Raw genomic sequence first — 55442 nt, forward strand, 5'->3', positions numbered from 1 at the left:
CCCCCGCCGCGCACCGCGCGGCGGGGGGAGCAACGGGGCGGGCCGCTTGATCTGGGGTGCTGGCCCGCCGGATCCGACAACCGTTCTTTCCGGTGAAGCTCGTGCTGCCCGGACGCGCCGGTTACCCGATCTGGGGTGGGAACTTCGACGGGGCGCGCGACGAGTTCCTTGCCGACGACGGGCTGGTGCTGCTCTACCCCGACCGGAAGACCATGTGCCGGCAGCTGGACATCGAACGGCCCGACGTCAGCGCCCACCATCCTCGAGTGTCGGCCGGAACCGCTCCGCAGCGCCAAAGCGCACGTCGCCCTCGGAGAGAACCGCAACGCACTCCCGGATGGCCCTCGCCGAACCCGATGTTCCCTTGATCAACGGGCGGCGCGGACGACCCGCAAGAATTTGGGGCATCTAGCCCCCGGCTGGATTGACCTTCCGCCCCGAACCGGCCCACCGCGACCGCCGGCCTCAATCGCCGACGTGGAGGCGGCGCCGACCTCGAGCAGCGCGGCGCAGAGGCGGACCGGGTCAGATGAGGGTGGCGGGCTGGCAGAGGGGTTCGCCGCTCTCCCGGTCGCGGCAGAGGTATTCGCCGTTGCGGTGCACCCAGCCCCACAGGTCGTCGAGGATCAGCTCCGCCGAGCAATGCAGGCAGCACGGTTTCGCCTGTTTACCAGTACTCGCCACGTCCACCAGTTCCTGCACTTGAGCGCCTCTCCTGAGCCGAAACGAGAAGCCCACCCGAGCTTCTCACGCAACGCCGGCCGCATAGAGATACCGGGCCGGGGAAGCGGTCACCAACCCCCGAAAGGTCGAACTCTTCAGTCGTACGTGGACTGCCGGTCGGCGCGCGGAAATGTGAGGTTCCTGTTTGATTCTTGTGCGGCCGCAACTTTCCGGTCCGCCTGAGCCGTCTGTGTCAGCAAGATCAGTCGACGGCGAGGACGTACGCGGATGAGGGCAGCATCGGTCATGGCCGCGGTGTGCACAGTTCTGGCAGTGGTCACCGGTTGCGGCAGCCGGCCCACCAGCGATGTCGGCCACTGGCAGGCCGGTCCGCAGAAGCTCGCCGGACCCGCGGAGGCGACGCCGGACCCGTTGAACGAACTGCCCGCGTCCTTGCGGCCCAGGATTCCGCGGTTTCCGCCGCCGCCGGCCGCACCGACCCCGGTGACCCTGCCGACGGACGGGACGGCCGGCTGGTTCAGCCGCATCCCGACCACCCAGAAGATCGCCTTCATCACGATCGACGACGGCTGGGAGAAGAACCCGCTCGCGCTGAAGCTCTTCCAGGCGGCACGGGTGCCGATCACCCTGTTTCTGGAGATCAACGCGATCAAGGCGGACCCGGGCTTCTTCACGCCGCTGCAGAGCGCCGGCGCCGTGATCGAGAACCACACGATCAGCCACCCCAACCTCAAAGGACGGCCGTACGCCTTCCAGAAGCAGGAGATCTGTGGCGGCGCCGACCAACTCGCGCAGTACTACGGCCGCCGCCCGGTGCTGTTCCGTCCGCCCGGCGGCACGCACGACGCCAACACGCTGAAGGCGGTGCACGACTGCGGCATGAAAGCGGCGTTCTTCTGGACCGAGACGACGGACCACGGCAAGGTCTTCTTCCAGCAGGGCAACACGGTCCAGCCGGGGGACATCATCCTGATGCACTTCCGCCCCCGCTTCGTGGACGACTTCCTCGCCGTACTCAAAGCAATTCATGACGCCGGCCTGACACCCGCCCGCCTGGCGGACTACATCCCCTGAGCGCGGCAGAATGACGACCGTGGATGACTTCGTGCGGCAGTTCGTCGACTACTGCCAATATCAGGTGCGCTCGGCGCCCTACTGGCGCACCGGCATGCCGATCTACCTGGTCGGCGATGAGCTGCTGCACGTCAGCAGCCCCACCGAGTGCACCGGGTTCGCCGCCACCCACACCGGCTGGATCGAGATGCGCGTCGTGGTTCGGGACGCCCCGCCGGCGGAGGGCGACCCGGTCGGCGATGCCGACGACTGGGACGCCATCAGCGAAACCACGCTCTGGAGCCCGCAAGGCGTACTCTCCGTGCACAGCATGATGGGCAGCACGGCCGAGGAATTCGCCGGCCTGAGCGTGCCGCCCGGCCTCATCCGACTTCGTGCCCACGCCCGCAACCTCATCCACGAGAGCGTGCGCACCGATGACGACCCGCCGGAGCAGCACCAACTTCTGGTGTGGCCGGTCACCGAGGACGTCGGCCCGCGCACCCGGCGCGCCGCCGGCACCCGCCGCGAGTGGGAGCAGAAACGCGCGAAGGCCGCCGAGTACGCGATGCTCGACGTGATCCGGCCCTACGACACTCACGAGGAACGCGATCCCGACGACCTGCCCCGCGTCGCCGTCGTCCGCCGCCGACCCGCCGAGGCCGTGCCGGTTCTCCCCGACCGGCTGCCGGTCGGCGACCTCGAGGTCCACCTGACCCCGACCGCCGAGGGCACCCTGAGCTGGCGATGGGCGTCGACCACCGAAGAGCTTCCGGACCAGGAGGCGAGCACCGTGCGGCTGGCGGTCGTGGACGGCGAGCTCACGCTCCGCCACGAGGGCGTGACCGGCCGGCACGCCATCTTGCTCGGCCTCGTCTGGGACCACCTGCTCGACGACCCGGCCGGCCGGCCGGCCTGGGAGCCCGTGCTGCGGGCGCAGGCGGCGGAGAAAGCCGAACGGGCCGAGCGGAACCGCCGGCTGCGCGCCGAGCACGAGGCGAACTCGTGGGGTGGCACCCCGCCCACCGACCGCCTGCGCGCGCTGACCGGGCAGGCGCTGTCGTTCGCCCGGCTCGACCGGCCCCTGCTGGACCGGCTGGCCGAGCTGCCGGCCGACCGGCAACGGCAGATCGCCGTGTGGGCGGCCCGCCGGGCGATGCGGGTGGCCGGAATGGAGCAGATCGGGTGGATCGCCGAGGCCCTCGCGGCGGTCGAGGCCGGTGAACGGCTCCCGGCCGCGTTCACCGACGACCACGGCCAGGCGGTTTCCCGCCGCCTGTACGCCGACCCCGCCATCCCGCACACCGTGATCAAATTCCCGGGTGGCCCGTCGAACTTCCGGCAGCAGTCGGTCGCCTTCCCCGCCCTGCTGGCCCTTGCCGACGACGACCCGCTGGCCGCCGTCATCGACGCCGTCTACACCGCCGCCACCGCCCACGGCGAGCCCGCCCACCTGGCCTTCCTCGCCGAAGTGCCCCGGGACTGACAGCGCCGCGCGCGTTTGCTCGTGGCTTCAGTTGGGTGTGCCACCCTTCCCGGTGTATCGATGAGTTTCCTCCGAAGCGGAGCGGCCGGGCCGATGGGACGCTGACGGCAGCCGAGCTCGGCTGACTGCCATGCGCACCCGCGCCTTCTACCGGCTGGTGTGGTTCGACGATCGGGCTGCGGACAACGGCCTCACCCCTGAACCAGTGACCTCGTCCGGGTCAAGGGAGCATCTGGAACTCGGTGGCGGGCGCGGCGTACATCCGGACCCAGTCGATGTCCTGGCGGGCCGGGCGCATCAGCACGCCGGTTGCCGGGAACATGTCCATCTGCGCGCCGCCGTTGGACCGGCTGAAGGAATCGATCGAGGCGGAAACCGTGCATTCGCGTACGCCGTCGACGAACCAGGAGATCGAGCCCGGCTGCCAGTCGACGGCATAGTTGTGGAACTCGGTCGAGTCGATGACGACCGTGCACTGGGTCTGGGTGTCGTCGTGGTGCACGTACAGGCTGACCGACGGGGCCGCGACACTGCGCTCGGCGAAGTCGATCTCGGCGTTCGCCCACGCCTCCTCCTGCAGCGGCCACAGCAGGGGTACGGCGTTGTAGGGCCGTCCACCGTTGTCGCTCAACGGGACCGCTCGTTCGCGTACTTCCACCCGCCCGTACCGGAAAGCGGCCATCCGCCCCCACAGGCCGCCGGTCTTCCCGTCGGCCGTGCCGGTCACGCTGAGATAGCCGCCGCCCGCGGTGGTCTGCGAGGCGCACCGCTCGCCGTGCCCGTGAAAGCCGGGCGAGCAGCCGGTCGCTTCGCCGGGCCCGACGCCGAAAAGGCCCCATTTGTTGAGGTCGACCGACGTGCCGTTGAATTCGTCCGACTGACCGGCAACCGGAACTCCCCAGCCGAACCGGACAGCCGCCTCATCGCCGCTCCCGCCCCGCCGCGGGTCAGCCGACCCGTCCGGGCTCGCCAAACTTAGCGGATTTGTCGGACTTGTCGTGACGATCGGGCTGGGCAGACCTTCGGACCTGATCGCATGTCCACCCGTCGGGCCGGCCGGAACCGCGCCGCCGGCCGTCACGACGAGCGCGATGCCGGCCGCGACGGCGAGCAGCCGACCGCGCCGCCCCGCCGGCTTGGATCTCACGCCGGGAGCCTACCCGGCCGGGCCGGGACATGATCATGATGCCGGCAACCGATATCGTCGGGCCATGTCTGGTCCCGGGGACGTGCCGCCGGAAATTCTCGACCGGCTGCGGCCGATCTGCCGGCGACTGCCGGAGGCGTACGAGGAGCCGGCCTGGATCGGCGTCCGGTGGCGCATCCGTGCGCGCACCGTCGCCCATGTCTACACCCCCGACTTGGCACGTAATCCGTTCTACGCCGAGCATGCGATCGACGGTGCGGCACCGACCGTGATGACGTTCCGCGTCCCGGTCGACGACCTGTTCGGCCTGACCGCCGACTTCCCGTTCTTCCGCGCCCCCTGGGGCACCGACGTCGCCGCCGTCATCCTCGGGGACCACACCGACTGGACCGAGATCGCCGAGCTGATCACCGACAGCTACTGCCGGATGGCCCCGAAGTCGCTCGCCGCCCGGGTCGCCGCTCCCCCGCCGCCCTCCTGACCGGCTGCCTTACTGACCGGCGGCCCGACGGCCCGACGGCCCGACGGCCCGACGGCCCGGCCGCGGAGGGCGACCGGGCCGTTCAGAGCGCGACTCAGCCGTCGAGGTCCTCCCCACCGGTCTCCGCGTACGCGATCAGGTCGCTCCACCAGACAGTCTGCTCGGCGGCGTCCGAGGCCTCCGAGGTCCACTGGGTGCGGACGGGCGAACCCTTCGTCGTCGCGGCGGTCAGCAGCGGGGTCCCGGCCGAGCCGGCCAGCTGCAGGGCCCGGGTCCAGGCGTCGACCCGGTCCAGCGCGAAACGCTGCCGCTCGGCCCACAGAGTCGGCTGCCGGGCGAGCCGGGAGAGCAGAACGGTCCAGGCGCCCGCGGCGGTCATCTGCCGGGCATCGTGCCACCGCTGCCACTCGTCGTCGACGTAGCCGCCGCGGAAACTGTCGAGGTCGATGCCGGCCGCGCTGAACCAGCCGTAGCGCAGGAACTCCGCCACCTCGGCGTCGGTCTCCACGCGGAGGGCACGCGAGGTGACCGCGGGGATCTGGCCGGAGACCGCCAGGCGCACCACGAAGCTACGGTCGGCCTCGGTCACCAGGGCCGCCCCGTCGTCGTACGGCGTCTTGGCCTTGTCCTTGGCCAATGCCGCCGCATAGCCGGTGCTGGAGAACTCGGCCAGTTCCGCGTCGGTGCCGTTCACCGCCCGCACGGCGGACGCGTTCACCCAGGGGTAGAACTGCACCGCGTGGGTGTCCGCCATCCGATTCGCATAGTCGAGCTGACGGGCCCGGGTCTGCGCCGCCCGATCGGCCGCGGACTTGTACCCCGCGGTGAGGAACGCGGTGCTCGCCGCCGCGCCGCCGCTGCTGATCAGGGCCGAGCGCGCCGCCGAGCGCACGGCCGCCCGCGGGTCGTGCACCGACAGCCAGCGAACGAACTCCCGGTCCGCCAACTCCGGATCCGCCACGATGGTCGGCACGGCCTGAGCCGCCAAGCCCTGAGCCGCCAAGCCCTGAGCCGCCAGGGCCCGGGACGGCGCGAGCAGAGCGCCCACCGTGACAGCGGCCGCAGCCGCCAGAACTTCCCTACGTATCACAACTGTCTCCCCGTGATGCTGGTGCCGCTCACCGAGGTCGGCGCGGCAGTCCGACATTGAACCACACGAATGCGATCGATTCCGCCCTCGACGCCGTCGGCCCGGAGCCGCCCCGCCGGTGGGCCACTACTCCGGGAGACCCGGTGATCAATGGCCCCGGACGTGAGTCGCAGTCGGTACTCGGATCGCCGCGGCCACCGGCGGCCCGGGAAGGATGAGGTGGTCCCGGTGATCCGCACGGAAGGAAGTACGACGATGAGCGCACGACCGAACATCGTTCTCGTCCACGGCGCGTGGGCCGACGGTCACCGGGTCACCGCACCGCAGTTCGGGCTCACCTCGTTCGCCGACGACACGGCCCGGCTGCGGCACGTGCTCGAGCGGCAGGACGGGCCCTGCATGCCGTCCCGCACCTGACCGAGACCGCCCAGTTGATCAGGGCCGCCGCGGAAGCGGGCTAGGCTGGAGATCATGACTTCGAGGCCGGTCCGAATCGGTGTGCAGATCCAGCCGCAGCACGCCGACTACAAAGCCATCCGCCGCGCCGCCGCCGAGGCGGAGGACATCGGTGCGGACATCCTGTTCAACTGGGACCACTTCTACCCGCTCTACGGCGAGCCCGAGGGCCTGCACTTCGAGTGCTGGACCATGCTCGCCGCCTGGGCCGAGCAGACCTCGCGCGTCGAGATCGGCGCCCTGGTGAGCTGCAACAGCTACCGCAACCCGGAACTGCTCGCCGACATGGCGCGCACCGTCGACCACATCGGCGACGGGCGGCTCATCCTGGGCATCGGCTCCGGCTGGTTCGAGAAGGACTACCAGGAGTACGGGTACGAGTTCGGCACCGCCGGCGGGCGTCTCGACGACCTCGCCGAGGCCCTGCCGCGTATCGAGTCCCGGCTGGCCAAGCTCAACCCGCCGCCGACCCGCAAGATCCCGGTGCTGATCGGCGGCGGTGGCGAGAAGAAGACGCTGCGCCTGGTCGCCAAGCACGCCGACATCTGGCACAGCTTCGGCGACGCCGAGACGGTCGAGCGCAAGACCGGCATCCTGCGCGAGCACTGTGCCGCCGTGGGCCGGGACGCCTCGGAGATCGAGATCTCGGCGGGCGTGGGCGGCAAGCCGGCCGAGAAGGGACAGGCCCTGCTCGATCTGGGCGTCACCCTGTTCACCGTCGGCACCGGCGGCCCCGACTACGACTTCAGCGAGCTCCGTGACTGGGTCGCGTGGCGTGACCAGGTGAACGGCTAGTCGTTCCGGTCCCTCCGGCCGCGGCCGGAGGGACCGGCGTTTCGCCCACTATGATCGCGGCGTGGACGAACTCGACACCACCGTCGCGCACCCGGCCCGCCGCTACAACTACTGGCTCGGCGGCAAGGACAACTTCGCCGCCGACCGCGAGTCCGGCGACCAGCTCCAGGCACTCTTCCCCAAGGTCCGGCTCGGCGCTCTCGCCAACCGGGCGTTGTTGCAGCGGGCGACCCGTTTCCTGGCCGCCGAGGCGGGCATCCGCCAGTTCCTCGACATCGGCACCGGCCTGCCCACCGCCGACAACACGCACGAGGTCGCCCAGTCGGTGGCACCCGAGAGCCGGATCGTCTATGTCGACAATGACCCGATGGTGCTGGTGCACGCGCGGGCCCTGCTCACCAGCAGCCCGCAGGGTCGCACCGCGTACATCGAGGCCGACCTGACCGAGCCCGGCCGGATCCTGGCCGACCCGGTCGTGCGGGAGACCATCGACTTCGACGAGCCGGTCGCGCTGATGCTGATCGCCGTGCTCCACTTCGTGCACGGTCACGGCGCCGCCAAGGCGATCGTGCGCGAGTTGGTCGACGCGCTGCCCGCCGGCAGTTACCTGTGCGCCACGCACGCCACCAGCGACTTCGGCACGCCCGAGCAGCAGAGGCTCTATCAGCAGCTGATCGACGAGGGGAAGTCCGACGTGTGGACCCGCCCCAAGGAGGAGTTCGCCGAGCTCTTCGAGGGCCTCGAGATCGTCGAACCGGGCATCGTCCCGCCCAGCGAGTGGCGGCCGGAGCCGGGCGCGGAGATCCCGGCCCGGTCCGACATCAACGTGTGGACGGCCACGGCCCGCAAGCCGTAGCCGAACCACCGGTAGGGGCCGTCAGGACGAGAACGACCAGAGCTGGCAGGTGTTGTTCAGCCACATCCACAGCTGGGCCTTGGTGCCGTTGGCGGTGCCGCAGTTCTGGTTGTCCAGCACCATGCCGCTGTTCTCGACGACCAGTTCGTAGCGGCCGTTGCCGGCCGGGATGACCGCCCACTGCTGGCACAGGTTGCCGAGCGACTGCCACAGGTTGACGGCGGTGCCGAGGGCGAGGCCGCAGTTGACCGCGTCGAGCGTCTTGTTGGCGTTCACGTTCGTGATCGTCCATTTGTTGGCGCCGACGCTGTTGAACCGCCACTGCTGGCAGGAGTTGCCCAGGTTGTTCCACTGCTGGATGGCGGTGCCGTTGGCGGTGCCGCAGTTGACCGCGTCGAGGACCTTGCCGCTGGCCAGGTTGGTCAGCCGGTAGGTGCCGCCGTTCGCCGGGAAGGTCACGTTCTTGGCGTAGCCGACCGACACGATGTTGGACTGCACCGAGTTCTCGGTGGCGTCGCTCGGGTAACCGGTGGTCATCACGCCCTCGAAGAACGAGCCGACCGAGCCGTTGCTGTTGTCGCCGCCGATGCCGAGGATGATCGCGCCCTGCTTGGTCATCGGCTTGTAGCCCGACTGGGTGGGCAGACCCCCGTCGTAGCGGGTGGCGAGACCACCCGACTGGGCGTTGCCATCCTTGATCGCGTACGTCGAGGTGCCGTTGTTCTTGGTCATGGCCGTCACGAACGCGCTGTTGCGGCCGGTGTTCGCGGTGTTCGAGCCGTTGCCACCGGCGAACAGGCCGTTCTCCAGGTCGGCCATCACCTTCGGGTTCGAACCGCTGCACGGCGAGAACCAGCACAGGGTGCCGAAGTAGATCGCGTCCATGTCGCCGTTGCCGGTGTCCAGGTTGTTGGTCTCGGCGTTGCCGTAGTCGAAACAGCACCGGTCGTTGTAATGGGTGCCTTCGGTGACCATGTACATGCTCTCGGGGGCGCTGCCGGTGGCGATGCCGTTGGTCGCGTTGTTCCGGTAGCCGTTACCGGCCGAGATGTACACGCCGTACACCTTGTGCCCGCCCGCCGTGATCGGCAGAGCCGCGGCGTTCGCGCCCTGGTCGGCGGTGGGGTTGGCGCCGCCGCCGGGAGCGATCGTCAGGTCGTTGTGCCGCGACGTCTGGTCGTAGATCCGCACGATCGTGCAGTACGTGCCGGCGCAGAACGAGTCCTGCGCGGCCGCGTTGGCGTAACCGCCCGCGGCGAGCAGGCCGATGTTGCTGGTGGCCCCGTCCGACCAGCGGCGCACCTGGTAGAGCGAGCCGTTGTAGGTGCCGAACAGGGCGCGGGTGGTGCTGTGCGCGGCGACGCAGGGGGTGCCACCGCTCGAGTAGATGTCGCAGGGACCGGTGGTGGCGGCGCTCGCCGGGACGGTGACGGCGAAGAACGTCGCCGCCGCGACCAGGACGGTGGCGCCGACGGCGAGTGCCGCGCGCCAGGGGGATCGCAGACGCATGGGGTGCCTTTCGCATGACACGGCGAAACAGCGCCAGATCGGCTGGACACTGCTGGGGAGTCACCCTGATGTGAACGTTAACAGGACTTTGCCCGCGAGTTTCAAGCTTGTCAATAGGTTGCGGGCCGACCATGGCCGGGCTGGACACCTCGATGATCAGCCAGCCGATCGAGGTGCCGGCGGGCCGGGAGATGCTGCGGCGCGCGCTCGGCCGCGGCGGTTATCCGCAGATCGTGCTCCGGTTCGGCCACGGCACCCCCGGGCACCCCACCGGACGGCGTACCGTCGACCAAGTGCTGAGCTGACGGGTCGAGCTTTTCACCCCATAGAGAAAGGGCCCGGCCGGAGCCTCGCTCCGACCGGGCCTTTGGTGTCTCAGCGGCCGGCGGCGACCGGCTCCGGGGCGACCGGCCAGCCCGCCGGCACCAGCAGCGCCGGGCAGGTCGCGGAGCGCGGCCCGACCGGCGCCGGGCCGACCGAACCGTAGAGCAGTTCGGCGAACCGGCCGCTCCGACCGATCCCGGCGACGAGCAGGCGGCTGCGCAGGGAGGCGCGTTCGATGGTGTACGGGAGATCCAGATCCGAGACCACCAGCCGTTCCACCGCCACCTCCGGGAACTGGCCGGACCAGCTCCGCAACGCCTCCGTCAGGCGTTCGCCGGCTGCTGCGCGCTCGGTCGCGTAACCACCCGCCCGCACCACCGGGACCGCGCCGTCCGACCCGCCGGGACGAGTCCACATGTGCACCGCCACCAGCCGCGCCCCCCGCAGTGCCGCCTCGGTGAACCCGAAGCCGAGCGTGGCCGAACCGGACGCGCGCGCCGACGAGGCGACCACCACCGGCCCGTCGTGCGCGGAACCGCGGTTGACCAGGAGCGGGCAGGCGCTGTGGTGGGCCAGATAGGCGGCTGTCGAACCCCAGCTCGGCCGGGTGAACGGGTGGTCGCGGTGGCCGACAACGAGCAGCTCGGCCCGCCCCGAGCACTGGGTCAGCGCGTTCGCGGCGCCGCCCTCGATCAGGTCGGTGGTGATCGTCAGCCCGGGGGCGGCGAGCTCGGCCCGCCGCGCGGTCACCTCGAGCAGGCGGCGCGCGTCGGCCGGGGCCGGCACCACGCCCCGGCCCCGGAAGGCCCCGGTGTAGCGGCCCGGCCAGACGTGGACTATCCGCAGTGGAGCCCGGTGCCGGACCGCCTCGGCGACCGCGAGGTCGACGGTCGCGGTCGTGTTCCGGGAGCCGTCGACTCCCACCACTACGGGCCTGTTCCGCGGATTCATCGTTCTGCTCCCCACGCTGGGCACGCCGGTCAGGCGTCCGCTGTCCCGTTCTCCGGTGGCACCGCCATCGGGTGCCGGTCCTCGTCGCGGGCGGCCAGACCCTCGACCGCCCGGCGGTACTGATCGGCGGTGATCTCGCCGGCGACCCGCTGCGCGACGAGCACACCCTCCAGGCTGAGCAGCGGCTTCGGCTCCGGCCGGCGGTCGCTTCGGGGCTCCCGGCCGCTGCGGGGCACGCCCAACCTCGCGGCGGCGGCCGCCTGCTCGACCTCCTGCTCGAGGCCGGGCCACGTCCACGCGGCCAGGGCCAGCACCGCGAGGACCACCACGCCGAACAGGATCAGGAAAAACATCTCATCGCCTCCCCTGCTCACTCTTCCCAGTCGGCTCGCCCCTGGGCAGGGACTTTCGTCCCGCCCGGCCGGGACTGTCCGAGTTTCACGCCGGCGATTCCCGGCACGGTCCGCGCCAGGACCAGCACGATCCCCTGCTCGGTCTCGTCGGTGAAAGCGCCGGTGACGTGCGCGATCCCGCTTTCCACGGTCGCGGTCCAGCGCCGGTGTCCGCCGTACTCGTCGAGCCGGTGCTGGATCTCGGCGGCCAGCATGTCGTCGCCGCGCACCATCGCGCGCAGGATGTCGCGGCGGCTGACGATGCCGACCACCCGGCCCCCCTGAACCACCGGCATGCTGCGCACGTCGTGCGCGAGCATGGTTTCGGCGACCTCGGCCACGTCGGCGTCCGGGCGGGTGACTATCGGGTACGGGGACATGACCTCGACGACGATCCCCGGCCGTTGCGCCGGATCGGGGTCCGGCAGCCGCCGGATGTGCGCGGTCGGATCGGCCGGCACCCGGTGCCGCAGCAGATCGCCCTCACTGACCATGCCGACCGGCTGACCGGCCGGATCGAGCACCGGAAGGGCCGTCACCGCCCGGCTGGTGAGCAGGCCGGCGGCCTCCTCGATCGAAGCCGTCTCCAGCACGGTGTGCACCGGGCTGCTCATGATGTCCCTGGCACGCATGCCCTCGTCCTCTCCGTGGCCGGCCGGGTCGTTGGGCCGGCGGGGTCAATGGGGCCGGCTCGGGTCAGTGGGCCGGATCGAGCACGTCGGAGACCGGCCGGCGGGGTGCCGAGCCGGTGAGCCGCCGGCCGTAGCCGACCCGCAACACCAGCTGGGCGTTCCGGCCGAGCACCTCGCGCACGGCCGGGACCTCCACCGGCTGACTGATCGGGGCGGTGGCGAGACCGAGCCAGGTGGCGGTCAGCAGCACCCGTTGCAGGGCCTGACCAGCGCGTACCCAATCGGCTGGGTTGTCGTCGCGGGTCGCGAGAACCAGCAGCGTCGGGTGCGGCTCGAAGCTCTCGGCCCGGCCCGCGTGCGGGAAGTCGCGCACCGGCATCGACCGGAGCGCGTCCCACGGTCCCGCCACCCGGGCCGGCACGCCGTCGTCGCGCACCACGTCACCCGTCCAGCGGGCCAGCTCCGCGCGGTAGCCCGGCCGGTCGTGCAGTCTGCGGTCGGCTTCCTGGGCCAGGCCGAGGATCGCGTCGCGCGCCACCGGGCCGGCCACCCGCAGCGCGGTGCCCTCCCGCCGGGCGGCGTCGACCAGGCGATCCAGGGCGTCCAGCGGGACCGGGCTCCGCGCGAACGGCCAGCGGTTGGTGTGCCGGTGCTCGATCGCCGCGCACAGCGCCTCGACCGCCGGGTTGGGGTCGGCCGGCTGCACGGCGGTCACCCGTGCCACCACGTCGTCCCAGGGGAACAGTACCGAGTCCGTCCGGTAGCCGGCCTGCCGGATCGCCAGCCGCAACGTGAAGATCGCGGCGCCGACACTCATCAGCTGCTCCCGGCCGAACGGGTCGATGACGTGCAGGCGGCGCCCCGGATCGGCGTACACCTCGATGGTGGGGCCGTCGATCCGGAACCGCCACGGCTGGCTGTTGTGCAGCGACGGCGCGGCGGTGGCCGCTCGCACGCAGCCGGTGAGGACTTTCCGGGCTGGCCGGACGATCGTGGTGGTCATCGCGTACTCCTCACCGGTAGCCGGGCGTACGAGGCGGCCCGGTCGCGCATCTTCGACGGGGGTGAGCCGATGCCGTACGTGCCGAAGTGCCCCGCCGGGGTGATCTCCACGACCGAGCAGTCGGCGCGCACGTCCGGCGGGCACAGCCGGACCCCACCCCGGTGCACCGGGACAGTCACCGCGACCGCGCCGCACGCCGCGATGTGCCGGGCCTTCCAGCTGTCCTTGGCGACCACCACGGACATCCGGCCGCCGGACATCCGGTGGAGGACCCCGCTCGACCTCGGCTCGCCCTCCCGGTTGACGTGGCTGAGCACCGCGAACGAGGCGTGCTCCAGCGAATGCCGGACCTCCTGGACGGTCAACTGCCGCATCACCCCGCCGGTACGGCGGTTCACCGCTCGGCCCGCCGCACGATGTAGACCGGGCAGTCCGCGTGGTGCAGCAGCTGCAGGCCGGTCGAGCCGAGCAGCGTGCCCGCGACCACCCCGTGCCCACGGCTTCCCACGACCACCAGCTGGGCCTTGGCCGACGCCGCGACCAGTACGGACGCGATGTTCTGCTCGGTCACCAGCAGCCGGACCGGCACGTCCGGGAATTTGTCGCGCCACGGCGCCAGCTGCTCCTCGAGCTCGCGGTATTCGTCGAGCTCGGCCATCGGCGGCGTGCTCAGGTCCACCGCCGCCATGCCGGCCATCCACAGCGGGAGCGGCGACGCGAACCCGCGAACCACCTCGAGCCCGCTCCCGCGCCCGGCAGCCGCCTCGAACGCCGACTCCAGCACTGTCTCGGCCACCGGCGAATCGTCCACTCCGGCCACGACCGGCCCGGCCGCGCTCTCCCCGCGCCCCCGCACCACCACCACGGAACACTTCGCGTGCGTGGCGACGCGCTGACTGACCGAGCCGAGCAGCAGACCGCCGAACCCGCCACGTCCCCGGCTGCCGAGCACCACGAGCCGGGCCGCCTCGCTGTCCGCGAGCAGCCGGGGCGCCGGGTTACCCACCACCGCGTCGCCCTCCACCTCGAGGTCGCCGGCCACGACGTGGGCCTCGTAGACGGCGTTGGCGGTGATCCCGTCCGCGATCTTCCGGGCGTTGTCGACATCGTCGTAGCCGACCCCGTCGCGGGCCTCGCGCCACTCCCAGTCGAAGGCATGCGTGACCCGCAGAGGAAGCCCCAACCGCCGAGCCTCCCGCGCCGCCCACCGAACCGCCGTCTTGCTGCAGTCGGTGCCGTCCGCACCGACGATGACCGGATTGACTCTCATGGCCCGCTCCTTTGCGCTCACCCCGAGCGTCCGCCGACCGGCCCCGAACCGGCAGAGCGTTCAGTCCCGACCGACCGGACCGGAAGTCCCTTCTGTCCCGGCACCGGGGCATCGGCGTCCGAATCGGGGGTGCGGCGCGGCCCCGACCGATGGGATGCTCCGCACACACATCACGAGACAGGGGCAGCTGAATTGGACTTCGCACAGGCGGTGGATCGGCATCTGGCCGCGGTGACCGAGCGCGACCTGGAGACCTACCTCGCATCGGTGCACGAGGACGTCACTCTGGTGATGCTCAACGGCCGCGTCGTCCGGGGCCGGCGGGAGGTGGGCGCGTTCCACGAGAACTGGTTCGTCGACCCGGACTGGAGCTGGCAGCTGAGCAAACAGCACAGCAGCGAGTCGGGGGACACGGGGATAGCGCTGTTCACCGTCGACTACCACGACGTCGACCACTCCGGAAAGCCCTATTCGATGCGCTACCTGCTGGGCCTCACGTTCGCCCGCACCGACGGCACGTGGCTGCTGTTGCACGACCAGAACACGCCGGTCTCCTGAAGCGTGGGCCGGGCGCTTGCCGCCCGGCCCACCCCGGGGCGTCAGGAGCCGAGCACGTCGACCATCCACTGAACGCCGAACTTGTCCTTCAGCTGGCCGAACGTGTCGCCCCACATCTGCTTCTCGAACGGCACATGCACCTCGCCACCGTCGGCGAGCTTTGCCCAGACCTCCTCGAGCCCCTCACCGGGATCGCCGCTGAGGCTGACCGTGACATTGTTGCCCGGGTGGAGAGTCATGCCGGGTGCCGTGTCGGAGGCCATCAGGTGATAACCCTTGGGCGACAACAGGTTGGCGTGCATCACGAGGTCGGCCACTGCCGGATCGGGGTTGCCGAGGTCGCCGAACGTGTTGACCTTCAGCTCGCCGCCGAGGACCGAATGGTAGAACTCCATGGCTTCGCGAGCGTTGCCGCCGAAGGTCAGATAGGGGTTGAGTTGAGACGCCATCGCAGGCTCCCTTGGCTGTGACTGGTCCTTGTCACGCCCGAATTTAGACCCACCCACCGACAAAAATCGGCTGTCGCGCCACCATTGCCCCGGTCGAGTGCGACCGGGGCCGGGAGGTCAGCGGTGGTCGGAACCGGTGGACTCGATGGCGGCGCGGCCGGCTTCCAGGCGGGCGACCGGGACCCGGAACGGGGAGCAGGAGACGTAGTCCAGGCCGACCTCGTGGAAGAAGTGGACGGACTCCGGGTCACCGCCGTGTTCGCCGCAGACGCCCAGTTTCAGGTCGGGGCGGGTCGCCCGGCCTTCGGCGGCGGCGATGCGGACCAGGCGGCCGACGCCTTCGCGGTCGATCGACTCGAACGGGCTGATGCCGAAGATGCCGAGTTCGAGGTAGCGCCAGAAGAACGCGCCCTCGACGTCGTCGCGGGAGAAGCCCCAGCCCATCTGGGTCAGGTCGTTGGTGCCGAAGGAGAAGAACTCGGCCGCCTCGGCGATCTGGCCCGCGGTCAGGGCTGCTCGCGGTACCTCGATCATGGTGCCGACCAGGACTTGCACGTCGGAGCCGGCGACCACCTCGGCGATGATCTTCTCGGCCTCCGCGCGTACCGTCTCGAGCTCCTGCACCGCGCCGACCAGCGGAACCATGATCTCCGGGCGGGGCCGGCCGCCCTCGGCGGCCAGCGCGACCGCCGCCTCGGCGATGGCCCGCACCTGCATCGCGAAGAGGCCGGGGATCACCAGGCCGAGACGTACACCGCGCAGGCCGAGCATCGGGTTGGACTCGTGCATGCGCCGTACCGCCGCGAGCATCCGCTCGTCCCGGTCGGCCTGTTCGCCGCGTGCCTTGGCCACCGCGACCTGCACCGCGAGGTCCTCCAGGGAGGGCAGGAACTCGTGCAGCGGCGGGTCGATGAGCCGGACCGTGACGGGCAGGCCGTTCATCTCGCGGAAGATCTCCAGGAAGTCCGCCCGTTGCAGGGGCTGCAGGGCGCCGAGCGCGTCGTCGCGCTCGGCTGCGGTGTGCGCGAGGATGAGGCGTTCGACCAGTTCGCGGCGGTCGCCGAGGAACATGTGCTCGGTACGGCACAGGCCGATGCCCTGCGCGCCGAAGCGGCGGGCGCGGGCGGCGTCGGGGCCGGTGTCGGCATTGGTGCGCACGGTCAGCGCCGCGGCGGCGTCGGCATGGGTCATGAGCTGGTGTACGGCGGCGACGAGCGGCTCGTTGGCAAGGGCCGGGTCGAGGTGACCTTCGAAGTACTGCACCACTTCGGACGGTCGCACCGGCACCTCACCCGGGTAGACGCGGCCGGTGGTGCCGTCGATCGAGATGACGTCGCCTTCGCGTACGGTCCGGCCGCCGACGGTGAACCGGTCGCGCCCGATCTCCAGCGCGTCGGCCCCGCACACGCAGGTCTTGCCCATGCCGCGAGCGACCACGGCCGCGTGCGAGGTCTTGCCGCCGCGCGAGGTGAGGATGCCCTGAGCGGCGATCATGCCGGACAGGTCGTCGGGGTTGGTCTCCCGGCGCACCAGGATCACCGATCGGCCGGTGGCGGCCGCCGCCACCGCGTCGGCCGCCGAGAAGACGACCTCGCCGACGGCGGCACCGGGCGAGGCACCGACGCCGCGGGTCAGTACGGCCGGGTCGCCGGCCAGGTCGAAGCGCGGGAACATCAGCTGGGCGAGTTGGGCGCCGGAGACCCGGGTGAGCGCTTCGTCGAGGTCGATCACGCCCTCGTCGACCAGTTGGGCGGCGATGGTGAAGGCCGCGGCGGCGGTGCGTTTGCCGACCCGGGTCTGCAGCATCCACAGCTTCCCGCGCTCGATGGTGAACTCGATGTCGCACAGGTCGTGGTAGTGGCCTTCGAGGCGGGTCATGATGTCGAGCAGTTCGGCGTACGACTTCTCGTCGAGGTCGGCGAGCTCGGCCAGCGCGAGGGTGTTGCGGATACCGGCCACGACGTCCTCGCCCTGCGCGTTCTGCAGGTAGTCACCGTAGACGCCGCGCTCGCCGGTGGCCGGGTCACGGGTGAAGGCGACGCCGGTGCCGGAGTCGGGTCCGAGGTTGCCGAAGACCATCGCGACGACGTTGACGGCCGTCCCGAGGTCGGCCGGAATGCGCTCCTGACGTCGGTAGAGGATGGCCCGATCGGCGTTCCACGACCGGAACACGGCCTCGATCGCCAGATCCAACTGCTCCCGCGGTTCCTGCGGGAAGTCGTGGCCGGTGTGCTTCAAGAAGACCTTCTTGTACGCCGTGACCAGCGCCCGCAGATCATCGGCGTCGAGCTGGACGTCGTCCTTGACACCCTTGGCCACCTTCGCATGGTGCAGTGCGTGCTCGAACTCCTCGCCGGGCACGTCGCACACGGTCTTGCCGAACATCTGGATGAGCCGGCGGTAGGAGTCCCACGCGAACCGGTCGTTGCCGCCCGCCTGGCGGGACAGGCCGTCGACGCTCTCGTCGTTGAGGCCGACGTTGAGCACCGTCTCCATCATGCCGGGCATCGAGAACTTCGCCCCGGATCGGACGGACACGAGCAGCGGGTCGGCCGGGTCGCCGAGTTTGCGGCCCATGGTGGCCTCGAGCGCTTCGAGGTGCTCGCCCAGTTCGGCCGCGAGTCCGTCGGCGTGCCGCCCGTCGGCGAGGTAGCGCTGGCACGCCTCGGTGGTGATGGTGAAGCCGCCCGGCACGGGCAGACCGAGGTTGGTCATCTCGGCGAGATTCGCGCCCTTCCCGCCGAGCAGGTCCTTCATGTCCCTGTTGCCCTCGGCGAAGTCGTACACGAGCTTAGCCATGCCAGCCACCTTCGGTTTTGATTCCGCGGTCCAACTGGTTCCCGCCCCGCGATTCGTAAGGCTAAGCAGACATTCGCCGAATAGTTAACGGTGCGTGGGGTTTTCCACAGGGCTCCGTGACCTCGTGCTCGGGAAGCGCTCTCTCCGCGCAGTTACGCGCAAACCCACCGGCGGGTAGCCTGACGGCAATGATGGGACTTCGGCGTCGCAGCGAGCATCGCCTGCGCGGCATCCGGGTTCCCATGCCCTTCGACCTCGATGCATTCTGCGGCGAGGTGGCCGCGCGACGGGGTCGTCCGCTGATCCGCCGCCCGGTCGCCGGCCTGAGCGCCGAAGCGCCCTGCGGTCTCTGGATCGCAACCGACCGGGCCGATCACGTCTTCTACGATCCGGGCACCTCACCGCTGCACGCCGAGCACATCGTCCTGCACGAGCTCGCCCACATCCTGAGCGGTCATTCCGGAGTGGACGGTTCGATCGCCCGGCTCTTCCCCGACCTCGACCCGGCCACCGTGCGCCGGATGCTGGGGCGGGCCGGCTACCCCACCGCCCAGGAGCGCGAGGCAGAGATGATGGCCTCGCTGATCCGCGGCCGTTCCACCGCACCGCGGCGGGCCACCACCACGCTCGCCCGGGTCGCCGACGCCTTCGGCTTCGTCGACCACGAGCCCACCACCACCGGTCCGGCGGCCGGCCCCGGGGCGGTCGGCGCGGACGGCTGATGGTTCTTCGGGTCGTGCTGCTCGTCCTGCTCTGGGGCGTGGTCGTGGCGCGAGTGCCGACCCTGTGGCGCGATGCGCGGCAGCGGGCGTTCTGGGCGACGGTATTCGTGCTGGCCCTGGTCAAGACGACAGTGCTGATTCCGGGGACACCGACGATCGCACCGAACCTGCTCGGCGTGCTGGCCGCGTACTTTCTCCTGCGGTTCCTGTCCCTGCTGGCCGGGCACGGCAGCAGGCGCCGGCATCTCGCCCTGACCGCCATCGTCCTCGTCGCCTTGGCGACCCTTGCCGTGGTGTCCGGGGACGTCGGGCTCGACGGCGATCTCGAACCGCTCACGATCGCCTACTGGGTGGTCCTCGAGGGCTTCCTCGGCTGGGTGCTCGGCACCACCACCGTGCTCTTCTGGTCGGTGGCCCCGCAAGCGCCCGCCGGTCTCCCCCGCCTCGGGCTGAGAGCGATCTCGGTGGGCTGCGCGATGGTCGCGCTCTACGCGGCGTTCAAGACGGCCCTGATCGTCGCCGCGCCGCGCACCGACTTCGCCGACTTCCACCGCAAGGCGGTCTATCTGCAGGCCGGCGGCACCCTCATCGCGGTGGCGGGGGCCTGTGTCCCGGCCGCCCGGCGGTCCCGGGAGATCATCCGGGCGTACTGGTCGCTGCTCGCGCTCCGGCCGCTCTGGAAGGCGATGCGGGACGCGTTCCCCGAGGTCATCCTGTTCACCCCGCGGCGGGCGGTGATCGAGCTGGCCGGCGTCGACGACGTCCACCTGCGGGTCTACCGGCGCGTGATCGAGATCCGGGACGGGATGATGGCGCTCCGCCCGTACCTGTCGGACGAATCGCCGGAGAACGCGGATCCCGCCGAAGCGGAGGCCGCCGCGATCGCCCTGGCGCTACGGCGTCACGCCGCCGGTGCGCCGAACGCGCACGGCGTCGAGTTCGCACCGGTGGGTCCGGAGATGTCCGACGAGGTGGCCTGGCTGAGCCGGGTCAGCGGGGCCTATCGAAGGCTCCGGACCGCTGCTCCGACTCCCAGACCTTCCGGATCAGCTCGTTGATGGTCTCGCGCCCGCGCGGCGAGACGTCCGCCGCCCGCAACGCGATCTCGGTGACCCCGGCGTCGCGGATGCTCTGCAGCAGCGCGAGCTGGGCGTCGACCCGGCGGGTCTGCTCGTCGTCGAGGAAATAGGCGACCGGAACACCGAAGTAGGTGGCCAGGGCGGTCAGATGGGCGACCGTGGGATTGTCACGGCGGCCGGTGCGCAGCTGCCAGATGTATGTGTGTGAGATCGGCACGCCCTGCGTCGCGCGGATCGTCTCGGAGACCGCCATGTAGCTCGGCTCCGCCTGGCCCACGGAGCGGACCCGGCGGAACAACGTGTCGAGCTTGCCGGCGATGGAGAAGGCGCCCACCACGCCTCCCTCCCCGTGTTTCGGCCACTGTGCGCCACATTCTGACGTCCATGAGCTTGGCACGCGACCCCGCGTCCATGCACATCCCCCGATGTAGGACGTCATAAACTGTGGTTGATGAGACCGAGCTGAGCCTAAGTGAAGGGTTCCCGCCGCTCAACCCCTTAACGGGTAGGGTCAGCCTCGTGGTGGACATTGTGGATGGACCCGAGGTCTCGAATCTGCTCGCCGAGTTGACCACCCTGGTCGGCCGCGACGATCCCTACCCCCGTTACCGCCGGATGCGCGAGATCTCCCCGGTGGTCCGCGCGGACGACAGCGCCCTCGTCGTGACCAGGCACGCGGACTGCGCGGCCGTGACCCGCGACGCCAAGCTGGGCCACCTGCCGGCGCACATGCTGGCGTTCATCGGCCTGCCCGACTGGGCCGACCACCCGGCTCTCTACCAGTTGTTCACCAGCCTGCTCGCGCTCAACCCGCCCGACCACACGCGCCTGCGCCGGCTCGTCAGCTCAGGTTTCACGCCCCGCCGGGTGCAGGCGCTGCGACCGGCGATCGAGCGGATGGTGCACGAGTTGCTCGACCGGGTGGACGGGCCGGCCGACTTCATCTCCGCGTTCGCCTTTCCGTTGCCGTGCAACGTGATCGGCGAACTGCTCGGCGTGCCGGAACCGGATCGTGCCCAGTTCCAGTCGCTGGTGCGGGACTGGTCGCAGGTGCTCGACGTGATCACGCCCGAGGTGATCGCCACCGCCGACCCGGCCGCGGCCAAGATGCGCTCCTATCTGTCGGATCTGGCGGCGGAGCGCCGCAAAGCTCCGCAGGACGACCTGCTCAGCGCCCTGGTCGCGGCCGAGGAGGAGGGCGACCGGCTCACCGAGGACGAGCTGCTCACCATGGCGGCGCTGCTGTTCGCGGCCGGTTTCGAGACCACCACCAACCTGCTCGGCAACGGGCTCGTGGCGCTGCTGGACAACCCCGCTGAGATCCCGGCGTTGCTCGCCGACCCGGGCCGGGCGGTCGAGGAGCTGCTGCGGTTCGACTCGCCGGTGCAACTCCTCGCCCGGGTGGCCTGGGAGCAGACGTCGATCGGCGGGGTGCCGGTCGACGCGGGCGACCGGATCGTCGCCTACCTCGGCGCCGGCAACCGCGACCCGGAACGCTTCACCGATCCGGATCGGCTCGATCTCACCCGGCCGGACAACGGACCGCTGTCGTTCGGCGGCGGAATCCATTACTGCCTCGGTGCGCCGCTGGCGCGGCTCGAGGCCCAGGTGGCTTTTCCGGCGCTGCTGTCCCGCTTTCCCGGCTTGCGCCTCGACGGCGCACCGGTGCGGCGGAACAGCCTGACCATCCGGGGCTACACGTCGCTGCCGGTGGCTTTCGAGAAGTGAGCCACCCAGGGCTCGGTCCATCAGAGCGGGGAAAATCAGCTCCGGAAAATTAGAGCGCCGCTGCGAATTCCACGGGGGAAGAACTCGCAACGGCGCACCGCGAACATTAGACGAACTGGAGGCGGCTGTCTATCCCACGCGCTGCACGACCGAGCCGACCAGTTTCTTCCAGTCGGCGTCGAACTGCGGTGCGGCGCTCGCGTCACTCAGCTGGTAGAGCGCGTACGCGTCGACGAGCACCACGTTGGCCCGCTGCACGATCGTCACGGCGGTGTCGGCCGTGCCCGGGTGTGAGGCTTCGTACTTCTTGTGCCGGATCACCACGAATCCGCTCCAGCCCTGCTCGTTGACCGTCTGCTGCTGCACCGTCTCGGTGTAGGCCGGCTCGTTGCGCTGGTCGTTGCTGACCGCCGCCACCGACTGGTTGGCCGGGCACCCGTCGGCGACCGCCTTGAGCCCGGCCAGGGCCGCGTCGGCGCCCGACTTGTCGCCGTAGACGAGGGCGATCTGCTCGAGCGTCTGCGCCCCCTTCTCCCCCTCGTCGGCCAGCGGTGCGGCGACGACACTGGCGCCCGGCGGCACGGTCGGCGGCGGGGTGGAACCGCCGCAGATGCTGACGAGCTGGTTGGGGTCGGCGCTCTCGTCGGGCGCCCGCCAGGTCGGCCCGACGTCGGTGGCCTGCAGCAGAGCACCACGCATGGTGGTCTCGGAGATCAGTGAGTCGTCGGGCTTCTCACCGTCGTCGGAGCTGCACCCGGCGGCCAACGCGAGGACGCAGGCGGCGGTGATGGCAACTCTCCCGGTCACGAACATCGGGCCATCTTTGCAGAAGATCCGTTCCCCGCCGACCAGCAGTACCCAGGGTGACCTGGTGACCGGCGGACCGTCAGCGGTTAGTTTGACGGGAGGGGTCGATCGGCGAGGAGGCCGCGGTGACCGAGATCGATGGGCTGGCCGCTCGGCTGCGGTCGGCGCTCGGGCCGGAGCTGGTGATCACCGACCGGCAGGAGCTCCGGACGTACGAGTGCGACGGTCTCGCCCACCACAAGGTGGTGCCCGCGGTCGTCGTCCTCCCGCAGAACACCGCCCAGGTCGCGGACGTCGTCCGGGCCTGCGCCGAGGCGGGTGTTCCGTTCGTCGCCCGGGGCTCCGGGACCGGGCTGTCGGGCGGGGCGCTCCCGCACGCCGACGGGGTGCTGATCGTGACCGCGCAGATGCGCGACATCCTCGAGATCTCGGCCGGCGACGAGCGGGCCGTGGTCCAGCCCGGCGTGATCAACCTGCAGCTCACCCGGGCCTCGACGCCGGCCGGCTACTACTACGCGCCCGACCCGTCCAGCCAGCAGATCTGCTCGATCGGCGGCAACGTCGCGGAGAACTCGGGCGGCGCCCATTGCCTGAAGTACGGATTCACCGTCAACCACGTGACCGGGCTGGAGGTCGTCACGCCGGACGGCGCGGTGACCCGGCTCGGCGGGCGTGCTCTCGATCCGCCCGGCTACGACCTGATCGGCGCGTTCGTCGGCTCGGAGGGGACGCTCGGGGTGGCCACCGAGGTGACGGTCAAACTGACCCGGCTGCCCGAGACGGTGCGTACCCTGCTCGCCGCCTTCCCCTCGATCGCCGAAGCCGGCGCCGCGACCAGCGCCATCATCGCGGCCGGGGTGGTGCCGGCGGCGATCGAGATGATGGACGCGCTCGCCATCGAGGCCGCCGAGGCCGCCGTCGCCTGCGGCTATCCGGCCGGCGCCGCGGCGGTGCTGATCGTCGAGCTGGACGGCCCGGGCGCCGAGGTGGCCGCGCAGTTCGACGAGGTCGTGGGCCGGTGCGAGGCGGCCGGCGCGTTCGAGATCCGGATCGCGGCCGACGACGCCGAGCGGGCGCTGTTCTGGCGGGGCCGCAAATCGGCGTTCGCCGCGGTCGGCCGGATCAGTCCCGACTACATCGTGCAGGACGGCGTGATCCCGCGAACCGCGCTGCCCGAGGTGCTGCGCCGCATCGACGAGCTGGCGGCGGCGAACGGCGTCCGCGTCGCCAACGTCTTCCACGCCGGGGACGGCAACCTGCATCCGCTCGTGCTCTTCGACGACACCAACCCGGGCGAGGCGGACCGGGCCGAGACGACCTCGGGCGCGATCATCGACCTGTGCATCGAGTACGGCGGTTCGATCACCGGCGAGCACGGGGTCGGTGCCGACAAGGCGAAATACATGCCGCGGATGTTCGGCCCCGACGACCTCGACACGATGCAACTGCTGCGCTGCGCCTTCGACCCGGCCGGCCTGGCCAACCCGGGCAAGATCTACCCGACGCCCCGGCTCTGCGGTGAGCGCCCCGGCCGGCACCGAGCCGGCGAGACCGCCGACCGGGACGGCGCGGAGGTCTTCTGATGACCGCCATCGACGAACTGACCCGGCCCGCGAACGACGACGACGCGGTGGGCGGGGTGCCGGCGCGCCTGGTCGCCACCCCGCGGAGCACCGCCGAGGCGTCGGCCCTGCTGGCCGCGACGCGAGGCCTGACCGTCGTCGTACGCGGTGCCGGCACCAAGCTCGACTGGGGTCCACCGCCGCGCACGCTCGACCTGATCATCGACACCCGCCACCTGTCCGGCATCGTCGAGCACGCCGCCGGTGACCTGATCACGATCGTCCGGGCCGGTACCCCGCTGGCCGGCATCGACCTGCCCGATCAACTGCTGGCCCTGGACGGCCCGGCCGGGGCCACCGTCGGCGGAACGGTCGCGACCGCGACCAGCGGCCCGCGGCGGCTGCACTACGGCGGGGTGCGCGACCTGCTCATCGGCATCACCGTGGTCCGGGCCGACGGCAAGATCGCGAAGGCGGGCGGCAAGGTCGTGAAGAACGTCGCGGGGTACGACCTGGGCAAGCTCTACACCGGCTCGTACGGGACGCTGGGCCTGATCACGGAGTGCGCCTTCCGCCTGCACCCGCGCCCGCGACACGCCCTGTTCGTCCGGGCCGCGTTCACCCCGGACGCACCCGCCCGGATCCGTGGCGCCGCGGTGGTGCCGGCGGCGGTCGAGATCGACTCGGCCTCCGGCGAACTGGCCGTCCTGCTCGAGGGCACTGCCGACGGCGTACACGAAAGAGCAGTCGCCTTGGAAAAGCTGCTCTCTGGCGACATTTCTGAAATGTCGCCAAGCTGGTGGGGTGTGCCGCCCTGGCCGGCCGGCGGCATCGGCGTGAAGGTCTCGGTGCCGCTCTCCGCCGTGCCGGAACTGGCCGCCGGCCCCGACCCCGTGCGCGGCTCGGCCGGAACCGGCGTGCTCTACGCCGCCGCGGCCGGCCGCACCGAGGTCGAACGCCTCCGGGCCCGCTCCGTCCGGCTCGGCGGCCACGCCGTCGTGCTGACCGCCCCGCCCGACGTACGCGACATCCTGGACATGTGGGGCCCGGTACCGGGCCTGTCGCTGATGCGGCGGGTGAAGGACCAGTTCGACCCGGACCACCGCTTCGCGCCCGGCCGTTTCGTGGGAGGCATCTGATGGTCGACGCCACGTGGGGCACCGGCGAGCCACCCCGCGACGTGCTCGGACCGGTCGCGGGCGGCGGCCCCGCCTTCGACGACGACCACCCGCCCGCGAAGGAACTGATCGCCGACTGCGTGCACTGCGGCTTCTGCCTGCCCACCTGCCCCACCTACGTGCTGTGGGGAGCCGAGGCCGACTCGCCGCGGGGCCGCATCCATCTGATGAACCAGGGCGTCAACGGCGAACCGCTGACCGACTCCATGGTGGAGCATTACGACACCTGCCTAGGCTGCATGTCCTGCGTCACCGCCTGCCCGTCGGGCGTCAAGTACGATCGGCTGATCGAGGACACCCGCGCGCAGGTCGAGCGCCGGCACCCGCGTACACCGAAGGAGAAAGCCCTCCGCGGCGCGATCTTCGCGCTCTTCCCCTACCCACGCCGCCTGCGCCTGCTGCGCGGCCCGCTCCGCGCCTACCAGGCCACCGGCCTGCAGCGACTGATCACCCGCAGCGGCCTGCTGGAACGCCTGGCCCCGACCCTGGCCACACTCGACTCGCTGGCCCCCAGGCTGCGCACCGTGCCGCGGCCGCCGCAGCGGGTGCCGGCCCGCGGCCCCCGGCGGGCGGTCGTCGGGATGCTCACCGGCTGCGTGCAGAGCGCGTTCTTCCCCGACGTGAATTCAGCAACGGTACGCGTGCTGGCCGCCGAAGGTTGCGACGTCCTCATCCCCCCGTCGCAGGGCTGTTGCGGCGCGCTGTCGGTGCACAACGGCCGCAAGGCGGAGGCGCAGCGCTTCGCCCGCAAGCTGATCGACACCTTCGAACAGACCGGCATGGACTATTTCGTGGTCAACGCCGCCGGTTGCGGTTCGTCCCTCAAGGAGTACGACACCCTGCTGGCCGACGACCCCGCGTACGCCTCCCGAGCCGCCGCCTTCACCGCGAAGGTCCGCGACCTCGCCGAACTGCTGCACACCCTGGGCCCGGTCGCCGAACGCCACCCCCTCGACCTGACCGTCGCCTACCACGACGCCTGCCACCTGGCGCACGCCCAGGGCATCCGCACCCAGCCCCGCTCCCTGCTGCGCGACATCCCCGGCCTGACCCTGCGCGAGATCGCCGACCCCGAGCTCTGCTGCGGCTCCGCCGGCATCTGGAACGTCCTCAACCCCGAACCGGCCGCCGAACTGGGCGCCCGAAAAGCCGCGAACGTCTTGTCCACCGGCGCCTCCTTACTGGTCACCGCCAACCCGGGTTGCCTCATGCAGATCGCCGCGGCCGCCCAGCGCCAGGGCGGCCGGATCGCCTTGGCCCACACCGCCCAGGTCCTGGACGCCGCCATCCGCAACCTGGGCCCCGAGGCCTTGCTCAACGCCCGCTGACGACCCCTGGCTCTCCCGACGCCTCCACACCCACCGAAGGCTGAGCCCGATCCGACACGGGGCCGATGATCAGCGCAACTCCCTTGACGGAGGCCCTGCCGGATCACGAATGCCCGACAAAAGAGACGTCACGGCGAAGGACCAACCGAACAGGGCAGGCGGACGCGGGGCCGCACCGGCTGGTGGCGACCCCGCGTTCGGGACGAACAGGGCGGAGGTCAGATCAGGCCGAGGCGCTGGACGGCTTCCTGCTCTTCGCGCAGTTCGGCGACGGAGGCGTCGATGCGGGAGCGGGAGAAGGCGTCGACGTCCAAGCCCTGGACGATCTCGTAGCGGCCGCCGCGGGCGACGACGGGGAAGGAGGAGACCAGGCCTTCGGGTACGCCGTAGGAGCCGTCCGACGCGACGGCGGCGGAGGTCCAGTCGTCGGCGGGGGTGCCGTTGACCCAGTCGTGGATGTGGTCGATGGCGGCGGACGCGGCGGAGGCGGCGGAGGACGCGCCGCGGACGTCGATGATCTCGGCGCCTCGCTTGGCCACCCGGGGGATGAACTCGTCGGCCAGCCAGCTCTGGTCGACGAGGCCGGGCACCGGGCGGCCGCCGGCCTCGGCGTGCGAGACGTCCGGGTACTGGGTGGCCGAGTGGTTGCCCCAGATGGCCAGCTTGCGCAGGTCGGCGACGGGCACGTCGAGTTTGCGGGCCAGCTGGGCCTTGGCCCGGTTGTGGTCGAGCCGGGTCATCGCGGTGAACCGTTCGGCGGGCACGTCGGGGGCGTGGCTGCGGGCGATGAGGGCGTTGGTGTTGGCGGGGTTGCCGACGACCAGCACGCGTACGTCATCGGCGGCACCGGCGTTGATGGCCGCGCCCTGCGGGGCGAAGATGCCGCCGTTGGCCTCCAGCAGGTCGCCGCGCTCCATGCCTTTGCTGCGGGGGCGGGCGCCGACGAGCAGGGCCACGTTGACGCCGTCGAACGCGTGCTTCGCGTCGTCGACCACGTCGACGCCGGTGAGCAGCGGGAACGCGGCGTCGTCGAGCTCCATCGCGGTGCCTTCGGCGGCTCGGACGGCGGCCGGGATCTCCAGCAGGCGCAGCCGCACCGGGGTGTCCGCGCCGAGCAGTTGTCCCGAGGCGATCCGGAAGAGCAGGGCGTAGCCGATCTGGCCGGCCGCGCCGGTCACGGTGACAGTGACTGGCGAGTTCGTCATCACTTCTCCAAGCTCCCGCTCCGACTCCGATGCCGAAGACGCTTTCCTGACCCTAGTCGCTGCCGGGGAGCCCGCCACGTGGACTCCCCGGCAGCCGGTCCGGAGCTACCGGATGGCGAAGGACGGGTGCGGCGGCTGGTTGTAGGCGGTGTTCTGCCAGGCGATCGCCTCGCGGTACTGGACGTCGTGCAGGAGGGTGACGATCCGGCGGTCGGTCGGCGTGGGCGTGCTGTAGATGCGCAGCGCGTTGTTCGCGGACGTCGGCCAGATCACTTCCTCGCGCCAGTCGCCGAGGATGTCGCCGGACAGCGACGGGGTGGATTTGGTGCCGTTGTTGGCGTGGACGTCGGCCGCGGTCAGCAGCCGGGTGTCGGCCGAGGTGCCGTATTTGTCGATGTGGGTGCCGTCGAGCAGTTCCCGGGTCGGGTCGCCGTCCCACCAGATCACGAAGTTGGTGGAGCCGGGCTTGCGACTGGCGACGACCGCGCCGGACGGGCTGCGCACGCCGTCGGCCGCGGACGACCAGGATTCGGCGCCGGGGCTGCCGGCCCAGATGTCGTCCGAGACACCGCGGCCGTTGTCGCCGTTGGCCGGGGTGGACCAGAGGACCTGGCCGGTGCGGGCGTCGGCGAACCAGGACGACGGCTTGCTGCCGTCCTCGTCGACCTTGAACTCTTCCAGGCCGGGACGGGCCGGGTCGAGGTCGCCGACGTGCAAGGCGTCGCCGTGACCGTTTCCGGTGTTCCACAGCCTGGCGCCGGTGTCGTCGATCGCCATCGCGCCGTAGACGATCTCGTCGCGGCCGTCCTGGTCGACGTCGGCCACGGCGAGTTGGTGATTGCCCTGGCCGGCGTAGGCGCTGTTGCCCGAGTTGTTGGAGTCGAACGTCCAGCGCCGGGTCAGTGCGCCGTTGCGGAAGTCCCAGGCGACGATCACGCTGCGGGTGTAGTAGCCGCGCGCCATGATCAGGCTGGGCCGGCTGCCGTCGAGGTAGGCCGTGCCGGCCAGGAAACGATCGACCCGGTTGCCGTACGAGTCACCCCAGCTCGACACGGTGCCGCGGGCCGGTTCGTAGTTGACGGTGGAGACGGCGGCGCCGGTCCGGCCGTCGAACATGGTCAGGTATTCGGGACCGGTGAGGATGTAACCGGCGGAGTTGCGGTAGTCGGCGCTCGCGTTGCCGATGACCCGGCCGGTGCCGTCGACGGTCGCGTCGGCCGTCTTCATGGCGACTTCCGCGTCGCCGTCACCGTCGTAGTCGTACACCTGGAATTGGGTGTAATGCGCGCCGGCCCGGATGTTGCGCCCGAGGTTGATCCGCCAGAGGCGGGTGCCGTCGAGTTTGTAGCCGTCGACGTAGACCGGGTCGGTGACGCCGCTCTGCGAGTTGTCCTTGGAGTTCGTCGGGTCCCATTTCAGGACGATGTCGAGTTTGCCGTCGCCGTCGAGGTCACCGGTGCTGGCGTCGTTGGCGACGTAGAGCGAGCTGTTCGGGTTCTGGATCGGCACGTCGAGGTAGCCGTCGGCGAAGTTGCGCGCCGGCCCGTCGGCGGCCTGTTCGGAACCGTCGAGAACCGGCTTGATCGTGTACGTCTGACCGGCCGCCGCCCCGGAGTCCAGGTAGTTCGTGGAGTTCGTGACGGGGGCGGCGGTGAGTTTGGTGCCGCCGCGGTAGACGTTGAACGCGATGCCGCTCGGGTCGGTGCCGAGCAGCCGCCAGCTGATCAGGTTGCCGCTGCCCGAATGGACGCTGATCAGTCCCCGGTCGAGCCGCTCGACCTGCTTGCCCTTGACCGTGACGGGGCCGCTCGGGGTCGGCGGCGGCGAGGTGGTCGGCGGGATCGTGGGAGACGGCGTGGGCGAGGTGGTCGGTGCGGTGGTCGGCGAGGTCGTGGGAGACGAGGTGGGCGTGGTCGTCCCCCCGGTGCACGCGGTCCCGTTGAGGCTGAACGAGGCCGGCGTCGCGGCCGTCCCGCTGCCGTTGAAGCCGAACGAGGTGGTCGCGCCGGTGCCGAGGGCGGCGTTGTAACCGGCGTCCTTGACCGAGACGTTCGCCCCGGTCTGGGTGACGACGCCGTTCCAGAGCTGGGCGACCGTCTGGCCGCCCGGGAACGCGAACGCCAGGGTCCAGCCGTTGACGGCGTCGCCGAGGTTGGTGAGGTCGACGCTGACGCCGAATCCGTCCTGCCAGGTGTTGGTGACCGTGTACTTCACCGTGCAGCCGGCGGCTGCCTCGGCCCGGGTCGCCGCGACCAGGAGCCCCGCGCCGGCGGTGGCGACGGCGAGGGCGGCGGCGAGCTGCTTCCTTCTGGCCACGTGCGGCCCCTTACATTTACAGTCATGGATTGGGAGCGCTCCCAGACTGAGGCGTGTCCACCGCGTTCGTCAAGCGCTTCGCCCACCACCCACACCCCGAAGGACCGTCCAGATGCATCGACGAAGAACCGCTCTTCTCGCCGCCGCGGCCACTGTCCTCACCGCGGCCGGCCTCGCCACCGCCGGGCGCGCCGACGCGGCGGCCGGCTGCACCGTGAAATACACCGTCTCCAGTTCGTGGCCGGGCGGCTTCGGCGCCGCGGTCGACGTCACCAACCTCGGCGACCCCCTCGACGGCTGGGCCCTGACCTTCACCTTCGGGGCCGGGCAGAGCATCACCCAACTGTGGAACGGCACGGTCAGCCAGTCCGGCGGCGCGGTCACGGTGCGCAACGCCGCCTGGAACCCGGCCCTCGCGAGCGGTGCCACCGCGTCGTTCGGCTTCAACGGCTCGTGGACCGGCAGCAACCCGGTGCCGGCCGCGTTCACCCTCAACGGCGTGGCGTGCACGGGCGCGACCACCATCCCGACGCCCCCGACCCCGCTGTCGCCCGGCCCGACCACAGCCCCGACCACCGGCCCGACCTCGGCGCCGACCTCGGTGCCGCCAAGCACGCCACCGGCCGGCGCGCCCGTCAAGATCATGGCACTCGGTGACTCGATAACCGGTTCGCCCGGCTGCTGGCGAGCGCTGCTCTGGCAGAAACTGCCCGCCGCCCGGGTCGACTTCGTCGGCACGCTGCCCGGTCAGGGCTGCGGCTTCGGCTACGACGGCGAGAACGAGGGGCACGGCGGTTACCTGGTCACCAACGTCGCCGACCAGAACCTGCTCGTCGACTGGCTCGCGGCCACCCACCCCGACGTGGTGCTGATGCACTTCGGCACGAACGACGTCTGGTCGAACCTGTCCACGGAGTCGATCCTCGCCGCGTACACCAAGCTCGTCGCGCAGATGCGCGCCTCGAAGCCGACGATGAAGATCCTGGTCGCGCAGCTCATCCCGATGAAACCGGGCACCTGCGCCGAGTGCGCGGCCCGGGTGGTCGCCCTCGACGCGGCCATCCCGGCATGGGCGGCCGGCCTGAGCACCGCCACCTCGCCGGTCACCGTCGTCGACCAGTGGACCGGCTTCGACACCGCCACCGACACCTACGACGGCGTGCACCCCAACGACGCCGGCAACACCAAGATCGCCAACCGCTGGTATCCCTCGGTCACGGCGGCGATCAACTGACCCACGGTACGGGGCGGGATTTGTCCCGTCCCGTACCTCACAGCGCGGAACTCTTCAGATCACGGTCGCGCGCGCCGATCTCCACCTCGTCCCGGTCGGACTGGAGATCCCCTTGATGCCCGCAGCAGTACGTCCCATCAGCGCCGCCTCGCGGCCGAGCCGTGCGTGGCTGTGGTTCCTGATCGCCGGGACCGTGGTCGCGGTGGCCTACATCCTGCTCCCCGACAACCAGCTCACCAACTGGATCTTCCCGGCGGTCAACACCAGCGGCGCCGTCGCCGCGATCATCGGCGTGCGCCGCAACCGGCCCCGCAACCGGTCGGCCTGGTGGATGCTCGCCGTCGCGCTGTCGCTCTCGGCCGCCGGCGACATCATCTTCGCCGGGTACGACCTGTTCCACGCGGCTCCGCCGTTCCCGTCGATCGCCGACGTCCTCTACATCGCGGCGCACCTGCTCGCCGCGGCCTCGGTGGTGCGGCTCAGCCATCACGCCGGGCGGGACAGCATGCTCGAGGCGGGCGTGCTGACGGTGCCGCTCGCCCTGCAGTACTGGATCCACATCATCAGCCCGACGCTGCGCGATCAGGACGGCGCGAACGGTCTCGCCGTGCTCGTCGCCGTCGTGACCCCGGTCGGCACCCTGATCGTGCTGTTCGGCGCGTTGCGCGCCGGCCTGTCCATGGAGATGCGCAAGTGGCCCGCCCGGCTGCTGGTGGCCGGCATGGTGGCCTGGTTCATCCCGGACGCCTACTACGCGGCGGCCAGCCTGAACGGCACCTACAACGCCGGCGGCTGGATGGATCTGGGCTGGATGCTGATGCCGCTGCTGCTCGGCGCGGCCGCCCTGCACCCGCAGATGCCGCAGCTCAACGTCCCGCTGCACGTCTCCACGAACATTCTCAGCGTGCGCCGCTACCTCGTGGTGATCGCGGGCGTGCTGACCGTCGACGCCTACGCCGCCGTCACCACGCACGGCCCGGACCGCCTGGTCGCGCTGGCCGTGCTGGTCTCCGGGCTGCTGGCGGCGGTCCGCATCCGCCGCCCGCTCCGCGACATGGGCCAGCGCGCCACCCGCGACGGCCTCACCGGCCTGCCCAACCGCACCGAGCTGATCCGCCGGCTCACCTTCGCCCTCGCCGAGTTGCCGGCCGACGGGAGCAACAAGGTCGCCCTGCTGTTCTGCGACCTCGACCGGTTCAAGGACGTCAACGACAGCCTCGGCCACGAGGCGGGCGACCGGATGCTGGTGACGATCGCCCAGCGCATCGTCGACTCGGTGCGCGACGACCGCGACGTGGTGGCCCGCCTGGGCGGCGACGAGTTCGTGATCCTCATGCCGGACGCCACCGACGAGGCCACCGACCTGGTCGCCGAGCGCCTGGTCACCACGTTCACCGAGCCGATCATGATCGACGGCACCGAGGTCTTCCCGTCGGTGTCGGTCGGCGTGCGTACCACCGACGACTACCGCGCCGAGCCGGCCGCGCTGCTGCGCGAGGCGGACGCCGCGATGTACCGGGCGAAGAGCGGTGGCCGCGGCCGGGCCGAACGGTTCGACGACCAGTACGCGGCGGAGGCGAGCGCCCGGCTGCGACTGGACGCCGAGCTGCGGCACGCCCTCGCCAACGACGAGCTGATCTGCGTCTACCACCCGGAGATCGACCTGGCCACCGGCGGCCTCTACGCCCTGGAGGCCCTGGTCCGCTGGCAGCACCCGTCGCGCGGGATGCTCTCGCCGGACGACTTCGTGCCGCACGCCGAGACGGTCGGCCTGATCGGCATCCTGTTCGAGCAGGTTCTCGATCAGGTGCTGACCGCGCAGGACAAGTGGCTCGACGAGTTCGGCTGGCGCCCCACGGTCGCGGTCAACGTCTCCCCCCGCCAGCTGACCAACGCCCGTCTCGTCCAGGTGGTGCTGACCGCTCTGGAGGCGCACGACGCCCCGGCCTCGGCCCTCATCCTGGAGGTGACCGAGACCGCCCTGGTCGACGACTCGGTGATGACCGGCACCCTGGCCGAGCTGCGCCGGCACGGCGTGGCCGTCGCGGTCGACGACTTCGGCACCGGCTATTCGTCGGTGTCCCGCCTGGCCGACCGGCACTGGGACGCCTTGAAGATCGACCGCAGCTTCGTCGCCGGCATCAACGAGGACGTCGCCCGGGAGGGTGTCGTGCACGCGATGATCGCCCTGGCCCACGCCCTGCACCTGCGGGCGATCGCCGAGGGTGTCGAGGACGAGCCGACCCTGACGAAGCTGCGCGAGCTGGGCTGCGATGCCGCCCAGGGCTACCTCTTCACCCGGCCGGTGGACGCCGCCGAGATCAGCAAGATGATCATCAGGTGCCCGGAGTGGAACGCGGCCCCGGTCATCACCGCCGCCTGACCCCGTCCAGCAGGACCGCCAGGTAACGCCGGGCGGTAGCGGCGCGGTCGGCGGTGGGGTGCACGCTCGCCGCGAAGATGACCCCGCACATGAGCGGGACGAGGTCCTCCCGGGCCACGCCCGGGTCGACCGCACCGGCCGCGCGCGCCCGGTCGAACAACTCGCCGTAGCGGGCGGCCAGCCGCTCCTTGAGCTCGGCGGTGCGGGGCAGAGCGCTTCGCGGGGCCGCGAAGACCGGCTGCAGCGAGGCATCCCGGGCCTGCGCGTCGACCCCGGCGAACAGGAAGTCCCGCAGCGCCGCCCAGGATTCGTCGCGGTCCGGCGCCGACTCGGGCAGGGCGCTCTCGGCGTGCTCGATCAGTGCCTCGATCCCGGGCCCGGCGATCGTCTCGACGAGCGCCTCCGGCGTCGGGAAGTGCCGGTAGACGGTGGCCACGCCCACCGACGCCGCCCGCGCGACGTCGTTGAGCTGGATCGGCGCGCCCTCGTCGACGAGTCCGCGGCCCACCTCGAGGATGCGGTGCCAGTTGCGGGCGGCGTCCTTGCGCAGCGGAACCGTGGTCATGGTCACCAGGATAACCGGATGGGCTATCCGATTCGGTACGCTCAAAGCGGATAGTCCATCCGCTTGACGGGAGATGCCATGACCGCCGAACGCACATACACCCTTACCGAGACGCCATCCCGCGACCTGGTGCTGGTCTTCCACGGCTCGCGGCAGAACGGTCGCAAGCACCGCGAGTTCACCGGCCGGATGTTCGACTCGCTGCCGGCCCGGGTCGCCTACCTGGACGGCTACCGGGGCAACTGGAACGACGCGCGTACGGCCAGCGCCTTCCCGGCCCGCCGCGACAACATCGACGACGTCGGCTTCGTGCGCACGGTCGTTGACAAGCTCCAGCCGGAACGGGTCTTCGCGGTCGGCTACTCCAACGGCGGGCAGATGGTGATGCGCCTGGCCCACGAGGCGCCCACCCTCCTCGCCGGGGCGGTGGTGATCGCCGCGACCATGCCCGCCCCGGAGAACTTCCTGCTGGCCGGCGCCGCCCGGCCGACCCTGCCGACGCTGCTGATCCACGGCACCGAAGATCCGATCAACGCGTACGCCGGTGGCGAGTACAGCTGGTGGGCGCGGGCCCTGTTCAAGGTCGGCGGCCGCAATCTGTCGGCGCCCGAGACCGCGGCCTATTTCGGGAGCACCGCCACGCCGACCTCCACGATGCTGACCGAGCGGGTGGAGCGCAGCGACTACGGCCGGGCCGTGCTCTACACGATCCACGGCGGCGGGCACACCATTCCGGGACCCCGCAAGCAACCGGCGATCCTGGGCCGCACCAGCCACGAGGTGGACACGGCCACCCTGATGACCGAGTTCTTCGAGCTCAGCCCAGCTCGGTGAGCTCGACCGTGGCGGCCAGGTCGGCGACCACCTCACGGAGCGCGGCGGGCACCCGGCCGGGGTGCCACGCCAGCACCGTCTCGGCGTGCTCGCCGGCGAGCGGCACGAACGCCACACCGGAGCGCCGGATGCTGCGGGCCGACCGGGCCAGCCGGGTCACCCCGACCCCGGCGGCGACCAGTCCGAGCAGGTTGGGCACGCCGGCCGCCCGGTGCACCACCCGGGGCTCGAAACCGGCGGCGGCGAAGTCGCGGTCGTACTTCTCGTGCCACGGCGGCCACGACTCCCGCGGGCTCAGCACCCAGTCCTCACCGGCCAACTCGGCCAGCCGCAGCGAGTCCCGGCCGGCCAGGCGGTGCCCGGCCGGGAGCACCGCGCACACCGGCTCGTCGGCGATCGTCGTGGTGACCAGGTCGGCAACCAGCGGCGGCCGGGTGAACGCCGCGTCGAGGCGGCCGTCGCGCAGCCCGGCGACGAGGTCGGCGACGGCCAGGTCGTGGGTGGTGACGGTGACCTGCGGCAGCCGCGCACGGACCGCCCGCACGATCGCGGGCAGCATGTAGTTCGCGGTCGACGAGAGAAACCCCAGTTCGAGGTGGGAGTGCCCGGCCCGGCGGACCGCCGCGACGGCCGCCTCGGCCCGGTCAAGCAGGTCCCGTGCCGACGGCAGGAACGCCGCCCCGGCCGGGGTGAGCCGGGTGCCGCGGGTGTCCCGGTCGAACAGCCGCACCCCGAGCTGCCGTTCCAGCGCACCGATCTGCTGCGACAGCGACTGCTGGGCGAGGTGCAGGTCGCGGGCGGCGCGGGTGAAGCTGAGCTGCTCCGCGACGGCCACGAAGTAACGCACCTGGCGCAGCTCGATGGTCACAGCCTCAGACTGTAACCGCCACCGGGAGCCTGTGTTGGCCTCGGACGTCCGCGTCTCGGCAGGCTGGACCCCATGAGAAATTGGCTGATCACCGGTTGTTCCTCGGGATTCGGGCGCGAGCTGGCCCTGGCCGCGATGGCGGCCGGGGACCTGGTGATGGCCACCGCCCGCGATCCGCGCGAGCTCGGCTTCGCGACGAGCGCGGCGGCCCTCGACGTCACCGACGAACATCAGGTGGACGCGGTGGTGGCGCGAACGGTGGCGGAGTTGGGCCGGATCGACGTCGTGGTCAACAACGCCGGCCACGGCAGCGTGGGCGCCGTCGAGGAGCTGACGACGGGCGAGCTTCGGGCCCTGTTCGACGTGATGTTCTTCGGTGCGGTGGCGGTGACCAAGGCGGCCCTGCCCCACCTGCGCGCCCAGGGCGGCGGCACGATCGTGCAGATGAGCTCGATGGGCGGGCAGTTGAGCAGGCCCGGCTTCGGGGCCTACTGCGCCGCGAAGTTCGCCCTGGAGGGGATGTCGGAGGCGCTGGCGGCCGAGGTCGCGCCGTTCGGCGTACGCGTCGTGATCGTGGAGCCGGGGGCCTTCCGCACCGAGTTCGGCGGCAACCGCATGCACCGCTCCCGGGTGATCGACGCCTACACCGCGTCGGTCGGGCCGACCCGCGCGGCGGTCGACGCGATGGACGGCAGCCAGCCGGGCGATCCACGCAAGGCGGCCCGAGCCATCCTGGCGGCGCTGGAGCACCCGGAGCCGCCGCTGCGGCTGGCGCTGGGCAACGACGCGGTCGACGCCATCGCCGCCCATCACGAGTTGCTCCGCGCCGACCTGACCCGCTGGGAGAAGGTCAGCCGCTCGACCGATCTGGACTGAAGCGGCGCACCATGACCTCGCCGGGTCGGTCGTCCCCCGACGACCGGCCCGGCGAGGAAGGGGCTTTCAGTGGGTCAGTTCGGGTTCGGCCGGCGACAACGGCGCCTTCTCCGGCTGCGGCTCGTCCGGGACGTGCCGCAGCTTGCTGGGCCACCACATGTGCCGGCCGATGTCCAGGTTGAGCGCGGTGACCAGCACCGACCGCACGATGAGCGTGTCGAGCAGCACGCCGAACGCGACCGCGAAGCCGATCTCGGCGAACGCCACCAGCGGCAGACTGCCGAGCGCGGCGAACGTACCGGCGAGCACGATGCCGGCCGAGGTGATCACCCCGCCGGTGGCACCGAGGCCGATGAGCGCCCCGCGCCGGGTGCCGTGGGTTTGCGTCTCCTCGCGCACCCGGGTCATCAGGAAGATGTTGTAGTCGATGCCGAGCGCGACCAGGAAGACGAAGACGAACAGCGGGAACGACGTGTCCTCGCCGCCCCAGCCGAACACGTGCCGGAACACCAGGGCGCTCACCCCGAGCGCCGCCGCGAACGACAGCACCACGGTGAGCATGAGGATCAGCGGCGCCACGATCGCCCGCAGCAGCAGGGCCAGGATGATCAGCACCACCAGCAGCACGAGCGGGATGATCAGCCGGTTGTCGTGCCGGTTGGCCGTGTTGATGTCGACCACCATCGCGGTCGCGCCACCGACCTTGGCCTCGGCGCCCGGCACCGCGTGCACGGCGTCGCGCACCCGGTCGACGGTGGCCTGCGCGGCGGTGCTGTCCGGAGCGTCGGTGAGCGTGCCGTCGAGTTGCACCAGCCCGTTCTTGGCGACCGGATCGGCCACCGAGCTGATGCCCTCGACCCCGGCGAGCGCCTGCCTCACCTGATCGGCCTGACCGGCGTCGGCGATCACCGTGACCGGTTGTCCGCCGCCGGCCGGGAAGTGCCGGGCGAGGGCTTCCTCGCCGACGACCGACGGCTGCTTGGTGATGAAGCTGTCGGCCGTGGACAGCCCGTCGGCCCGCAGCTGGAACAACCCGAGCGCCATCACCCCGAGCGCGACGGCGGTGCCGATCCACACCATGCGCGGCCGCTTGGCGATCCGGCCGCCGAGGCGGGCCCAGAATCCGGTGGCGGTCGGCTCCTCGGTGCCGAACTTCGGCTTCGCCGGCCAGAACAGCCACCGCCCGCAGATCACCAGCACCGCCGGGAGCAGCGTGACCATGGCGGCCAGGCCGACCACGATGCCGAGCGCCGCGACCGGGCCGAGGCCCTTCGTCGAGTTGAGGTCGGCGAGCGTGAGGATCGACATGCCGACCGCGACGGTGGCGGCGCTCGCGATGATCGCCGGGCCGGCCCGGTGCAGCGCCAGGGCCATCGCCTCGTGCCGATCGTCGTGCTTGCGCAACTCCTCGCGATAGCGCGCGACGAGCAGCAGCGCGTAGTCGGTGCCGGCGCCGAACACGAGCACCGTCAGGATGCCGGCGCTCTGCGCGTTGACCACCAGGCCCGCGTGCTCGGCCAGCAGGTAGATCGCGGCCTGCGCGCCGACCAGCGCGACGCCCGCGGTCAGGATCGGGAAGAGCCAGAGGACCGGGCTCCGGTACGTGATGAGCAGGATGATCGCCACCACGATCAGGGTCGTGTAGAGCAGTGTCCCGTCGATGCCCTCGAACGCCCCGGCCGAGTCGGCCGCGTTGCCGGCCGGGCCGGTCAGATGGATCGCGAGGCCCCCGTCACCGGGTCCGGTGATGCCCTTCAGCCCGTCGACGACCGTGGTGATCTTGTCCCAGCCGTCCGCACCGATCCTCACCGGCACGATCGTCGACAGGGCCGCCTTGTCCTCGGCCGGGATCGGCCCGGTGATCTGGCCGCTGATGCCCGGCACCTTGGCGAAGGCCGCCGCGTCGGCGGCCGCCTTGGCCTGGTCGGCGGCGGTGATGCCGGCGGTGCGCTCGTAGACGATGATGGCCGGCACGATGTCGTCCGGCGAGAATTGCTTCTGCAGGTCGGCGACCTGGGTCGCCTCGGCCCCGCTCGGCAGCCAGGCGGAGTTGTCATTCTTCTCGACGCCGGACAGCTTGCCGGCGAGCGGCCCCGCGAACGCCACCACGACGATCCACAGCGCAAGGACGATCCATTTGGACCACCGCCCGCAGATCAGCCGCGCTATTCCACCTGTCGACATCTCGTTTCCCCCCGGAGACCTGGTCTGACGGGTGGAACGGTAGGGCAACGACGGCTCCCGGCCCAACCCTGATATCCGACAGCTCAGGGTTTTCTCAGGGTCCACATTGCAGCGCTGTTTCCGGACAGCGATCGGTTGCGACTTTCGGCATAATCGAACCCGTGACCAATTGGGAGTATGCGCGTCTGGAGTACCGAGCGGCCGGCACGCTCGGCACGGACCGCTTCATGGACTGGACCGCCACCTTCCACCACCCGGGCGGGGTGCTGCGCTGGGGCACCGATGAGCGCTTCGACGACCTGCGGCACCTCAACCGGGCGGGCGCGGCCGGCTGGCAGGCCTACGATCGGGCCGCCATCCACGTGCACAACGAGCCGCACCGGCTGTCGAGCGTCACGTACGCGATGCGGCGCCCGGTCCCGTAGCCTCGCCGTGTGGCGAAAGAAACCGGCCGGAAGCTGATCGCGTCGAACAAGAAGGCGCGGCACGACTACGCGATCCTCAAGACCTACGAAGCGGGTCTCGTGCTGGCCGGCACCGAGGTCAAGTCGCTGCGTGAGGGCCGCGCCTCACTGGTCGACGCGTTCGCCCAGGAGCACGAGGGCGAGATCATGCTGTACGGCCTGCACATCGCGGAGTACGGCTACGGCAGCTGGACCAATCACGTCCCCCGCCGCACCCGTAAGTTGCTCCTGCATCGGGTGGAGATCGCCAAGATCCTGAGCCAGTTGCGCGACGGCAACGGCCTGACCCTGGTGCCGTTGTCCATGTACTTCAGCAACGGCTGGGCGAAGGTCGAGCTGGGCATGGCGCGCGGTCTCAAGTCGTACGACAAGCGGCAGGTCCTGGCCGAGCGCGACGCCCAGAAGGAGATCGCCCGGGAGATGGGCCGGCGCCTCAAGGGGCGCGGGTAATCTGAGACCGTGATCTTCGGTCTTGACACTTTCGGCGATGTGACCACCGGCCCCGACGGCAAGCGCCTGCCCTACGCCCAGGTGATCCGCAACGTGATCGACCAGGCGGTGCTGGCCGAACGCGTCGGCGTCGACGCGTTCAGCGTGGGCGAGCACCACCGCGACGACTTCGCCGTGTCGTCCCCCGAGATCGTGCTGGCCGCGATCGCCGCCCGCACCTCACGCCTCACCCTGGGCACGGCGGTGACGGTGCTGAGCTCCGATGACCCGGTCCGCGTCTTCGAACGCTTCGCCACCCTGGACGCCGTCTCCGGCGGCCGCGCCGAGATCACCCTGGGCCGAGGCTCGTTCACCGAGTCTTTCCCCCTCTTCGGGTACGAGCTGACCGACTACGACCGCCTGTTCGAGGAGAAGGTCGAGTTGATGGCGGAGGTCCTGGCGGAGGGCCCGGTGACCTGGTCCGGAACGGTCCGGGCGGCGCTGAAGGAGCAGCAGGTCTACCCGAAGACGGAGCGGGGCCGCATCCCGACCTGGATCGGCGTGGGCGGCAGCCCGGAGTCGGTGATCCGGGCGGCGTCCTACGGCTTCCCGTTGACCCTGGCCATCATCGGCGGTGCCCCCGCCCGCTTCGCGCCGTACGTCGATCTCTATCACCGCGCCCTGAAAGAGCTGGGCAAGCCCGAGGACCTCCCGGTGGCCGTGCACTGCCCCGGTTTCGTCGCCGAGACCGACGAGGCGGCCGCCGAACTGCTGTGGCCGCACGTCCGCACGATGATGAACCGCATCGGCCGCGAGCGGGGCTGGCCCCCGTTGACCCGCGACCGTTTCGAGGCCGACATCCACGAGGGCGCCTGGCACGCGGGTTCACCGGAGACGGTCGCCCAGAAGATCGCCGACACCGTCAAGGCGCTGGGGATTCAGCGTTTCGACCTGAAGTACTCCGCCGGCACCCTGCCCCACGAGGCGATGATGACCGCCATCGAGCTGTACGGCACCGTCGTCATCCCCCGCGTGCGGGAACTGCTGGCCTGAGCGTCACCGCGCCCGGCTCCGGCGTCGCTGGTCATTGGTCCAAGTCGGACATGTCGAGCACGAAGCGATAGCGCACATCGCCCTTCGAGAGGCGGTCCAGGGCCGACGCGACCTGGGCTGACGGGAGCAACTCGAGGTCGGCGGTGATGCCGTTGGTGGCGCAGAAGTCGAGCAGTTCGGCGGTGTGGCGAGTCCCGCCCGTACCCGACGAGGTCAGGTTCTTTCGACCGAAGGTCAGTTCCATGATGCGCACCGGAGCTTCCAGCGGCGCCCCCAGAACGCTCAGCGTCCCGCCCAGGGTGAGCAGGCGCAGCAGCGGGGAGAAGTCGTGTTTCGCGGCGATCGTGTCGAGGATCAGGTCGAAGCGGCCGAACGCCCGCTTCATCTGCGCCTCGTCGGTGGTCAGCAGCAGGTCGGTGGCGCCCAGATCGCGGGCATCATCGGCCTTGGCGGCGGAGCGGCTCAAGACCGTGACCTCGGCACCCAGCGCCGCGGCGAGCTTGACACCCAGGTGGCCGAGGCCGGCGATCGCGACGTGGCTTCCCGGCCCGACGCCGGCCGCCCGCAGCGGCTCCCACATGGTGATGCCGGCGCACATGAGCGGGGCCGCGACGGCCGGGTCGAGGGCGTCGGGAACCCGGCGTTCCGTTCGACGCCGGCGATCTGGCCGGCTGGGCCGTGGCCGTCTACGACCAGCACCGGGGCCGGCCCGACCTCGCCCGCCTGATGGGCTGGATTCGTCTTGAACAGCGCCCGACCGGCCGGCTGTTCGAGAACCTGGACCTCGGCCCGAAACTTGAGGCTGTGACACGCGCCCAGGCCGCCGGCCGGCTCCGCGCGGGCGACCCGTTCGACCTGGTGGCCCTGGTTCTGTCGATGGCGAGCACCTGGTCGGCGGCGAGCGGCTTGCACGCCTCCTCGCCCGATGAGCCCGTGGCCGACCACGACCGGCGGCGCGCCCTGCTCCGGGAGAGTGTCGAGCGGATCGTCAGACCATGAAAACGGCCCCCAGCCGGGGGCCTTTTCACAGCCGGACGTCAGTTGTTGTCGTCGGACGACTTGTTCGGCTTCGGCGTGACACCGACGCCGTTCTCCTCGCACAGGGCGGCGTACTTGCCGGTGCACAGCTCCTTCTTCGTGACGAAGCCGCTGGCCACCACGTCCTTGACCTTGTCGATGGTGATCGCGTTCGGCTGCAGCTTCACGAACGGCACGTAGGCGCCCGACTCCGGGTCCTTGAGCTGCTCGGAGACGGCCGGCTTCTCGCCCTTGAACAGCTGGGCGGCGAGCTTGCCGGCGGCCTCGGCCTCGGGCTCGATGGCCTTGTAGACCGTCAGGCACTGGTCGCCGGTGAGGATGTTCTGCAGGCCCTGGACGGTGGCGTCCTGACCGGTGACCGGGACCTTGCCGTTGAGCTTCTTCTTCCGGAGCACCTCGATGGCCGCACCGCCGAGACCGTCGTTGGCGGCGAGGACCCCGGCGATCTTCGGCTGCTGCTCGAGCATCTGCGTGAAGATCCGGCCGGCCTCGTCGGCGTCCCAGTCCGGCACGTACTGGTCCGGGCCCTGGGTGTACTCGGCGGAGTCGTACTTCGGCTGGAGCAGCTGGTCGTAGCCGTTCTTGAACAGAGTCGCGTTGTTGTCGCTGCGCGAGCCGTTGAGCTCGGCGATCACCGGGTTCTTGACGTTGCGCTTCTTGAGGCAGTCGATCAGGCCGTACGCCTGGAGCTTGCCGACCTGCTCGTTGTCGAAGCTGACGTAGTAGTCGGCGCCGCCGTTGAGGGTGAGCCGGTCGTAGTCGATGACCGGGACCTTCTTCTCCTTGGCCTTGTCGATCACGGCCTTCGCCGAGTCGGAGTCGAGGTTGGCGATGATCAGCACCTTGACGCCGGTGTTGATCATCTCCTCGCCGATCTTGATGAAGTTCGCGCGGTCACCCTGGGCGTTCTGGATGTCCGACGGGATGCCCGCGGCGTCGAGGGAGGCCTTGAGGAACTTCGGATCGTCGGTCTTCCAGCGCTGAGAGCTCTTGGTATCCGGAAGGATCACGCCGACACGCGCCTTGCCCGACCCGGCGCCCGAGTTGCCGCTGCCACTACCGGCATCACTCGACTGATCCGAGTCGTCACACGCTGTCATGGTGGCCGTCGCCAGCAGCCCGACCGTCGCGAGCGCCAGCAGCTTCTTGCGCATTTCCGAGAATTCCTCTCAGGTGGATCCCGACCTGTGTGGTCCGGCCGAAGGTAACCCAGTATCGAGGGTTGATGACAACCCTCGACCAGGGGTACGGCGCTCGAGAGAAAAATAGTTCATCTCTCGAGCGTGAGCGTCAGCCAACTACCCACAGTGCCGTTGCACGCTACGCCACCCGCACCTGATCCACCAGGACCGAAGATCGTCAGGGGTGCCGGAGCTACCAGTTGACCGCTATGTACTTCGACTCCAGGTATTCCAGCAGGCCCTCGTGACCGCCCTCGCGCCCGACGCCGGACTGCTTCACCCCGCCGAACGGCGCCGCCGGGTCACTGACCAGGCCCCGGTTGAGGCCGACCATGCCGGCCTCGATGGCCTCGCTGACCCGCAGGCCACGGGCGAGGTTCCCGGTGAAGACGTACGCGACCAGCCCGAACTCGGTGTCGTTGGCGTACCGGACGGCCTCGTCCTCGGAGGTGAAGGTGACGATCGGCGCGACCGGCCCGAAGATCTCCTCCTTGAGGATCGGGGCGTCCCCGGTGAGGCCGGTGAGCACGGTCGGTGGGTAGTAGAAGCCCGGCCCGGCCGGCCGGGTGCCCCCGGTGACCACTTTCGCACCACCCTGCACGGCGTCGCGGACCAGGCTGTCGACCTTCGCCACGGTGTCCTCGTTGACCAGCGGCCCGACCTGGGTCTTCTCGTCCGTGCCGGGGCCGACGACCAGGCTCGACATGCGCTCGGCCAGGCGCCGCGAGAACTCCTCGGCGATCGGCTCCTCGACGTAGAACCGGTTCGCCGCGGTGCACGCCTCGCCACCGTTGCGCATCTTGGCGATCATCGCGCCGTCCAGCGCGGCGTCGAGGTCGGCGTCCGCGAAGACGACGAACGGGGCGTTCCCGCCCAGCTCCATCGACGTGTTGACGACGTTCTCCGCCGCCTGCGCGAGCAGGACCCGGCCGACCTCGGTCGAGCCCGTGAACGACACCTTGCGCACCCGCGGGTCCGCCAGCATCTTCGACACGACCTTGCCCGAGCTGCGCGACGGCAGCACGTTGACCACGCCGTCGGGCACGCCCGCCTCGGCCAGGATCGCCGCCATCGCGAGCGCGGTCAGCGGCGTGTCACTGGCCGGCTTGAGGATCACCGTGCAGCCCGCGGCGAGGGCCGGGCCGATCTTCCGGGTCGCCATCGCAGCCGGGAAGTTCCAGGGCGTGACCAGCACGCACACGCCGACCGGCTGGCGCACCACGAGGATCCGGTTGGCCCCGCTCGGCGCCGTGCTGACGATGCCCTCGCCGCGAACGGCTTCCTCGGCGAACCACCGGAAGAACTCGGCCGCGTACGTGACCTCACCCTTGGCGTCGGTGAGCGCCTTGCCGTTCTCCAGGCTGATCAGCTTGGCGAGCTCGTCGGCCCGCTCGGTCATCAACTCGAACGCGCGCCGGAGCGCCTCACCGCGTACCCGAGGAGGCGTAGCCGCCCAGGCCTTCGCCGCCGCGGCCGCCGCATCGACAGCCGACATCGCGTCCGCCTCATTAGCGTCCGCCACCGAGGCGAGCACGTCGCCCGTCGCGGGGTCAAGCACATCGAATCGTGCCCCGGAGGAGGCGGGGACCCACTTGCCAGCGATGAAGAGTTCAGTTTCCACCACCCCAGCATGGTCCGGCGCCCGCCGTCCCGCCATGCTGCACGCCGGGTACGGGGCGAAGCCTCCCGCACTGTCCGCCTTCGCCCGACGGCCGGCCGGCCTCACCCGAGGGGCCGGACCGTGAGCATCTGCTGGGCGGTGCCGACCGGTCCGTCGACGTCGTGCAGAACGGTGCTGGTCAGGCCCTGCCCGGCCGGACCGAACGTGACGGTGGTGTCCAGCCCGGTCCAGCGGCCCGCCGGCGGCCGATGCAGGTGGATGGTCAGATCGACGTTCGGGAACATCCACTCGGCCGGCGATTCGCGCGCCGCGATGCCGTTGGCCGTGTCGACAAGCGCGACGAAGGACGCCAGCGGGCTGCTCGGCTCCCCCGCGACCAGGGCATGCCGGGTCGTGATCCAGGCCGACGCCCGCCCCGGCTCCGCCCCGGGCAGCCGGCGGACCTCGATCGAGGCGATGTAGCCGCCGGTCCACAGCTCGCTCATCGGCCAGGGCACGGCGGACTCGGGACCGGGAAGCGGCTCGATCGCACCGCCCGCGACAGCCGTGGTGTCCGGCGCGGCGAGCAGCCAGGCTCGGGCCCGCACGACGGTCCGCCCGCCGATGACCGCGGTGGCCTCGAGCAGTTCGATGGTGCGCCCCGGCCGCACGGTCTCGACCGTGATCTCGGTCTCGTCAAGCGCGATCTTGCCCAGGATGTCGAAACTGAGCCGAGCCAGGACCAGCCCACCGCCGGTCCCCCGGTGCCGCTCGATGGCATGCACGATCAGCCCGCCGAGCGGACTGAAGTGCTGCTCGTCCGAGCGCCAGGCGCCCCCGGCATGACCGGTCGGCTTGTAGGTGGACGCACCGACCCGTTCGAAATAGCTCTCCGTCACCCCCCGACCCTAATATTCGTTCAGCTCCCGACCGGCCTGGGGCGGGCGCCCGGCGGAAAATGGCGGGAAAGCGGCGCGCGATGACCACGGTCACGCGCCCGGCCCGCCCTAGGGTGTGCGCATGGTGCTGGGGTTTCTCGGGCTCGGGGTGATGGGCCGGCCGATGGCCGCCAACCTTGTCGGAGCCGGTCACGAGCTCGTCGGGTGGACGCGGTCCGGCCGGGAACTGCCGGGGGCACGCGGTGCGGCGAGCCCGGCCGAGGTGTTCGAGCAGGCCGAGGTCGTGTTCCTGATGCTGGCCAACGCCGAGGCGATCGACTCGGTGATCGGGCCGGCCGTACGCGACCGCACAGTGGTGCACATGGGCACGACCTCCCCGGAGTATTCGGCTGGCCTCGGTGCCCGCGTCCGGGAGCTGGGCGGCCGCTACGTCGAGGCACCGGTCTCCGGGTCACGCGGGCCGGCCGAGGCGGGACAACTGGTCGCGATGCTCGCCGGCGACGAACCGGACCGCGACCGGGTGCGGCCGCTTCTCGCGCCGATGTGCCGCGAGGTCTTCGACTGCGGTCCCGTTCCGCGAGGCCTGCTCCTGAAGCTCGCCGTCAATACCTTCCTGATCAGCATGGTCACCGGGCTGGCCGAGGCGTTCCATTTCGCCGATGGGGTCGGACTCGACCCGGCGCTCCTGCGGGACGTTCTCGACGCCGGGCCGATGGCGTCGTTCGTCTCCAAAGGCAAAGGCGGCAAAATCGTCGCCGGCGACTACTCGGTACAGGCCGCCATTCGCGACGTCCACTACAACAACCGGCTGATCGTCGAAGCCGCCGCGAAGCACGGTCTGGCGACTCCACTCCTCGACATCTGCCGGGAGCTCTATGCCGAAACCGAACAGCAGGGACGCGGCGGCGAGGACATGGCCTCGGTCATTCACGCGGTCAAGGCGCGAAACGCTCCCGGTACTTCGTCGGCGAACAGCCGAAACGGCGCTGGAAATGCTGACGCAGCAATGCCGCCGAACTGAAACCGACCCGGCCCGCGGCCTCCTCCACCCCCAGATCCGGCTGCGATTCCAGCAACTGCCGGGCGAGACTCACCCGCTGTTCCAGCACCCACGCGTACGGGGTGGTGCCGGTCGCCGCCCGGAAACGCCTCCCGAGCGAACGCGTCGACAACAGCGCACGCCGAGCCATGACCTCGACGGACAGGTCCTCGTGCAGGTTCACGGCGGCCCAGTCGAGAAGGGCGGCGATGTCGTCGTCGGGACGCCGGGGCGGCGACAGCGGGCGGGGCGGGCCGGCAAGCATCCCCTGTGCGACCGCGTCGGCCGCGGCGCGACCGTGCTCCCGGCGGATCAGATGCAGGCACACGTCGATGGCGGCGCCGGTGAAGATCGGGTCGTCGTCGACGTAGCGGGCCGACGGATCGGCCCGGACCCGCGGGAACCAGTCGGTGAGCTGATCCGCGAGGACCGGCGGGACCACCACCGTACGATCATCGAGCAGCCCCGCCGACGCCAGCGTGAACGCCGCCGACCAGGCCGCGACCAACCGCGCACCCCGCGTCGAAGCGGCCCGCAGGGCCGCCGTGACCGCGGCATCCACCGTGCGCACCGGCTCGGCGGGCGGCGCCAGCGCGATCACGTCGGCCTCCGCGAGCCGCGCCAGACCGGCGGCCGGCGTGACGGTCAGCCCGCCGAAAGTCGGCACCGGCACACCCGGCCGAGCCGACGCGATGGCGAACTCAAAAGCGGGCACCCCCGCGTCCGTCCGATCGGTGCCGAACACCTCGCAATAAACCGCCAGCTCGAACGGGCGCACCGTATCCGACATCAGCACCACGACGTTCCGCACAGCTCGAGCCTGCCAGCGCGCCCCCAACCGGGGGATGGCCAGTTGCGGACATGTGGCTTGGCCTAGGGTGATCCGAGTGGCGAGGTATTTCGACGTTCATCCCGACAATCCGCAGGCGCGATCCATCCGGCAAGTGGTGGACATCGTGCGCGACGACGGTTTGATCGCCTACCCGACGGATTCCTGTTTCGCACTCGGCTGCCGCCTGGGCAACAAGGCCGGCCTCGACAAGATGCGCGAGATCCGTCACCTGGACGACCGCCACCATTTCACGCTGATGTGCCACGACTTCGCCCAGATCGGCCACTTCGTGCTGCTCAACAATTCGTCGTTCCGCCTGGTCAAAGCCTCCACGCCGGGCCCCTACACGTTCATTCTGCCGGCCTCGAAAGAGGTTCCGAGGCGCCTTCTGCACCCCAAGAAGAAGACCGTGGGAGTACGAATCCCCGAGCACACAGTGACCCAGGCGATCCTGGCCGAACTGGGCGAGCCCCTGGTCTCGACCACCCTGCTCCTGCCCGGCCAGCCGGAGCCCATGACCATGGGCTGGGAGATCAAGGAAGCCCTGGACCACCAGCTGCAGGCGGTCATCGACTCCGGCGAGGGCTGCGGCGTCGAGCCCACCACCGTCATCGACCTCTCCGACGGCGAGCCCGAAATCCTCCGAGCCGGCGCCGGCGACACGTCCCGCTTCGAGTAGCCCTCCCCCGCCCCGGGATGCCCCATTTTCGGGGAAGAAGGGCCCTGGAAGACGAACTGAGACCCCTACTTCCCGGAAGAAGGGGTCTCCGAGCCGGCGAGGCAGCGTCTTCGCTGAAAATGAGGTCTCGAGGCCGGGATCCCGCGGCGCTGATGTCCGGGTGCGGGCGGGCCTCGGCCCGTGCTCGTTCAACCGAAGCGGTGGGCGCAACGCGCTGGGATGGCAGGAGCCGGCCCGACGCTCGGGGCGAAGGACCGGCTCCGCGTCTGTCAGCGCAACCAGCGCAAGGGAACGGCGGCGGCCAGGGCGGCGTAGCCGGTGGGGTTGAAGTGCAAGTGGTCGCCGATGTCGTAGGCGGGATTGAGGCGGCGGGGGGCGGCTGGGTCGCGGGCGGCCACGTCGAAGTCGACTATTTCGTCGAAGACTCGGCCGCGCCGGAGGGTGGCGTTGATCAGCTGCCGGGCGGCCTCGCGGTGGCCGTCGGGGTCGTCGTAGTCGGTGTTGCCGCCGAACGGGGTGATGGTCGCGCCGTACACGGTGAGGTCCCGGGCGCGGGCTCGGGTCGCGACCTGCTCGAGGGCGAACAGCAGGTCGTCGGCCACCTGCTTCTGGCCGGCCGGTGTCGCCGGGGCGGTGCCGATGTCGTTGACGCCCTCGAAGATCAGCATGCGGTCGACGCCGCCGGTGGCCAGCACGTCGCGGTCGAGGCGGGCCAGCACGCTGGGACCGAGACCGTCGTCGAGGACGCGGTTCCCGCCGGCCGCCTGGTTGAGCACGGCGATCCGCGGCCGCCGGGCGAAGAGCTGGTCCGGCCAGCGGTCGTTGCCGTTGGTGGTGGAGCCTCGCCCGTCGGTGAGCGAGTCGCCGACGAGGACCAGGGCCGGCCCGTCGGCGCGCACCTCGACGCCGCTGATCAGATACCAGTGATCGACCCCGACGGCGCCGGGCAGGTCGGGGGCGGCGTGCCGATCACCCCTCATGAGGTACGACGTAGTGCGCGAACCCGGGTGCGAGGTGAGGTCGAGGCTCGCCTGCCCGGCCGCCGAGTAGACCGTGATCGACAGGTTCTCGCCCGGCTGGACCGGCAGGTCGACCGGGTCGGACACGACCTGGGCGCCGACCGGCACGACCACGCCGGCCCGTCCGCCGAAGGTCAGTGCGTGCACACTTTCGGCGACCACCCCGGCGACCCCGGGCAGCCCGTCGACCGGCCGGCCGATCGCGGCCGCGGTCAGTGGCAGGCCGGCCCCGCCGTACGCGTTGGAGAACCGGACCCGGACCTGTGGCCCGCCGATCGTGACGTGCACCGTCTGCCGGAGTGTGGTGTCGGCGAAGACGTCCGACTCCCCCGTGAACGGCGCCGGCGGCATGTTGTCCGGCTCGGTGAGCTGCGGCATCGCCACCCAGGTGTGGGTCCAGCGGCGGCCACCGTGGGCGGCGGCCGGCGAGCTCATCGGAACCACCTCAGCGGTACGGCGGCGGCCATCACGGCCATGCCGTCGTCGTTCGGGTGCAGGTGGTCGCCGGAGTCGAGGGCCGGGTTCAGCCGGGTCGGGTCCCCCGGCGCGCCCATGACCCGATCGAAGTCGACGACCCCGTCGTACTCTCCGGAGGTCCGGATCCAGTGGTTGAGCTGCTGGCGCTTGGCCTCGTTGACGGGCGTGCAGAAGCCGAGGGTGTCGTCCTTGAAGGGCAGGACGGTGCCGCCGAACGCGCGTACGCCGGCCTCGTGGGCGCGGGCGATCAGCTGCCGGTGCCCCGCGATCAGGTCGTCGGCACCGACCACCTCGGACGGCGGGGCCACCGTGCCGGGGTGGCCGAGGTCGTTCACGCCGAGCAGCACGATCAGGAAACGGCGGCCGGGCTGGGCGAGCACGTCCCGGTCGAACCGCCGCAGCCCGCTGACCCCGAAGTTGTCGGCGAACGTCTCGGCGTCGCTGCCGGCCGGCGGGTTCGGGTCGTGCAGCAGCCGGTTGCCGGAGACGCCGAGGTTGGCCACCCCGAGGTCGAGGTGGGCCTGCCGCAGACGCGCGGCGAGCAGGTCGGGCCACCGGTGGTCGAGGTTGGCGACGGTGTTGGCGCCGTTGGTGATCGAGTCGCCGAGCGCGACGATCGCCCCGGTGCCGCGACCACGCACCGCGACCCCGGACAGGAACAGATCTTCCTGGCGGGTCTCGACCGGGGTGACGGTCCGTGCCCCGGTGACGTCACCGTTCGCGATCACATTGTCCTGATAGGCGTACGCGGCGTGCGTCGTCACCGGCGTACGGTCCGGGAAGTAGATGCTGATCGCCAGGTCTCCCCCGGCCGGCAGGCGAAGCCTGACCGGATCGCTGACCAGCGGCGCGCCCGCCGGAACGGTCGCGTTCGGGCGCCCGCCGAACGTGACCCGCCGGTCGGTTGCCGCGACGATCGCCGAGGAAGCGCCCGTGCCGTCACGCAAGGCGACGCGCACACCCCCGATCCGCAGCGGCGTGTCACCGAACTCGTTCGTCAGCCGGACTCGCAGCTCGTCGCCGCCCACGGAGCAGTGCACGACGTGCCGCACCGTCTGCCGCTCCAGCACGAGCGGCGCGCCCCGGCGGGCGACGGTGGTGGGCGCGGCCGCCCAGGTCGTCACCCAGGTCGTCACCCGGCCGTCGGCCGAGGTCGGTGCGGCGTCGGATGAGGCGGCGCGGGCCACCGCGGCGTCGGCCGGGCCGGCACCCCCGAGCGCAGCGCCGGTGGCGGCCCCGGCGGCCGTGCCCGCCGCGAGAGCAAGCAGCTCACGGCGAGTGGGGCGACGCCGCGAGGCGGCGGTGGACGGGTCGGTGGGCACGGGGACCATCGCAATCAGCCGCGGCGCTGCGGCAGGGTCGGGCGCCAGCCGGTGGCGCGCAGTTCAGGGAGATCGGCCCCGGGCGCCGTAGGGGCCTGGGCGGGTGCGGCGGCGATGCGGGCTCCGGCCACCGGGACGGCGGCGGCTGGCGAGTGCGAAAGGGAGCGGGACACGTGGAACCTTCCGGGCGAACGGTCGGAAGTTTCGGAAACACCTCAGCCGAACATTCGTAACGTAGAGGCGTCCATCTATGCCGTCAAGCCCTGCCTGACTCTTGATCTTCGCCGAATTTCCGGCATTGACGTGGGCGCGCGAGCACACGAAGCTTTCCGCAAGTTATCGCAACTTTCGGATCCACCACCGAAGGGAAGTCTGATGATTTCGGTAAGAACGGGGTTGGGGGCGGCCGCTCTCGCCGCCCTGACCGCGATCGGCATGGCGACGGTTCCGACCGCCGCCGGCGCGAATGACACGGGACTGCGGGCCGCCGCCCGGGGCACCGGCACCAAGATCGGCACCGCTGTGGACATGGCGGCACTCGCCGACGACGCGCCCTACGCGGCGGCGGTCGCCCGGGAGTTCGACACGGTCACGCCGGAGAACGTGATGAAGTGGGAAGCGGTCGAACCGACCCAGGGCACCTACGACTGGGGCCCGGCCGACGACCTGGTCCGGGTCGCCCGCCGCAACGGTCAGGCGGTGCGCGGGCACACGCTGGTCTGGCACAGCCAGAACCCGGCCTGGCTCACCGAGGCCAACTTCACCAAGGAGCAGCTGCGCGCCCTGCTGCGCAAGCACATCTTCGACGAGGTCGGCCACTTCAAGGGCCGGGTCTGGGCCTGGGACGTGGTCAACGAGGCCTTGAACGAGGACGGGACGCTGCGCGACACGATCTGGCTGCGGGCGCTCGGCCCCGGTTACCTCGCGGACGCGTTCCGCTGGGCGCACCAGGCCGACCCGGGCGCGCTGTTGTTCATCAACGACTACAACGCGGAGTGGATCAGCCCCAAGACGGACGCGTACTACGCCCTGGTGAAGTCGCTGCGGGCGCAGGGCGTACCGGTGCAGGGTTACGGCATGCAGGGTCACCTCGGCATTCAGTACGGCCTGCCGGGCGACGTCCTGGAGAACGTGCGCCGCTTCGACGCGCTCGGCGTCAAGACGGCGTTCACCGAGGTGGACGTGCGGATGATCCTGCCGGCCGACTCGACGAAGGTGCAGGCGCAGGCCGAGGGCTTCGGGCTGATGCTGCGGGCCTGCCTGCTCGTGCGGAACTGCGTGTCCTACACGGTCTGGGGCTTCACCGACAAATACTCCTGGGTCCCGGGTGTCTTCACCGGTGAGGGCTCGGCCACCCTGATGGACGAGCAGTTCACCCCCAAACCGGCGTACGACACGGTGCGCGAGACGTTCGCCCTCGCGCGGCACTAGCCGGAACCGCACCGGGCGGCGGCGCTCACGCGCCGCCGCCCGGTTTCTTTCCATCGGATTACGCGGTGCTGCAGGCCAGGTTGTTGACCGTGGCCGGCGGGGTGCCGGTCCCCAGGAACCCGAAGGTGGTGTACGCCCCGGCGGCGACCGTCCCGTTCCAGCTCGCGTTCTTGACCGTCACCAGTGAACCGCTCGTGGAAGCTGTTCCGTTCCAGAGCTGGGTGACGGTCTGCGAACCCGGGAAGGTCCAGTTGACCGTCCACTTGCCGATCGGTGCACTGAGCGCGTGCACCATCACCTCGGCCTGGAAGCCTCCGCTCCAGGTTCCGGTGATGTTGTACATCGCCGAACAGCCGGTCCCGCCCGGGTTGCTGGTGGGCGAGGTGGTCGGCGTCATGGTGGGCGGCGTCGTCGGGGTGCTGGTGGGCGGCGTCGTCGGCGGCGTCGTCGGCGGGGTGGTGGGCGGGGTTGTCGTCCCGCCGTTACCGACACCGGTGACCTCGCCGTTACCGCCGTCGAAGACGACGTCGGAGCAGCCGTAGAACGTCTCGGTGCTGTCCGAGCGCGACCACACCGAGTAGATCAGGTGCTTACCGCTCTTGCCGGACGGCAGGGTGGCGTTCCAGTAGTAGTGCCCGGCGTCGGTGCCTGGTCCGCCGTCGGCCGGCGGGTTGGTGGTCTGATCGAACGGGGTGGACTCGAGGTCGCTCCACGCCAGGGGCTTGGTCGGGTCGTACCCGTTCTTGGTGATGTAGAGCGAGAACGTCCCGGGGTGCTTGGCCCAGTCGTTGTACTGGATCCCGATCGTCTTACCCGTCGTCAGGTGAGTGACCGGCCAGTCGTTACGAGCGAGGTTGAAGCCCGTGAAGTTGTACGGGCCCCCGGTGCCGCCGCTGCACAGCTGGCCGTCCGGCAGGAAGCCGGACACCCGCCCGGCCCCGTCGGAACGGAGCACGGCGAACCAGTTGTACAGCGAGGTGGTGCCGCTCTGCGCGACCGCGGCCGCACACGCCGCGTTCTTGGGCTCGATCGCACCCGTGTTCGGGTTACGACCGTCCTGGTAGCACAGCCAGGTCCGGCTGCCCGGCACCATCATGGCGCCGTGCGCGCTCGCCGCGGTGGGCATCACCACCGCGCCGAGCCCGGCCGCCAGCATGGCCGCCGCGACGTACGAGAACAGTTTCTTTCTTCTCACGGTTCCTCCTCTCAGCCGTTCGGGAACAGCCGGGCGAAGTCGGCGTAGCCGGTGGCGACGTCGACCTGCGCCCAGAAACGGTGGTAGTTGAACGTGGGGGCGGCACCGCCGTCGAGGTACGCCTGGACCTTGGGCCAGTCCGGGTCGTTCTTGTACCAGGAGCGGATGTCCAGGAAGGACTTGCCGGGGGCGATCACGTCGCCGTTCGGCATCTTGCCGGTCCAGCCCGGCGGGATGTAGAGACCCTGGCCGGTGGAGGCGTTGTAGACGTCGTCCATCCGGTTGTAGTCGGCGCGGGTCTCGGTGACCGAGACGCCCTTCGCGTCCTTGTGCGTCCAGATCGCGTCGAGCAGGTTCTTCGCCGCCGTCTTGGCCGCCGTGTTACCGGACTTGGCGGCGTAGTAGGTCAGCAGCTTGGCGAACGAGCCGGCCACACCGAGGTCGGTGCCCTTGCTCTTGACCGTGACGTGCAGGCCGGTGTTCGCCGCCGGGCTGGACGGGGTCCAGGTCGCCGGCTTGCCCGACCAGCCCAGGTCGGACGGGATCTCGAAGCTGGTGGCGCTGATGGTGGAGTTGGCCAGGGCCCAGGTGACCCACTTGTCGAGCACGGTCTTGGCCTTGGTGTCACCGGTCGTGTAGTAGTACTCGGCCAGGCGCTCCAGCGACCAGGTCTGCATGCCGAACCACTGGTTGGACGGCGGGTCCTCGTAGACCGGTGCCTCGACGTAGGACAGGCCGTAGAACGTCGGGGTGCCGGCCGGCGGGGCCGAGTAGCTGCCGTCCCAGCTGTTGGTGGCGCCACCGGCGATGGCCCCCTCGGAGGACTGCAGCCACTGGTAGAACTCGAGCTGCCGGTTCAGGGTCGCCTGCCAGTCCGACTTCGCGGTCGCGCCCTTCGGGGTGAACGCGCTGACGTTGGACAGGACGTACGCCGCCATCGGGTTCTGGTAGCCGAAGTGGTCGACGCTGGAACCGATCCGCCACGCCCAGCCCGCGCTGGTGTCGTAGGCGCCGCCCCAGGCGTAGTACCAGGACATCAGGTTGTTCGACGCGTTCTTGCCGGTGCCCGCGGGGCAGCTGGTCGAGGTACAACCGGGCTGCTTGAAGTACTTGTCGTAGAAGGAGTAGCGCAGGTAGTCGCCCATCTTGGCGGCGTTCGCCACCGAGGTGGAGATCTGCGAGGCCTTGCCCTGCTGGGTGGCCCAGGTGTACGCCCAGTACGCCGCCTGGATGGCACGCGAGTCAGCGTCCGGCGCGTTGGTGTACTTCCACTGCTTGGCGTAGCTGCTGTCCTTGGTGAACAGGTCCAGGTAGCCGTTCGGGCCGCCGGACTTGAACGTGTCGCAGGACGGCTGCGGCACGGTCTCGAAGGTGGACTCCTGCGGGCCGCGCTGGAAGGTGTTGATGTAGGCGACACGGGTGGTGCCGTCACCGCAGTGGCCGAAGCCGTAGGTGTTGTCGACGTCCATCAGCCAGTGCATGCCGTAGATGTCGTCGGTGCCGTACGCGCTCTTCAGCTCCGCCGCCAGCGGGTCGGTGCCGACCGAGACACTGGAGTCCAGCTGCGACGGGTACTGCGACGGCAGCGGGTGCTCGGCCGCGTACGTCGCCGGCTTCGCCGGGTTGTAGTTGGCGTTGGTGGGCTGGTCGGCGTGCGACGGGATGATGTACTTCTCCATCGTCGACCAGGCCGAGTTGAACGGCGCCCAGTCCTGGGTGGTGGAGCCGTGCTCGGCCTCCAGCCACAGCCAGTAGCTGAACGCCTCGGACGTGGTCTCGTGACCCTGGTCCGGCGCCTCGTCGATGAGCGTCTCGATCGAGTGGTAGGGCACGCCCTCGGGGCTGAAGTAGCCGTTGGACGGGTTCTTGATGTCGTTGTACATCTGGGTGAACCGGGCGTCGACCGCACCGGCGGTGACCACGTTCGCGGTCACCGTCGCGGCCGTGTAGCCGGTCGCGGTGGCCGAGAAGGTGGCGTTG

55 protein-coding genes (1 of these 55 running past the window's edge) are annotated in these 55442 nt (G+C 70.7%); 26 read left to right on the forward strand and 29 right to left on the reverse strand.

The window, feature by feature from the left end; all coding sequences use genetic code 11:
* Positions 1-92: 92 nt before the first annotated feature.
* A complete protein-coding gene (locus Afe05nite_RS23760; RefSeq protein WP_203819389.1) occupies positions 93-368 on the forward strand; it encodes a hypothetical protein in 276 nt (91 codons plus the stop codon).
* Between the two features lie 157 nt (positions 369-525).
* Here Afe05nite_RS23760 and Afe05nite_RS23765 read toward each other — a convergent pair whose 3' ends face one another.
* Positions 526-702, reverse strand: coding sequence for a hypothetical protein (locus tag Afe05nite_RS23765; RefSeq protein WP_203819390.1), 177 nt, complete (start codon positions 700-702; stop codon positions 526-528).
* A 249-nt stretch (positions 703-951) separates the two neighbouring features.
* Here Afe05nite_RS23765 and Afe05nite_RS23770 point away from each other — a divergent pair, with 249 nt between their 5' ends.
* Both Afe05nite_RS23770 and Afe05nite_RS23775 read left to right on the forward strand, forming a co-directional pair.
* Positions 952-1758 carry a polysaccharide deacetylase family protein gene (locus tag Afe05nite_RS23770; RefSeq protein WP_203819391.1) on the forward strand — a complete coding sequence of 269 codons (807 nt, stop codon included), beginning with the start codon at positions 952-954 and terminating at the stop codon, positions 1756-1758.
* A gap of 19 nt (positions 1759-1777) precedes the next feature.
* Positions 1778-3223 (forward strand): hypothetical protein, encoded by a 1446-nt coding sequence (locus tag Afe05nite_RS23775; protein ID WP_203819392.1) that lies wholly within the window; start codon positions 1778-1780, stop codon positions 3221-3223.
* A gap of 220 nt (positions 3224-3443) precedes the next feature.
* On the opposite strand, the gene Afe05nite_RS23780 is transcribed toward Afe05nite_RS23775, so the two are convergent.
* A complete protein-coding gene (locus tag Afe05nite_RS23780) occupies positions 3444-4370 on the reverse strand; it encodes a glycoside hydrolase family 16 protein (RefSeq protein WP_203819393.1) in 927 nt (308 codons plus the stop codon).
* Between the two features lie 64 nt (positions 4371-4434).
* Between Afe05nite_RS23780 and Afe05nite_RS23785 the strand changes: the two genes are divergently transcribed.
* A complete protein-coding gene (locus Afe05nite_RS23785; protein WP_203819394.1) occupies positions 4435-4851 on the forward strand; it encodes an MmcQ/YjbR family DNA-binding protein in 417 nt (138 codons plus the stop codon).
* A gap of 94 nt (positions 4852-4945) precedes the next feature.
* Here the strand turns inward: Afe05nite_RS23785 and Afe05nite_RS23790 are convergent, their stop codons facing one another.
* Entirely contained in the window at positions 4946-5941 is a 996-nt protein-coding gene (locus Afe05nite_RS23790; protein ID WP_203819395.1) for a hypothetical protein, read from the reverse strand.
* A 255-nt stretch (positions 5942-6196) separates the two neighbouring features.
* Between Afe05nite_RS23790 and Afe05nite_RS23795 the strand changes: the two genes are divergently transcribed.
* The 3 genes from Afe05nite_RS23795 (at position 6197) to Afe05nite_RS23805 (ending at position 8048) form a co-directional block, all read left to right on the forward strand.
* Entirely contained in the window at positions 6197-6358 is a 162-nt protein-coding gene (locus Afe05nite_RS23795; RefSeq protein WP_203819396.1) for a hypothetical protein, read from the forward strand.
* A gap of 54 nt (positions 6359-6412) precedes the next feature.
* Positions 6413-7192, forward strand: a complete 780-nt coding sequence (locus Afe05nite_RS23800) for an LLM class F420-dependent oxidoreductase (RefSeq protein ID WP_203819397.1) — start codon at positions 6413-6415, stop codon at positions 7190-7192.
* A gap of 61 nt (positions 7193-7253) precedes the next feature.
* The gene (locus tag Afe05nite_RS23805; protein ID WP_203819398.1) at positions 7254-8048 is read left to right on the forward strand and encodes an SAM-dependent methyltransferase; all 795 of its coding nucleotides are present in this window, start codon (positions 7254-7256) and stop codon (positions 8046-8048) included.
* Positions 8049-8069: 21 nt separating this feature from the next.
* Here Afe05nite_RS23805 and Afe05nite_RS23810 read toward each other — a convergent pair whose 3' ends face one another.
* Positions 8070-9557 carry an arabinofuranosidase catalytic domain-containing protein gene (locus tag Afe05nite_RS23810; protein WP_203819399.1) on the reverse strand — a complete coding sequence of 496 codons (1488 nt, stop codon included), beginning with the start codon at positions 9555-9557 and terminating at the stop codon, positions 8070-8072.
* A gap of 131 nt (positions 9558-9688) precedes the next feature.
* Here Afe05nite_RS23810 and Afe05nite_RS23815 point away from each other — a divergent pair, with 131 nt between their 5' ends.
* Complete coding sequence (locus Afe05nite_RS23815) at positions 9689-9862, forward strand: hypothetical protein (RefSeq protein WP_203819400.1); 174 nt, start codon at positions 9689-9691, stop codon at positions 9860-9862.
* 70 nt (positions 9863-9932) lie between these two features.
* Here the strand turns inward: Afe05nite_RS23815 and Afe05nite_RS23820 are convergent, their stop codons facing one another.
* The 6 genes from Afe05nite_RS23820 to Afe05nite_RS23845 all read right to left on the reverse strand — a co-directional run bounded on the left by Afe05nite_RS23820 (position 9933) and on the right by Afe05nite_RS23845 (position 14129).
* The gene (locus Afe05nite_RS23820; protein WP_203819401.1) at positions 9933-10832 is read right to left on the reverse strand and encodes a universal stress protein; all 900 of its coding nucleotides are present in this window, start codon (positions 10830-10832) and stop codon (positions 9933-9935) included.
* Positions 10833-10861: 29 nt separating this feature from the next.
* On the reverse strand, positions 10862-11185 hold the full coding sequence (locus tag Afe05nite_RS23825) for a hypothetical protein (protein ID WP_203819402.1): 324 nt from the start codon (positions 11183-11185) through the stop codon (positions 10862-10864).
* A gap of 17 nt (positions 11186-11202) precedes the next feature.
* On the reverse strand, positions 11203-11856 hold the full coding sequence (locus Afe05nite_RS23830; protein ID WP_203819403.1) for a CBS domain-containing protein: 654 nt from the start codon (positions 11854-11856) through the stop codon (positions 11203-11205).
* A gap of 64 nt (positions 11857-11920) precedes the next feature.
* Positions 11921-12859, reverse strand: coding sequence for an Acg family FMN-binding oxidoreductase (locus Afe05nite_RS23835; RefSeq protein ID WP_203819404.1), 939 nt, complete (start codon positions 12857-12859; stop codon positions 11921-11923).
* Positions 12856-13233 (reverse strand): pyridoxamine 5'-phosphate oxidase family protein, encoded by a 378-nt coding sequence (locus Afe05nite_RS23840; protein ID WP_203819405.1) that lies wholly within the window; start codon positions 13231-13233, stop codon positions 12856-12858. The genes Afe05nite_RS23835 and Afe05nite_RS23840 overlap by 4 nt, the downstream gene beginning before the upstream one ends.
* Positions 13234-13253: 20 nt before the next feature.
* Entirely contained in the window at positions 13254-14129 is an 876-nt protein-coding gene (locus tag Afe05nite_RS23845) for a universal stress protein (protein ID WP_203819406.1), read from the reverse strand.
* 192 nt (positions 14130-14321) lie between these two features.
* On the opposite strand from Afe05nite_RS23845, the gene Afe05nite_RS23850 reads away from it, so the two are divergent.
* Complete coding sequence (locus Afe05nite_RS23850) at positions 14322-14687, forward strand: YybH family protein (RefSeq protein WP_203819407.1); 366 nt, start codon at positions 14322-14324, stop codon at positions 14685-14687.
* A 41-nt stretch (positions 14688-14728) separates the two neighbouring features.
* Here the strand turns inward: Afe05nite_RS23850 and Afe05nite_RS23855 are convergent, their stop codons facing one another.
* Both Afe05nite_RS23855 and ppdK read right to left on the reverse strand, forming a co-directional pair.
* Positions 14729-15136: a VOC family protein gene (locus Afe05nite_RS23855; RefSeq protein WP_203819408.1), complete on the reverse strand. Its 408-nt coding sequence runs from the start codon at positions 15134-15136 to the stop codon at positions 14729-14731.
* Between the two features lie 117 nt (positions 15137-15253).
* The gene (gene ppdK, locus Afe05nite_RS23860; protein ID WP_203819409.1) at positions 15254-17935 is read right to left on the reverse strand and encodes a pyruvate, phosphate dikinase; all 2682 of its coding nucleotides are present in this window, start codon (positions 17933-17935) and stop codon (positions 15254-15256) included.
* Positions 17936-18123: 188 nt separating this feature from the next.
* On the opposite strand from ppdK, the gene Afe05nite_RS23865 reads away from it, so the two are divergent.
* Positions 18124-18657, forward strand: a complete 534-nt coding sequence (locus Afe05nite_RS23865; protein ID WP_239118147.1) for a hypothetical protein — start codon at positions 18124-18126, stop codon at positions 18655-18657.
* Positions 18657-19715: an MAB_1171c family putative transporter gene (locus Afe05nite_RS23870; RefSeq protein WP_203819410.1), complete on the forward strand. Its 1059-nt coding sequence runs from the start codon at positions 18657-18659 to the stop codon at positions 19713-19715. Before Afe05nite_RS23865 ends, Afe05nite_RS23870 begins: the two co-directional genes overlap by 1 nt.
* Here Afe05nite_RS23870 and Afe05nite_RS23875 read toward each other — a convergent pair.
* Positions 19648-20070: a helix-turn-helix domain-containing protein gene (locus tag Afe05nite_RS23875; protein ID WP_203819411.1), complete on the reverse strand. Its 423-nt coding sequence runs from the start codon at positions 20068-20070 to the stop codon at positions 19648-19650. The genes Afe05nite_RS23870 and Afe05nite_RS23875 overlap by 68 nt on opposite strands.
* 185 nt (positions 20071-20255) lie before the next feature.
* Between Afe05nite_RS23875 and Afe05nite_RS23880 the strand changes: the two genes are divergently transcribed.
* Complete coding sequence (locus Afe05nite_RS23880; protein ID WP_203819412.1) at positions 20256-21464, forward strand: cytochrome P450; 1209 nt, start codon at positions 20256-20258, stop codon at positions 21462-21464.
* Between the two features lie 129 nt (positions 21465-21593).
* Here the strand turns inward: Afe05nite_RS23880 and Afe05nite_RS23885 are convergent, their stop codons facing one another.
* A complete protein-coding gene (locus Afe05nite_RS23885) occupies positions 21594-22277 on the reverse strand; it encodes a hypothetical protein (RefSeq protein WP_203819413.1) in 684 nt (227 codons plus the stop codon).
* Between the two features lie 119 nt (positions 22278-22396).
* On the opposite strand from Afe05nite_RS23885, the gene Afe05nite_RS23890 reads away from it, so the two are divergent.
* Genes Afe05nite_RS23890 through Afe05nite_RS23900 form a run of 3 tightly spaced genes read left to right on the forward strand, consistent with a single transcriptional unit; the run spans position 22397 to position 26339 of the window.
* A complete protein-coding gene (locus Afe05nite_RS23890) occupies positions 22397-23854 on the forward strand; it encodes an FAD-linked oxidase C-terminal domain-containing protein (RefSeq protein WP_203819414.1) in 1458 nt (485 codons plus the stop codon).
* Positions 23854-24972 carry an FAD-binding oxidoreductase gene (locus Afe05nite_RS23895; RefSeq protein ID WP_203819415.1) on the forward strand — a complete coding sequence of 373 codons (1119 nt, stop codon included), beginning with the start codon at positions 23854-23856 and terminating at the stop codon, positions 24970-24972. Before Afe05nite_RS23890 ends, Afe05nite_RS23895 begins: the two co-directional genes overlap by 1 nt.
* The gene (locus tag Afe05nite_RS23900; protein WP_203819416.1) at positions 24972-26339 is read left to right on the forward strand and encodes a (Fe-S)-binding protein; all 1368 of its coding nucleotides are present in this window, start codon (positions 24972-24974) and stop codon (positions 26337-26339) included. Before Afe05nite_RS23895 ends, Afe05nite_RS23900 begins: the two co-directional genes overlap by 1 nt.
* 218 nt (positions 26340-26557) lie before the next feature.
* On the opposite strand, the gene Afe05nite_RS23905 is transcribed toward Afe05nite_RS23900, so the two are convergent.
* Both Afe05nite_RS23905 and Afe05nite_RS23910 read right to left on the reverse strand, forming a co-directional pair.
* Positions 26558-27544, reverse strand: a complete 987-nt coding sequence (locus Afe05nite_RS23905) for a malate dehydrogenase (RefSeq protein WP_203819417.1) — start codon at positions 27542-27544, stop codon at positions 26558-26560.
* A gap of 105 nt (positions 27545-27649) precedes the next feature.
* On the reverse strand, positions 27650-29860 hold the full coding sequence (locus tag Afe05nite_RS23910) for a rhamnogalacturonan lyase family protein (RefSeq protein ID WP_203819418.1): 2211 nt from the start codon (positions 29858-29860) through the stop codon (positions 27650-27652).
* A gap of 112 nt (positions 29861-29972) precedes the next feature.
* Between Afe05nite_RS23910 and Afe05nite_RS23915 the strand changes: the two genes are divergently transcribed.
* Together Afe05nite_RS23915 and Afe05nite_RS23920 are read left to right on the forward strand one after the other, a co-directional pair.
* Entirely contained in the window at positions 29973-31094 is a 1122-nt protein-coding gene (locus Afe05nite_RS23915) for a cellulose binding domain-containing protein (RefSeq protein ID WP_203819419.1), read from the forward strand.
* A 115-nt stretch (positions 31095-31209) separates the two neighbouring features.
* Positions 31210-33477, forward strand: coding sequence for a putative bifunctional diguanylate cyclase/phosphodiesterase (locus Afe05nite_RS23920; RefSeq protein ID WP_203819420.1), 2268 nt, complete (start codon positions 31210-31212; stop codon positions 33475-33477).
* On the opposite strand, the gene Afe05nite_RS23925 is transcribed toward Afe05nite_RS23920, so the two are convergent.
* The gene (locus Afe05nite_RS23925; protein ID WP_203819421.1) at positions 33464-34042 is read right to left on the reverse strand and encodes a TetR/AcrR family transcriptional regulator; all 579 of its coding nucleotides are present in this window, start codon (positions 34040-34042) and stop codon (positions 33464-33466) included. The genes Afe05nite_RS23920 and Afe05nite_RS23925 overlap by 14 nt on opposite strands.
* A gap of 78 nt (positions 34043-34120) precedes the next feature.
* On the opposite strand from Afe05nite_RS23925, the gene Afe05nite_RS23930 reads away from it, so the two are divergent.
* Positions 34121-34876 (forward strand): CE1 family esterase, encoded by a 756-nt coding sequence (locus Afe05nite_RS23930; protein WP_203819422.1) that lies wholly within the window; start codon positions 34121-34123, stop codon positions 34874-34876.
* On the opposite strand, the gene Afe05nite_RS23935 is transcribed toward Afe05nite_RS23930, so the two are convergent.
* Positions 34860-35744 (reverse strand): LysR family transcriptional regulator, encoded by an 885-nt coding sequence (locus tag Afe05nite_RS23935; RefSeq protein ID WP_203819423.1) that lies wholly within the window; start codon positions 35742-35744, stop codon positions 34860-34862. The two genes, Afe05nite_RS23930 and Afe05nite_RS23935, sit on opposite strands and share 17 nt — an antisense overlap.
* Before the next feature lie 72 nt (positions 35745-35816).
* On the opposite strand from Afe05nite_RS23935, the gene Afe05nite_RS23940 reads away from it, so the two are divergent.
* Positions 35817-36620, forward strand: coding sequence for an oxidoreductase (locus Afe05nite_RS23940; protein ID WP_203819424.1), 804 nt, complete (start codon positions 35817-35819; stop codon positions 36618-36620).
* Between the two features lie 66 nt (positions 36621-36686).
* Here Afe05nite_RS23940 and Afe05nite_RS23945 read toward each other — a convergent pair whose 3' ends face one another.
* Positions 36687-38804 (reverse strand): MMPL family transporter, encoded by a 2118-nt coding sequence (locus Afe05nite_RS23945; RefSeq protein ID WP_203819425.1) that lies wholly within the window; start codon positions 38802-38804, stop codon positions 36687-36689.
* A gap of 161 nt (positions 38805-38965) precedes the next feature.
* On the opposite strand from Afe05nite_RS23945, the gene Afe05nite_RS23950 reads away from it, so the two are divergent.
* From Afe05nite_RS23950 to Afe05nite_RS23960, 3 genes are read left to right on the forward strand one after another with little or no spacing between them, the layout of a single operon-like run.
* Positions 38966-39229, forward strand: a complete 264-nt coding sequence (locus Afe05nite_RS23950) for a hypothetical protein (protein ID WP_203819426.1) — start codon at positions 38966-38968, stop codon at positions 39227-39229.
* A gap of 9 nt (positions 39230-39238) precedes the next feature.
* Complete coding sequence (smpB, locus tag Afe05nite_RS23955; protein ID WP_203819427.1) at positions 39239-39718, forward strand: SsrA-binding protein SmpB; 480 nt, start codon at positions 39239-39241, stop codon at positions 39716-39718.
* A gap of 9 nt (positions 39719-39727) precedes the next feature.
* Positions 39728-40750 (forward strand): LLM class flavin-dependent oxidoreductase, encoded by a 1023-nt coding sequence (locus Afe05nite_RS23960; protein WP_203819428.1) that lies wholly within the window; start codon positions 39728-39730, stop codon positions 40748-40750.
* 31 nt (positions 40751-40781) lie between these two features.
* On the opposite strand, the gene Afe05nite_RS23965 is transcribed toward Afe05nite_RS23960, so the two are convergent.
* Positions 40782-41348: a zinc-binding dehydrogenase gene (locus tag Afe05nite_RS23965; protein ID WP_203819429.1), complete on the reverse strand. Its 567-nt coding sequence runs from the start codon at positions 41346-41348 to the stop codon at positions 40782-40784.
* Positions 41349-41413: 65 nt separating this feature from the next.
* On the opposite strand from Afe05nite_RS23965, the gene Afe05nite_RS23970 reads away from it, so the two are divergent.
* The gene (locus tag Afe05nite_RS23970; RefSeq protein ID WP_275407503.1) at positions 41414-41749 is read left to right on the forward strand and encodes a hypothetical protein; all 336 of its coding nucleotides are present in this window, start codon (positions 41414-41416) and stop codon (positions 41747-41749) included.
* Positions 41750-41787: 38 nt separating this feature from the next.
* Here the strand turns inward: Afe05nite_RS23970 and Afe05nite_RS23975 are convergent, their stop codons facing one another.
* From Afe05nite_RS23975 to Afe05nite_RS23985, 3 genes are all read right to left on the reverse strand, one after another.
* On the reverse strand, positions 41788-42942 hold the full coding sequence (locus tag Afe05nite_RS23975) for a sugar ABC transporter substrate-binding protein (protein ID WP_203819431.1): 1155 nt from the start codon (positions 42940-42942) through the stop codon (positions 41788-41790).
* Positions 42943-43162: 220 nt separating this feature from the next.
* Positions 43163-44590 carry an NAD-dependent succinate-semialdehyde dehydrogenase gene (locus Afe05nite_RS23980; protein ID WP_203819432.1) on the reverse strand — a complete coding sequence of 476 codons (1428 nt, stop codon included), beginning with the start codon at positions 44588-44590 and terminating at the stop codon, positions 43163-43165.
* 101 nt (positions 44591-44691) lie between these two features.
* Positions 44692-45468: a thioesterase family protein gene (locus tag Afe05nite_RS23985; RefSeq protein ID WP_203819433.1), complete on the reverse strand. Its 777-nt coding sequence runs from the start codon at positions 45466-45468 to the stop codon at positions 44692-44694.
* Between the two features lie 121 nt (positions 45469-45589).
* Here Afe05nite_RS23985 and Afe05nite_RS23990 point away from each other — a divergent pair, with 121 nt between their 5' ends.
* Positions 45590-46489, forward strand: a complete 900-nt coding sequence (locus Afe05nite_RS23990; RefSeq protein WP_203819434.1) for an NAD(P)-dependent oxidoreductase — start codon at positions 45590-45592, stop codon at positions 46487-46489.
* On the opposite strand, the gene Afe05nite_RS23995 is transcribed toward Afe05nite_RS23990, so the two are convergent.
* Positions 46404-47318: a GlxA family transcriptional regulator gene (locus Afe05nite_RS23995; RefSeq protein ID WP_203819435.1), complete on the reverse strand. Its 915-nt coding sequence runs from the start codon at positions 47316-47318 to the stop codon at positions 46404-46406. The genes Afe05nite_RS23990 and Afe05nite_RS23995 overlap by 86 nt on opposite strands.
* Before the next feature lie 76 nt (positions 47319-47394).
* Between Afe05nite_RS23995 and Afe05nite_RS24000 the strand changes: the two genes are divergently transcribed.
* Positions 47395-48018: an L-threonylcarbamoyladenylate synthase gene (locus Afe05nite_RS24000; RefSeq protein ID WP_203819436.1), complete on the forward strand. Its 624-nt coding sequence runs from the start codon at positions 47395-47397 to the stop codon at positions 48016-48018.
* Between the two features lie 269 nt (positions 48019-48287).
* On the opposite strand, the gene Afe05nite_RS24005 is transcribed toward Afe05nite_RS24000, so the two are convergent.
* Genes Afe05nite_RS24005 through Afe05nite_RS24015 form a run of 3 tightly spaced genes read right to left on the reverse strand, consistent with a single transcriptional unit; the run spans position 48288 to position 51009 of the window.
* Positions 48288-49472 (reverse strand): SGNH/GDSL hydrolase family protein, encoded by a 1185-nt coding sequence (locus Afe05nite_RS24005; protein WP_203819437.1) that lies wholly within the window; start codon positions 49470-49472, stop codon positions 48288-48290.
* Positions 49469-50836: an SGNH/GDSL hydrolase family protein gene (locus tag Afe05nite_RS24010; RefSeq protein WP_239118148.1), complete on the reverse strand. Its 1368-nt coding sequence runs from the start codon at positions 50834-50836 to the stop codon at positions 49469-49471. Before Afe05nite_RS24010 ends, Afe05nite_RS24005 begins: the two co-directional genes overlap by 4 nt.
* 14 nt (positions 50837-50850) lie before the next feature.
* A complete protein-coding gene (locus Afe05nite_RS24015) occupies positions 50851-51009 on the reverse strand; it encodes a hypothetical protein (protein WP_203819439.1) in 159 nt (52 codons plus the stop codon).
* Positions 51010-51211: 202 nt separating this feature from the next.
* Between Afe05nite_RS24015 and Afe05nite_RS24020 the strand changes: the two genes are divergently transcribed.
* Positions 51212-52267, forward strand: coding sequence for an endo-1,4-beta-xylanase (locus Afe05nite_RS24020; RefSeq protein ID WP_203819440.1), 1056 nt, complete (start codon positions 51212-51214; stop codon positions 52265-52267).
* Positions 52268-52325: 58 nt separating this feature from the next.
* On the opposite strand, the gene Afe05nite_RS24025 is transcribed toward Afe05nite_RS24020, so the two are convergent.
* Positions 52326-53423, reverse strand: a complete 1098-nt coding sequence (locus tag Afe05nite_RS24025) for a lytic polysaccharide monooxygenase auxiliary activity family 9 protein (RefSeq protein WP_203819465.1) — start codon at positions 53421-53423, stop codon at positions 52326-52328.
* A gap of 50 nt (positions 53424-53473) precedes the next feature.
* Positions 53474-55442, reverse strand: partial view of a glycoside hydrolase family 48 protein gene (locus Afe05nite_RS24030; RefSeq protein WP_344224726.1) — the 3' portion only. The gene runs 959 nt beyond the window's last position; only the last 1969 of its 2928 coding nucleotides appear in the window; the start codon falls outside the window, past its right edge; the stop codon is at positions 53474-53476.

It is taken from the genome of Paractinoplanes ferrugineus, assembly GCF_016862195.1.
Lineage (GTDB): Bacteria > Actinomycetota > Actinomycetes > Mycobacteriales > Micromonosporaceae > Actinoplanes > Actinoplanes ferrugineus.

Excerpts from the sequence above, each read along its gene's own strand:
- Afe05nite_RS23830 (WP_203819403.1), bottom strand. The coding sequence starts at position 11,856 with ATGCGTGCCAGGGACATCATGAGCAGCCCGGTGCACACCGTGCTGGAG.
- Afe05nite_RS23915 (WP_203819419.1), top strand. The coding sequence starts at position 29,973 with ATGCATCGACGAAGAACCGCTCTTCTCGCCGCCGCGGCCACTGTCCTC.
- Afe05nite_RS23820 (WP_203819401.1), bottom strand. The coding sequence starts at position 10,832 with ATGAATCCGCGGAACAGGCCCGTAGTGGTGGGAGTCGACGGCTCCCGG.
- Afe05nite_RS23815 (WP_203819400.1), top strand. The coding sequence starts at position 9,689 with ATGGCCGGGCTGGACACCTCGATGATCAGCCAGCCGATCGAGGTGCCG.
- Afe05nite_RS23770 (WP_203819391.1), top strand. The coding sequence starts at position 952 with ATGAGGGCAGCATCGGTCATGGCCGCGGTGTGCACAGTTCTGGCAGTG.
- Afe05nite_RS23940 (WP_203819424.1), top strand. The coding sequence starts at position 35,817 with ATGAGAAATTGGCTGATCACCGGTTGTTCCTCGGGATTCGGGCGCGAG.
- ppdK (WP_203819409.1), bottom strand. The coding sequence starts at position 17,935 with ATGGCTAAGCTCGTGTACGACTTCGCCGAGGGCAACAGGGACATGAAG.
- Afe05nite_RS23845 (WP_203819406.1), bottom strand. The coding sequence starts at position 14,129 with ATGAGAGTCAATCCGGTCATCGTCGGTGCGGACGGCACCGACTGCAGC.
- Afe05nite_RS23945 (WP_203819425.1), bottom strand. The coding sequence starts at position 38,804 with ATGTCGACAGGTGGAATAGCGCGGCTGATCTGCGGGCGGTGGTCCAAA.
- Afe05nite_RS24005 (WP_203819437.1), bottom strand. The coding sequence starts at position 49,472 with ATGAGCTCGCCGGCCGCCGCCCACGGTGGCCGCCGCTGGACCCACACC.
- Afe05nite_RS23855 (WP_203819408.1), bottom strand. The coding sequence starts at position 15,136 with ATGGCGTCTCAACTCAACCCCTATCTGACCTTCGGCGGCAACGCTCGC.
- Afe05nite_RS23920 (WP_203819420.1), top strand. The coding sequence starts at position 31,210 with ATGCCCGCAGCAGTACGTCCCATCAGCGCCGCCTCGCGGCCGAGCCGT.
- Afe05nite_RS23840 (WP_203819405.1), bottom strand. The coding sequence starts at position 13,233 with ATGCGGCAGTTGACCGTCCAGGAGGTCCGGCATTCGCTGGAGCACGCC.
- Afe05nite_RS23785 (WP_203819394.1), top strand. The coding sequence starts at position 4,435 with ATGTCTGGTCCCGGGGACGTGCCGCCGGAAATTCTCGACCGGCTGCGG.
- Afe05nite_RS23800 (WP_203819397.1), top strand. The coding sequence starts at position 6,413 with ATGACTTCGAGGCCGGTCCGAATCGGTGTGCAGATCCAGCCGCAGCAC.
- Afe05nite_RS23825 (WP_203819402.1), bottom strand. The coding sequence starts at position 11,185 with ATGTTTTTCCTGATCCTGTTCGGCGTGGTGGTCCTCGCGGTGCTGGCC.
- Afe05nite_RS23895 (WP_203819415.1), top strand. The coding sequence starts at position 23,854 with ATGACCGCCATCGACGAACTGACCCGGCCCGCGAACGACGACGACGCG.
- Afe05nite_RS23975 (WP_203819431.1), bottom strand. The coding sequence starts at position 42,942 with ATGCGCAAGAAGCTGCTGGCGCTCGCGACGGTCGGGCTGCTGGCGACG.
- Afe05nite_RS23810 (WP_203819399.1), bottom strand. The coding sequence starts at position 9,557 with ATGCGTCTGCGATCCCCCTGGCGCGCGGCACTCGCCGTCGGCGCCACC.
- Afe05nite_RS23885 (WP_203819413.1), bottom strand. The coding sequence starts at position 22,277 with ATGTTCGTGACCGGGAGAGTTGCCATCACCGCCGCCTGCGTCCTCGCG.
- Afe05nite_RS23795 (WP_203819396.1), top strand. The coding sequence starts at position 6,197 with ATGAGCGCACGACCGAACATCGTTCTCGTCCACGGCGCGTGGGCCGAC.
- Afe05nite_RS24020 (WP_203819440.1), top strand. The coding sequence starts at position 51,212 with ATGATTTCGGTAAGAACGGGGTTGGGGGCGGCCGCTCTCGCCGCCCTG.
- Afe05nite_RS24025 (WP_203819465.1), bottom strand. The coding sequence starts at position 53,423 with ATGCTGGCGGCCGGGCTCGGCGCGGTGGTGATGCCCACCGCGGCGAGC.
- Afe05nite_RS23990 (WP_203819434.1), top strand. The coding sequence starts at position 45,590 with ATGGTGCTGGGGTTTCTCGGGCTCGGGGTGATGGGCCGGCCGATGGCC.
- Afe05nite_RS23870 (WP_203819410.1), top strand. The coding sequence starts at position 18,657 with ATGGTTCTTCGGGTCGTGCTGCTCGTCCTGCTCTGGGGCGTGGTCGTG.
- Afe05nite_RS23900 (WP_203819416.1), top strand. The coding sequence starts at position 24,972 with ATGGTCGACGCCACGTGGGGCACCGGCGAGCCACCCCGCGACGTGCTC.
- Afe05nite_RS23905 (WP_203819417.1), bottom strand. The coding sequence starts at position 27,544 with ATGACGAACTCGCCAGTCACTGTCACCGTGACCGGCGCGGCCGGCCAG.
- Afe05nite_RS23930 (WP_203819422.1), top strand. The coding sequence starts at position 34,121 with ATGACCGCCGAACGCACATACACCCTTACCGAGACGCCATCCCGCGAC.
- Afe05nite_RS23865 (WP_239118147.1), top strand. The coding sequence starts at position 18,124 with ATGATGGGACTTCGGCGTCGCAGCGAGCATCGCCTGCGCGGCATCCGG.
- Afe05nite_RS23925 (WP_203819421.1), bottom strand. The coding sequence starts at position 34,042 with ATGACCACGGTTCCGCTGCGCAAGGACGCCGCCCGCAACTGGCACCGC.
- Afe05nite_RS23835 (WP_203819404.1), bottom strand. The coding sequence starts at position 12,859 with ATGACCACCACGATCGTCCGGCCAGCCCGGAAAGTCCTCACCGGCTGC.
- Afe05nite_RS23965 (WP_203819429.1), bottom strand. The coding sequence starts at position 41,348 with ATGTGCGCCGGCATCACCATGTGGGAGCCGCTGCGGGCGGCCGGCGTC.